The 44,758-nt window shown below is 41.6% G+C and carries 50 protein-coding genes and 5 pseudogenes; 22 read left to right on the forward strand and 33 right to left on the reverse strand.

Annotated elements, in window-relative coordinates; genetic code table 11:
* Window positions 1–600: 600 nt before the first annotated feature.
* Entirely contained in the window at window positions 601–1,383 is a 783-nt protein-coding gene (locus V7K36_RS03980) for an alpha/beta fold hydrolase (RefSeq protein ID WP_335113399.1), read from the reverse strand.
* Between the two features lie 5 nt (window positions 1,384–1,388).
* Here V7K36_RS03980 and V7K36_RS03985 point away from each other — a divergent pair, with 5 nt between their 5' ends.
* A complete protein-coding gene (locus V7K36_RS03985) occupies window positions 1,389–1,652 on the forward strand; it encodes a hypothetical protein (protein ID WP_335113401.1) in 264 nt (87 codons plus the stop codon).
* Window positions 1,653–1,665: 13 nt separating this feature from the next.
* Here V7K36_RS03985 and V7K36_RS03990 read toward each other — a convergent pair whose 3' ends face one another.
* The 3 genes from V7K36_RS03990 to V7K36_RS04000 all read right to left on the reverse strand — a co-directional run bounded on the left by V7K36_RS03990 (window position 1,666) and on the right by V7K36_RS04000 (window position 3,975).
* Window positions 1,666–2,712: an alpha/beta hydrolase gene (locus V7K36_RS03990; RefSeq protein WP_335113403.1), complete on the reverse strand. Its 1,047-nt coding sequence runs from the start codon at window positions 2,710–2,712 to the stop codon at window positions 1,666–1,668.
* An 83-nt stretch (window positions 2,713–2,795) separates the two neighbouring features.
* On the reverse strand, window positions 2,796–3,095 hold the full coding sequence (locus V7K36_RS03995; RefSeq protein WP_335113405.1) for an EthD family reductase: 300 nt from the start codon (window positions 3,093–3,095) through the stop codon (window positions 2,796–2,798).
* Between the two features lies 1 nt (window position 3,096).
* Entirely contained in the window at window positions 3,097–3,975 is an 879-nt protein-coding gene (locus V7K36_RS04000) for an NAD(P)-dependent oxidoreductase (protein ID WP_335113407.1), read from the reverse strand.
* 207 nt (window positions 3,976–4,182) lie between these two features.
* On the opposite strand from V7K36_RS04000, the gene V7K36_RS04005 reads away from it, so the two are divergent.
* From V7K36_RS04005 to V7K36_RS04035, 8 genes and pseudogenes are all read left to right on the forward strand, one after another.
* Window positions 4,183–4,794, forward strand: coding sequence for a CGNR zinc finger domain-containing protein (locus V7K36_RS04005; RefSeq protein ID WP_335113409.1), 612 nt, complete (start codon window positions 4,183–4,185; stop codon window positions 4,792–4,794).
* 310 nt (window positions 4,795–5,104) lie between these two features.
* Window positions 5,105–5,426 (forward strand): annotated as a pseudogene (locus V7K36_RS33995) (DUF4277 domain-containing protein); the annotation flags it as partial.
* Window positions 5,427–5,463: 37 nt separating this feature from the next.
* Window positions 5,464–6,159 (forward strand): IS1634 family transposase, encoded by a 696-nt coding sequence (locus V7K36_RS34000; RefSeq protein ID WP_442948435.1) that lies wholly within the window; start codon window positions 5,464–5,466, stop codon window positions 6,157–6,159.
* Window positions 6,160–6,372: 213 nt separating this feature from the next.
* Window positions 6,373–6,630 (forward strand): annotated as a pseudogene (locus tag V7K36_RS04015) (hypothetical protein); the annotation flags it as partial.
* 58 nt (window positions 6,631–6,688) lie between these two features.
* A complete protein-coding gene (locus V7K36_RS04020; protein ID WP_335113412.1) occupies window positions 6,689–6,868 on the forward strand; it encodes a hypothetical protein in 180 nt (59 codons plus the stop codon).
* Between the two features lie 87 nt (window positions 6,869–6,955).
* On the forward strand, window positions 6,956–7,240 hold the full coding sequence (locus tag V7K36_RS04025) for an HNH endonuclease (protein WP_335113414.1): 285 nt from the start codon (window positions 6,956–6,958) through the stop codon (window positions 7,238–7,240).
* Window positions 7,240–7,590 (forward strand): transposase, encoded by a 351-nt coding sequence (locus tag V7K36_RS04030; RefSeq protein ID WP_335113490.1) that lies wholly within the window; start codon window positions 7,240–7,242, stop codon window positions 7,588–7,590. Before V7K36_RS04025 ends, V7K36_RS04030 begins: the two co-directional genes overlap by 1 nt.
* The gene (locus tag V7K36_RS04035; protein ID WP_335113416.1) at window positions 7,544–7,906 is read left to right on the forward strand and encodes a hypothetical protein; all 363 of its coding nucleotides are present in this window, start codon (window positions 7,544–7,546) and stop codon (window positions 7,904–7,906) included. Before V7K36_RS04030 ends, V7K36_RS04035 begins: the two co-directional genes overlap by 47 nt.
* 1,482 nt (window positions 7,907–9,388) lie before the next feature.
* Here the strand turns inward: V7K36_RS04035 and V7K36_RS04040 are convergent.
* A complete protein-coding gene (locus V7K36_RS04040; RefSeq protein ID WP_335113418.1) occupies window positions 9,389–9,649 on the reverse strand; it encodes a hypothetical protein in 261 nt (86 codons plus the stop codon).
* A gap of 109 nt (window positions 9,650–9,758) precedes the next feature.
* On the opposite strand from V7K36_RS04040, the gene V7K36_RS04045 reads away from it, so the two are divergent.
* From V7K36_RS04045 to V7K36_RS04055, 3 genes are all read left to right on the forward strand, one after another.
* A complete protein-coding gene (locus tag V7K36_RS04045) occupies window positions 9,759–11,051 on the forward strand; it encodes a hypothetical protein (protein ID WP_335113420.1) in 1,293 nt (430 codons plus the stop codon).
* Between the two features lie 238 nt (window positions 11,052–11,289).
* Window positions 11,290–11,496, forward strand: coding sequence for a hypothetical protein (locus tag V7K36_RS04050; RefSeq protein WP_335113422.1), 207 nt, complete (start codon window positions 11,290–11,292; stop codon window positions 11,494–11,496).
* On the forward strand, window positions 11,493–11,624 hold the full coding sequence (locus V7K36_RS04055; RefSeq protein ID WP_335113424.1) for a hypothetical protein: 132 nt from the start codon (window positions 11,493–11,495) through the stop codon (window positions 11,622–11,624). The genes V7K36_RS04050 and V7K36_RS04055 overlap by 4 nt, the downstream gene beginning before the upstream one ends.
* 124 nt (window positions 11,625–11,748) lie before the next feature.
* On the opposite strand, the gene V7K36_RS04060 is transcribed toward V7K36_RS04055, so the two are convergent.
* The 7 genes from V7K36_RS04060 to V7K36_RS04090 all read right to left on the reverse strand — a co-directional run bounded on the left by V7K36_RS04060 (window position 11,749) and on the right by V7K36_RS04090 (window position 15,815).
* Window positions 11,749–12,045 (reverse strand): HNH endonuclease, encoded by a 297-nt coding sequence (locus V7K36_RS04060; RefSeq protein ID WP_335113426.1) that lies wholly within the window; start codon window positions 12,043–12,045, stop codon window positions 11,749–11,751.
* A 57-nt stretch (window positions 12,046–12,102) separates the two neighbouring features.
* Complete coding sequence (locus tag V7K36_RS04065) at window positions 12,103–12,378, reverse strand: hypothetical protein (RefSeq protein WP_335113428.1); 276 nt, start codon at window positions 12,376–12,378, stop codon at window positions 12,103–12,105.
* Between the two features lie 25 nt (window positions 12,379–12,403).
* Window positions 12,404–13,246: a tyrosine-type recombinase/integrase gene (locus V7K36_RS04070; protein ID WP_335113430.1), complete on the reverse strand. Its 843-nt coding sequence runs from the start codon at window positions 13,244–13,246 to the stop codon at window positions 12,404–12,406.
* 58 nt (window positions 13,247–13,304) lie between these two features.
* Complete coding sequence (locus V7K36_RS04075) at window positions 13,305–13,820, reverse strand: hypothetical protein (RefSeq protein WP_335113432.1); 516 nt, start codon at window positions 13,818–13,820, stop codon at window positions 13,305–13,307.
* A 514-nt stretch (window positions 13,821–14,334) separates the two neighbouring features.
* Entirely contained in the window at window positions 14,335–14,757 is a 423-nt protein-coding gene (locus V7K36_RS04080; RefSeq protein WP_335113434.1) for a hypothetical protein, read from the reverse strand.
* A gap of 201 nt (window positions 14,758–14,958) precedes the next feature.
* Window positions 14,959–15,141 carry a hypothetical protein gene (locus V7K36_RS04085; protein WP_335113436.1) on the reverse strand — a complete coding sequence of 61 codons (183 nt, stop codon included), beginning with the start codon at window positions 15,139–15,141 and terminating at the stop codon, window positions 14,959–14,961.
* 83 nt (window positions 15,142–15,224) lie between these two features.
* Window positions 15,225–15,815: a flavodoxin family protein gene (locus V7K36_RS04090; RefSeq protein WP_335113438.1), complete on the reverse strand. Its 591-nt coding sequence runs from the start codon at window positions 15,813–15,815 to the stop codon at window positions 15,225–15,227.
* 337 nt (window positions 15,816–16,152) lie between these two features.
* Here V7K36_RS04090 and V7K36_RS04095 point away from each other — a divergent pair, with 337 nt between their 5' ends.
* Together V7K36_RS04095 and V7K36_RS04100 are read left to right on the forward strand one after the other, a co-directional pair.
* A complete protein-coding gene (locus tag V7K36_RS04095; protein ID WP_335113440.1) occupies window positions 16,153–16,770 on the forward strand; it encodes an isochorismatase family protein in 618 nt (205 codons plus the stop codon).
* Between the two features lie 6 nt (window positions 16,771–16,776).
* Window positions 16,777–16,947 carry a hypothetical protein gene (locus V7K36_RS04100; protein WP_335113441.1) on the forward strand — a complete coding sequence of 57 codons (171 nt, stop codon included), beginning with the start codon at window positions 16,777–16,779 and terminating at the stop codon, window positions 16,945–16,947.
* A gap of 92 nt (window positions 16,948–17,039) precedes the next feature.
* Here V7K36_RS04100 and V7K36_RS04105 read toward each other — a convergent pair whose 3' ends face one another.
* Window positions 17,040–18,152, reverse strand: a complete 1,113-nt coding sequence (locus tag V7K36_RS04105) for a phospholipase D-like domain-containing protein (protein ID WP_335113443.1) — start codon at window positions 18,150–18,152, stop codon at window positions 17,040–17,042.
* A 471-nt stretch (window positions 18,153–18,623) separates the two neighbouring features.
* On the opposite strand from V7K36_RS04105, the gene V7K36_RS04110 reads away from it, so the two are divergent.
* Entirely contained in the window at window positions 18,624–19,061 is a 438-nt protein-coding gene (locus V7K36_RS04110; protein ID WP_335002389.1) for a hypothetical protein, read from the forward strand.
* 90 nt (window positions 19,062–19,151) lie between these two features.
* The gene (locus V7K36_RS04115) at window positions 19,152–20,498 is read left to right on the forward strand and encodes a hypothetical protein (protein ID WP_335113445.1); all 1,347 of its coding nucleotides are present in this window, start codon (window positions 19,152–19,154) and stop codon (window positions 20,496–20,498) included.
* A gap of 556 nt (window positions 20,499–21,054) precedes the next feature.
* Here V7K36_RS04115 and V7K36_RS04120 read toward each other — a convergent pair.
* The 3 genes from V7K36_RS04120 to V7K36_RS04130 form a co-directional block, all read right to left on the reverse strand.
* Window positions 21,055–21,351: a hypothetical protein gene (locus V7K36_RS04120; protein WP_335113447.1), complete on the reverse strand. Its 297-nt coding sequence runs from the start codon at window positions 21,349–21,351 to the stop codon at window positions 21,055–21,057.
* A gap of 333 nt (window positions 21,352–21,684) precedes the next feature.
* Entirely contained in the window at window positions 21,685–22,200 is a 516-nt protein-coding gene (locus tag V7K36_RS04125; protein ID WP_335113449.1) for a hypothetical protein, read from the reverse strand.
* On the reverse strand, window positions 22,167–22,343 hold the full coding sequence (locus tag V7K36_RS04130) for a hypothetical protein (RefSeq protein ID WP_335113450.1): 177 nt from the start codon (window positions 22,341–22,343) through the stop codon (window positions 22,167–22,169). Before V7K36_RS04130 ends, V7K36_RS04125 begins: the two co-directional genes overlap by 34 nt.
* 233 nt (window positions 22,344–22,576) lie before the next feature.
* Between V7K36_RS04130 and V7K36_RS04135 the strand changes: the two genes are divergently transcribed.
* From V7K36_RS04135 to V7K36_RS04145, 3 genes are all read left to right on the forward strand, one after another.
* Window positions 22,577–22,981, forward strand: a complete 405-nt coding sequence (locus V7K36_RS04135; RefSeq protein ID WP_298908910.1) for a DUF4112 domain-containing protein — start codon at window positions 22,577–22,579, stop codon at window positions 22,979–22,981.
* Between the two features lie 189 nt (window positions 22,982–23,170).
* Window positions 23,171–23,542 (forward strand): transposase, encoded by a 372-nt coding sequence (locus V7K36_RS04140; protein ID WP_335113452.1) that lies wholly within the window; start codon window positions 23,171–23,173, stop codon window positions 23,540–23,542.
* Window positions 23,508–23,765, forward strand: a complete 258-nt coding sequence (locus V7K36_RS04145) for a transposase (protein ID WP_335113454.1) — start codon at window positions 23,508–23,510, stop codon at window positions 23,763–23,765. The genes V7K36_RS04140 and V7K36_RS04145 overlap by 35 nt, the downstream gene beginning before the upstream one ends.
* 422 nt (window positions 23,766–24,187) lie before the next feature.
* Here V7K36_RS04145 and V7K36_RS04150 read toward each other — a convergent pair.
* Together V7K36_RS04150 and V7K36_RS04155 are read right to left on the reverse strand one after the other, a co-directional pair.
* Window positions 24,188–25,330 (reverse strand): annotated as a pseudogene (locus V7K36_RS04150) (IS4 family transposase).
* Window positions 25,331–25,388: 58 nt separating this feature from the next.
* Window positions 25,389–25,574, reverse strand: a complete 186-nt coding sequence (locus V7K36_RS04155; protein WP_335113456.1) for a hypothetical protein — start codon at window positions 25,572–25,574, stop codon at window positions 25,389–25,391.
* 43 nt (window positions 25,575–25,617) lie between these two features.
* Here V7K36_RS04155 and V7K36_RS04160 point away from each other — a divergent pair, with 43 nt between their 5' ends.
* Window positions 25,618–26,232, forward strand: a complete 615-nt coding sequence (locus tag V7K36_RS04160) for an SNF2-related protein (RefSeq protein WP_335113459.1) — start codon at window positions 25,618–25,620, stop codon at window positions 26,230–26,232.
* Here the strand turns inward: V7K36_RS04160 and gntT are convergent.
* The 11 genes from gntT to gntA all read right to left on the reverse strand — a co-directional run bounded on the left by gntT (window position 26,147) and on the right by gntA (window position 39,715).
* Complete coding sequence (gntT, locus tag V7K36_RS04165; RefSeq protein ID WP_335113461.1) at window positions 26,147–27,505, reverse strand: guanitoxin biosynthesis MATE family efflux transporter GntT; 1,359 nt, start codon at window positions 27,503–27,505, stop codon at window positions 26,147–26,149. The genes V7K36_RS04160 and gntT overlap by 86 nt on opposite strands.
* An 852-nt stretch (window positions 27,506–28,357) precedes the next feature.
* The gene (locus V7K36_RS04170; RefSeq protein WP_335113463.1) at window positions 28,358–29,266 is read right to left on the reverse strand and encodes a choline kinase family protein; all 909 of its coding nucleotides are present in this window, start codon (window positions 29,264–29,266) and stop codon (window positions 28,358–28,360) included.
* 70 nt (window positions 29,267–29,336) lie between these two features.
* A complete protein-coding gene (locus V7K36_RS04175; RefSeq protein ID WP_335113465.1) occupies window positions 29,337–29,999 on the reverse strand; it encodes an alpha/beta fold hydrolase in 663 nt (220 codons plus the stop codon).
* A 359-nt stretch (window positions 30,000–30,358) separates the two neighbouring features.
* Complete coding sequence (gene gntH, locus V7K36_RS04180; protein ID WP_335113467.1) at window positions 30,359–31,609, reverse strand: guanitoxin biosynthesis MBL fold metallo-hydrolase GntH; 1,251 nt, start codon at window positions 31,607–31,609, stop codon at window positions 30,359–30,361.
* 363 nt (window positions 31,610–31,972) lie between these two features.
* Complete coding sequence (gene ltaE / locus V7K36_RS04185) at window positions 31,973–33,007, reverse strand: low-specificity L-threonine aldolase (RefSeq protein WP_335113469.1); 1,035 nt, start codon at window positions 33,005–33,007, stop codon at window positions 31,973–31,975.
* A 5-nt stretch (window positions 33,008–33,012) separates the two neighbouring features.
* Complete coding sequence (gntF, locus tag V7K36_RS04190; RefSeq protein WP_335113471.1) at window positions 33,013–33,837, reverse strand: guanitoxin biosynthesis pre-guanitoxin forming N-methyltransferase GntF; 825 nt, start codon at window positions 33,835–33,837, stop codon at window positions 33,013–33,015.
* A 61-nt stretch (window positions 33,838–33,898) separates the two neighbouring features.
* The gene (gene gntE, locus V7K36_RS04195; protein ID WP_335113473.1) at window positions 33,899–35,209 is read right to left on the reverse strand and encodes a guanitoxin biosynthesis PLP-dependent transaminase GntE; all 1,311 of its coding nucleotides are present in this window, start codon (window positions 35,207–35,209) and stop codon (window positions 33,899–33,901) included.
* Window positions 35,210–35,211: 2 nt separating this feature from the next.
* The gene (gene gntD / locus V7K36_RS04200; RefSeq protein WP_335113475.1) at window positions 35,212–36,252 is read right to left on the reverse strand and encodes a guanitoxin biosynthesis L-enduracididine beta-hydroxylase GntD; all 1,041 of its coding nucleotides are present in this window, start codon (window positions 36,250–36,252) and stop codon (window positions 35,212–35,214) included.
* Window positions 36,249–37,364, reverse strand: a complete 1,116-nt coding sequence (locus V7K36_RS04205) for an aminotransferase class I/II-fold pyridoxal phosphate-dependent enzyme (protein ID WP_335113477.1) — start codon at window positions 37,362–37,364, stop codon at window positions 36,249–36,251. Before V7K36_RS04205 ends, gntD begins: the two co-directional genes overlap by 4 nt.
* Window positions 37,361–38,341: a guanitoxin biosynthesis L-arginine gamma (S) hydroxylase gene (gene gntB / locus V7K36_RS04210; protein ID WP_335113479.1), complete on the reverse strand. Its 981-nt coding sequence runs from the start codon at window positions 38,339–38,341 to the stop codon at window positions 37,361–37,363. The genes V7K36_RS04205 and gntB overlap by 4 nt, the downstream gene beginning before the upstream one ends.
* A 582-nt stretch (window positions 38,342–38,923) precedes the next feature.
* Window positions 38,924–39,715: a guanitoxin biosynthesis heme-dependent pre-guanitoxin N-hydroxylase GntA gene (gene gntA, locus V7K36_RS04215; RefSeq protein ID WP_335113480.1), complete on the reverse strand. Its 792-nt coding sequence runs from the start codon at window positions 39,713–39,715 to the stop codon at window positions 38,924–38,926.
* A 619-nt stretch (window positions 39,716–40,334) separates the two neighbouring features.
* On the opposite strand from gntA, the gene V7K36_RS04220 reads away from it, so the two are divergent.
* Entirely contained in the window at window positions 40,335–41,087 is a 753-nt protein-coding gene (locus V7K36_RS04220) for a class I SAM-dependent methyltransferase (protein ID WP_335113482.1), read from the forward strand.
* Window positions 41,088–41,375: 288 nt separating this feature from the next.
* Here V7K36_RS04220 and V7K36_RS04225 read toward each other — a convergent pair whose 3' ends face one another.
* A complete protein-coding gene (locus V7K36_RS04225; RefSeq protein ID WP_335113484.1) occupies window positions 41,376–41,999 on the reverse strand; it encodes an RNA polymerase sigma factor in 624 nt (207 codons plus the stop codon).
* Between the two features lie 821 nt (window positions 42,000–42,820).
* Here V7K36_RS04225 and V7K36_RS04230 point away from each other — a divergent pair.
* Window positions 42,821–43,291: pseudogene (locus V7K36_RS04230) on the forward strand (transposase); the annotation flags it as partial.
* Here V7K36_RS04230 and V7K36_RS04235 read toward each other — a convergent pair.
* The 3 genes and pseudogenes from V7K36_RS04235 to V7K36_RS04245 form a co-directional block, all read right to left on the reverse strand.
* Window positions 43,276–43,458, reverse strand: coding sequence for a hypothetical protein (locus V7K36_RS04235; RefSeq protein WP_335113486.1), 183 nt, complete (start codon window positions 43,456–43,458; stop codon window positions 43,276–43,278). The pseudogene V7K36_RS04230 and the gene V7K36_RS04235 overlap by 16 nt on opposite strands.
* Window positions 43,459–43,520: 62 nt before the next feature.
* Entirely contained in the window at window positions 43,521–44,462 is a 942-nt protein-coding gene (locus tag V7K36_RS04240) for an NADP-dependent oxidoreductase (protein ID WP_335113488.1), read from the reverse strand.
* Window positions 44,463–44,470: 8 nt separating this feature from the next.
* Window positions 44,471–44,758 (reverse strand): annotated as a pseudogene (locus V7K36_RS04245) (DUF1269 domain-containing protein); the annotation flags it as partial.

Here is a 44,758-nt window from a genome sequence, read left to right on the forward strand (position 1 = left end):
TAGGGTTTGGGCATATTTACAGCGATCGCGTTTTGCAGGATAACGAAAGGGACTACTTCTAGTTTATGCCCAAACCACCTTGGCGGTTGCTATAATTAAGCGAAATTGCCAGCATTTTCCACTGGTATAAAATACCAACAGAATATAGTCGTTGATTACAGAAAGTGATTCAAAAGTAGGGGCATCTCATTATCTAGTTTTAGTTTTTGCTCTCTTGATAAAGCCGATTATTTCCTCTAAACTAGCCCCTTCATTCTGCATAGATTGGATAAGTGCGATCGCACCTACTGGCACATTTCCAATACTCCGCCCCTTCCACTCACCGTCTACCTTCTCTTCCCAGTTAAAGCCCCATCTCCAATGAGTAGGATTGTCAGGGCTTCTGTGGCCAATTACACGGGGGTAAGAAGCGATCGCTTGCTATGGGAGTAAATCAGGGTTTTGCGATCGCTAAAAAATAGTAGTGTATGATGCCGTTTTTTATTAGGAAATAAGATGCGTTTCCCCTGATTATTCCGTGGACTATGGCTTTCACTGAAACCATCTTTAAGCCAGACATAGACTGCTTTTTAATTTTTCGGACAAGTCTATTAGGAATGGTTACTTCAGAAAATCGACAACAAGCTTGTTAAGAGGCTCGGCACATTCCTCAGGGAGCCAATGTCCGCAGTTGGGGATCGACTGTCCGTTGACATTGGTTGCGTACTTCCTGACCTGTTCAGCCTCACCCTTGCCAAAGCCCCCATGACCACCCCCGCCGATCGCAAGAACTGGCATTGTCAACTGGGTCTTCGCCAACAGTCTATTTTGGCGCACGGATTCATTGAGTGCCCGGTAGTACTCAAACGCGGCGTGGAGTGTACTCGGCTTTGAATAGGACTGTGCATACAGGTTCAACAGTTCTGGCGTGAACACAGCCTTGTTCGTGGCATGAACCTTGATGAAATGCTCGAAGAAAAAGCGCTCCTTGCCAGTAATCAACGTTTCCGCCAAGCGATTATCGGCGGCAAAAAAGCTGAAATGCCAAACTAGCGATTCTCCTTCTGACGTGAAGGCAGGATAGGTGTAAATGCTATCGTCAGGGATCGGCGCTTCCATGTAGACCAGTCGCCGGATGTCCGATTGATGGATGGTTACCATCGGGTAGGTGTTCCAGATGCCAATATCGTGGGCAACCAGATCGAACGGTGCATTCGGGCTAAAACTCTTGGCAAACTTGTAGAGATAAATGGAAATATCTTTTCCGGTGTAGGAGGTTTTTGGCGGATTAGACTGACCAAGACCTGGGAGATCAATCGCCACGACTGTGCGATCGCGGGCAAGGAGCGGCATCAGATTGTGCCATTCGTACCAGCTTTGTCCGAAGCCGTGTACCAGAAACACCAGCGGTGACCGCCCTTTACATAATGCAAGTTAACGTCATCCACCTTGCGGTAGCCACTGGTGAAACCATTCGACATCGGAAATTCCTCCGTTGCAACGGCTGGCAAAACTATCACAAGTCCAAGTACGAGGATTGTGCAGATGAGAAACTTGGCGATCGTCATCTTTCGAGCATAGGTTCGCAAGTGATCTCGGAAAGAGACGATCAGGGTAAGAAACTGAGCGATCATTATCTTCTTCAGGTAAGTAGGTGGACGCAATTAAACTAAAGACCCTCATCCCCTAGCCCCTTCTCCTGCGGGAGAAGGAGAACTGGACTTCAGTGTGTGCTTCCAGCCAGCGCAAAACCGGTTGCAGGGCTTGGTCAGAATTCTTTTCATAAATCAGCCCGTGCCCGTTGCCAAACACGCCGTAGTCAGGCAGGTGCAGGAGTTCAGCAGCCGCGCCCGCCGTGGTGAGAAAGTCCACGATCGCGGGAGCGAATTGAGCCTGAACTGAGGTCTCTCCGGCGACGACCGCCACCGGGAGTTTAGCCAAAGCCGGAATTCGCAGCGAGGACGGATCAGCAGCACGAACCTCAACGGCAGAGGTACGCGGCGGGTCGTAGGTGATCGGTGCAGCGGTCAGCCCCCAGTCTAGCGTCCCGATGCCAGGTGTCTCAGCGAACGCCGGACCCATCGGCTCAACAGTGACGATCGCAACGACGAGACCGGGTCGCCGATCCGCGACCAGCCAACCGTCAGATCCGGACGCCGAGTGGGTCATCATAATCGCAGGTCCGATCCGATCGAGCAAGCGGGCAAGTCGATCCGCATCCATCTCCTGCGATGCGGCGAGGTCACTGGGTAACGGTCCGAACGGCGCGATGAAGGCATCGAGCGCGGCATGATCGTCCGGGTCGAAAGGCCATTGCGTCTGGGCATCGGCAGCCGTAGACGGAAAGAATACGTGTTGACCCTCCTCGTAGGCGAACGGTGGACCCATTAGTCCGATCACATCGGGATGGTAAGGCGATCGCCCGTGACCGGGACGATCAACAACAAGAACCGCGTATCCAGCCTCAACGAGGCGCTGTGCCCAGCCAGGACGACCGTCGGGCGTGTCGAGCCATTCGGTGCCCTGCAACGTGCCGCCGTGTACCAGAACGATGGGGTATGGCTGCGTCACCCACTCCGGTGCTTCCCAATCCACGAACATCGGTCCGCGCTGGAACAATTTCCCGTCAAGGGTGACGCGATCGCCGGGTATCCAGAAATGTCCACGGCGCGATGTTCTCGCTGGTATGTTTGCCCAGAAGTGGTGCGCTCCAGTGTTGTCGAGTTGATTCATAATAAACGCCCTTTTACTCATGCCTCGGAAGACGACGTATGGTGCGGTATTTTCAGTGCGGGTGTGACCGATTCAAAACTGATTCAGAGAGGTACGGCGCGGCTTTGCGTCGGCTTTGCGTCGGTGAAATGCTTGACATCGGCCATCACGCGCTCGGTCTGCGGCGAGTTGATCGCGCTGCGAATCGCTGCCTCATTCTGGAACCTGCATACACAGACCGCGATTGTGCCCACGCCGTCGCTGGCTGGGAAAAAGGCGGCGGCGGTTTCGAGTCCGTGCGGACCCCAAGCCTCCAGCACTAGCGGCAGGTGGGTGTTGGTGTAATAGTCGCGGTCGAAGCGCGTGCCAGTATCGCCGGCATAGGTCACGAATAGCATCGTCATACTAGGCAACTCCTTCTTCTAAGCCTGCTCGATGCCGAGTCACTTTGGCAAGAATTGACCAGTCCTTCGATCCCATTCTCTGATCGACACCGCCTTGCATGTTCTCGCGCACGATTTCCGCAGCAGGCAAAACACGCGCTTTTGCCTTAGCTGCATCGAGCGCCAAATTTACATCTTTGAGTCCCAAGGTCAGTTTGAACCCTGGTTCGTAGGTATTGCTGGTGATGTTGCTGCCATAACGCTTATAGCTTGAGCAAGCGAATAGTGTGTTGGTTACGACATTGAGGAAATCGCCCGCTTTCAAACCGTAGCTTTCGGTCAGAGCAGTTGCTTCGCCCATAGACTCGATCGCCAGTGTAATCATCATGTTGGCAGCGATCTTCGCGATGTTCGCGTGCTTTGGATCATCGCCGAGGTGCCACGTCTTCTGCCCCAGTGCATCGAACAGGGGCTGGACTGTCGCAATCGCTTCAGCATCACCTGCTGCTAGAATATTCAACTCACCCTTATCAGCTACGGCAGGGATACCGAAAACTGGTGCTGCCACGTAAGCGATTCCGGCGTTCCGGTGCAGTTCCTGTAATTCCTCGACGATCGCGGGTGAAATCGTCGCCATCATCACATGAATGCAGTCTTTCCGCGCATCAGCGAGTACTCCTGAGTCAATAATCACGCTGCGTACAGCCGTGTCATCAGACAGCATGGTGATGACGGCATCGTTCTCAAACGCTGCGGCTAGCGATGTCAGAATCGTGACCCCTTTGATCGCCTTCACCACATCCGGATTGCGGTTCCACACGCTCACTTGATGACCTGCCTTGACCAAATTGGGCACCATTGCAGCACCCATGCTGCCGACTCCAATAAAACCGATATTCATTACAATTCCTCCAGTGCTTTTATCAACGACTCGTTCAGTTTTGTCTTACCAGCACAGCTATGCAAGCATTCGACTAGAAGTCTGACCACGCAGGCTCTAGCGAGAAGTTATATTGCTGTATTCTGTTTTTGGAACCTGATAAAACTACTTTAACTGGTTCCAACTATACCATATCGATTTGACTTTGGAACTAGTTATATTGGTTCTATGCCTCAAAGTATCCCTATCCATCCTCCAACCCCCGCTGATTTAGCGTTCCGGTTCACTCCGGGTCGCTTATCTCTGAACCTTGTTGCTACCATCGGCGAACGCGGACACCGCGATATTGAGCGACTATTGAGTCCCGATGATTTTGCTCGTTGGTGCGTCGAAGCCGGACTGATGTCCAAAACTCCGGATGTCACTCCAGAGGTGCTGAAGTCTGTAAAAACACTTCGGGAAGCCCTGTACCAGACGACACAAGCGCTCCGCTGTCATCATGTCCCTAACCCAGTGGACATCGAGACGATCAATGCCTGGGCTGCCCGATTGCCAGTAGTGCCCCAGCTCAGCCCAGACGGACGTGAAGTCTTATGGACAGAGGATTGCTCTGTTGATGCTGCACTCGCTTTGATCGCCCGCGATGCGATCGACCTGTTCTCAAATTCTTGGGTAGAACGGATCAAAGCCTGTGCCAACCCTGAGTGCGCGATGCTCTTCCTGGACACTTCACGACCCGGTCAGCGCCGATGGTGTGCCATGAGTGGTAACGGTTGCGGTAATCGTGCAAAGAAGACCGCCTTACGCCAGCGCCAACGAAAGGCTGCCGGACTCAAATAGGCTGCTAACCTTCTACGCGATCGCATCAATCAGGGTCCATCCGTGAGAGTTTAAAATAAAGCGCATTTTGTCAATCAGTTAAAATACTCAAAATAGCCTTAATACTAATAATGATAATCAAATAGAGAGGAAAGGAGGCGAGCGTCGCTCACCTCCTTTCCTCTCCCCAACGCACGATTATCATTATTAGTAAGTTTTTGAAAGTTAAAATTTAAAGCTAAAAGGTATTGTAACCTACATTCCGCAGGTTGAGGGTCGAGTGATGGTATTTTAAAGTCTAAGTGGATAAAAGTAGTGGTGGGAGTTGCTAATGAGCAAACAAATACCGTCCTTTGAAACTCAAGATATAGACCATTTGGGAATTGTGGCTGGGATAGTTGATGAAATCGGCATTGTAGAGAGAATAGATACCTTAGTCGGCACTCATCCTCTAGAAAAAGTGAGTGCATGCAGGGCAAGTAGTGAAAGCAATGATTCTCAATTGTCTAGGATTTTTAACAGCACGATTATATTTGTTTCATCAATTTTTTGTAGGAAAAGCAACAGAGCATCTCATCGGTGCAGGAGTATTACCAGAACATCTGAACGATGACAGATTGGGGAGAATTTTAGACGATTTATACAAAATTGGACTCTCCAAGTCAAATACAAGGATATACAATTGCTGAAGTGACTAGTGGCTATAGGGAAATTGAGCAGCGATGGTTAGTTGTTGAAAGTCTTTTGAGACGGGAAACTGACTTAAAACAATTGACTAAGCAATTAGATAAACAACAGAAAATACAACAGGCTGCAATCCCAAAACTATCTACTCAAGAATTTAATTGTGAATTAGATGTTCGCCAAGCTGCTCAACAGTTAGCTTGCCAAATGAAATACCATCAAATGGAAAATATTCAGGTAGTTGAGAAAGCTCACTATCACAAATCTGGTCGTCCCAGTCAAAAGCAGTCACCTGATCGTCTAAGATATCATCTTCAAGCTAATTTAGTTCTCAATACTCAGGCTATTACTGCTTCTCAAAACAAGGCAGGACGGTTTATTCTCGCAACTAATTTAACTGATATAGAACATTGGACTCCTACAGATATTCTCCAAGAGTATAAGAAACAGTCTGTTTCTGAACGTGGCTTTAAATTTCTTAAAGACCCAATTTTTTTCGTATCTAGTATATTTGTTAAGTCTTCAAAACGGGTAGCTGCTTTAGCTATGATTATGGCTTTATGTTTGCTTACACTATTGGGCAGCGACAGATTCGTTCCCATCTTGTCGCAGAAAATCAAACTATTCCCAATCAACGCGGCTTCCCTACTCAATCTCCCACTCTCCGTTGGATTTTCCAATGTTTTCAAGCTGTTCATCTAGTTGTAGTTTCTGAGGTCAAGTTTATTTCTAACCTCACTCATGAACGACAGTTTATACTACAGTTTCTTGGTTCTGCTTGTCAGAAATATTATCTACTTTGTTGAGCAACCTGCGGAATGTAGGCTCTAAGAAAATAGCGTCACCGAACAGCCCCTTAAAGTAGACATCGCTTTCACTCTACAATCAGTTCATTGCTATCAAAACTGATATCAAATGCCTGAACAAAAATCCCCACCCAGCGAGATGATTCGCGTGCCTACTGCCTTAATTCCAGTAGTCAGAGAACTATCCAAACTGCACAGAGAGGGACATACAATTGCCTTGCTGCAAGGCTTAGAGGAATTGCTCTCTAAGTTTGATAGCAATATTGATATCGATGTTGCGCCTAGCAGCAAATCGGTTTTGCAGCTGGAAACCAAACTAGAGGCTATTTCTGGGCAGTTAGAAAAATTGTCACGGGCGATATCTACGATAAGCTCCGCTAACGCGGATGTCTAAGAAAATAGGGAAGCGATGGCGACCGTAAGCAGTGCGTCTGGTAGAGTTGGCGATCGCTATCCAACAAGAACTCTCAGGAATTAGCGATCGCTTTGAAGTAAAAACCCTGCTAGAATCCGCCTACTTAGCTCTGATGATTTATGACGACCGGAATAAACACCTATGGGAGATGTCGGAATTGTTGACTCTTATGTTGAAGGATTCGGAGTGATAAAAATTAATAAATTGACTAATTATAGTAGATTACTCTTATCCCAGAACTGGTAATTAAATCTCTACGCATTTTGAGAATCAGGAAATGCCTTCTAAATCCCAGGTACGTTATCCAGAAAATTGGTCAGATATTGCTCTTGATGTCAAACAATCTGTGGACTGGCGATGTTCTAAATGTCGGTTGCAATGTATTCGCCCCCGTGATGATACCTCCAAAATCTCCCGTTCTCTTAGAATGGCATTAACACTGACTGTACATCATAAAAATTTTCTGCCAGAGGATAATCGTCGGTCAAACTTATATGAACCTATCCCACTAATGGAAGAATATGGTAATCTACTTCTCAATGGAGTTGAGCGTATGGTGTGATGGCCGGACGTTTTGAAGGATTGAGCGAACTGGAATGGAAGTTATTTGAGGATATGTTTCCCAAGGAGCCAGAAAAGCGTGGCAAAGGAATGCCTCATGCCCCATATCGCTATGTATTAAATAGTCTGCTGTATATTTTGATTACTGGGTGTCGATGGTGTGATCTACCACAGGGGGATAGATGGGCATCAAAAAGCTCTTCCCATCGATGGTTAAAGCGGTGGCGTGAAGACGGAACATTGGAGCATTTACAAGCGCGTGTTTTAGCGCTCGCAGATGAAAAAGGACTAATAAATTGGGAGTTTGGCGCGGTTGACGGGTCTTTTTCCCCCTGGAAAGGGTGGTGGTGAAGAGGTTGCTTATGGTGGCAAAGGCAAAGGTATTCTAATTCACACTCTTACTGAGGGCAATGGAATGCCCTTAACGAACTCTACTACTCCCGCTAACGGTAATGAAAGAGAACAAGTGTTACCTTTACTTGACATTTCCTCCCGCTCTCGCTTCGCTTCCGCTTTTTGCTCGAATTCGTTGCGCGTGCTACCAGTCAAGAGACTGATTGTGATTTTACCACTGTCGATTATCTATCGCCTACCGTGTGATATTTCACACTGGGAAGAGCGGGGAAGGGAAATAGACATAGAAAGCAGCACGACGGTACATTCGTAGCATTCACAACCTAACTTCTTGGCTGCGCCTTGAAGAAGCACTGAGTAACTGTATTGTATAGCATTGCAGCTACTCAGAGTTAGTCATGATTTGCAATCTAAAATGGTTGTAATTTGTGGCATGAGTTGTAATGCACGAAAAAACCGAAGTGGCAAAAATTACATAAGCTACAGACGGAATTGTTGCAGTTAACTCTCTTCAAGGCAAGCCTCCCAAAGTAAACCCAAGGAGGTGAAAATAGTGCAACGTTCCGCCAAGTCTGTAATTAATAGCATTAATAGCGCATTCAATGCGATCGCCTCAGACTGTCTATGTCTGGGGCTTTGTTTTAGTTACTTAGCAATAAATGCTCAAAATGTAGTTAGTAGGAAGCTACATAGGAAAAGCCTGGTGTTTTTCCAGGCAGTAGTACGAAGCTATATAGGAAAAGCCTGGTGTTTTTCCAGGCAGTTAACGAAATTAATTCCATCTTGATTGTAATTCCATGACCATACAGAAAGACGAATTCAAAAGCGCGCGCAAAAAGCGCAGAGGTTCACTGCTTTGGTGGTTTCGCCAGAAATGCAGATTCTGGCAGCCAATTGCAACTGCGATCGCAGCCATCTTTTCCTTGCTGGTAACACTGCTGAAACTTTGGCAATTTTTTCATTTTTAATTGTGCTTCGCGCACATAATTAAACTTCTTAGGTGGGCAATGCTCACCTTTTTTGTGTAGACGTACAGTCAAAGCATAAAAGTACATTCAAAGTCACTGGGGTAGTAAGTTACTGGGCGGGATGAATGTAAAACAGAAGCCAGCGAATAAAAAGAATTCATCACCAGGGCAATTAAGCCTACCTTGGAACCAGTACCAGGTATTGGAAAATCCCGAAGTGGAAGAGATTGCAGAAAAGTTTACTCGTACCAATTGCTTCAAACCTTGAAAATTTGCTAATCTTGTTATTGGTTACTTTTCCCCGTCTATTGCGTCCGTTCCGAACGCCCGCAGCAATAAAGTGAAAGTCAGAAAGAAGAGTCGCTTAGAAGAGTCTGTGACGACGGAAAAAGGGAAAGGAACCGCGTAGCTGCTTCGGTGTTCGTTCATTCAACCTAACTTCAGGGCTAGCCTTGAAGAAGCGTAGGATAACTGTATTTTTTATGCAGATGTCCACAGCTTATCACGAATTGCTGTTGCAATCTGTGATTTGAGTTGTATGCACGAATACCCGGTCAAATAAAGCAGCATAAAATTAAGCTTTTAGCTACCGGAATTGTTGCAAACGCTCTCTTCAAGGCAGCCTCCTAGATTAAACCCAAGGAGGTTAAATAAAGTGCAACGTTCCGTTAATTCTGTAAGCAATAGCAACAAAACCGCATTCAATGTGGATGCCCCAGGCTGCCTATGTCTGGGGCTTTTGCTTTTGCAGTTTCTATTTGCAGAAAAAAGCCCGGAGTCTCTCCAGGCCGAAAATTAAACTCACTCTAATCATAAAGTCATGTTCGTTAAAAAGAAAAACTCCCTACTTCCCAAGAGAAACTTGCCTCCTGGGAAGTATGCTTACTTGTTCCTTGCCCTTGTAGCGATCGCATCTGTCTTTGCTGCCCTGTTATCAGGCTGCAATCCTGTGAGCTTTTACCTGAAAGCGCTAGGAATTGAGTATCAGTTTCAAAAAGGGGCTTGTCAACTTCCCCCGAATCAGTCACAGAAGTAGGATGACGTAAATCAAGATGCCCAGTGGTGCGATCGCTGGGCATCTCAAGCAACAACCAATTTCTTAGAGGAAACAGGGTGAGCGATCACACTCAGCAATAGAAGTGAAATTAATAAACAGTGTGTATAATCAAACTCATTAATGTGCAGAAAGGTAAATAAATGTTTAGTAAAAAAGTTTACTCAACTGATTCTGTCTATGGTATTGCACGCGATCTCCCTTTAAATTATGTAGAAAGACGAGAAGTGGATCACAGACTCATAGAAAATTTGACAAAAAATAGGCACATTGTTATATATGGTAGTTCAAAGCAAGGAAAAACATCTCTGCGGAAACGTTGTCTGGAAGCTGAGGAATATATTAATATCCAATGTTCTAATCGTTGGGTGTTAGTAGATATACACTCTGCAATTCTTAAAGCAGTAGGTTACCAAATTACTCAATCAATTAAGAAAACTGCTGCTGGTAAGCAAAAAATTATGGCTTCCATTGAAGGTGGAATTAGCTTCTTAAACTTCCTCAAAGGTAAAGGAACAGTTTCAGGTGATGCAGAAAAGACGAAATCTACTGAGATTACCTTAGAAAGTTTGGAACTTGATGCAGAAGATGTAAACGATATTATTGCTGCATTGAAAGCGGTAAAATTTAAAAAGTATATAGTTTTAGAAGATTTTCATTACCTTTCTACAGAAACTCAAAAAGACTTTGCCGTTGCTTTAAAAGCATTTCATGAAGCATCTGAATTCTGCTTTATTATTATAGGTGTTTGGCTAGAAGAGAATAGATTAATTGTATATAATGGTGATTTAACTGGGCGTGTAATTGCAATAGATGCTGACAAATGGAATAATAAAGAATTGCGTCAAGTCATTGACGATGGAGCTAAATTATTAAATATTGAATTTTCCGAACATTTTAAAAACATCCTTATATCTGAATCTTTTGAGAGTGTTTATATAGTTCAAGAAGTTTGTGCTAAAGCATGTCGTGAATCAGGAGTTAGTGAAACGTTAGATAAGTGTCGTTTAATTGGCAATAATTTATATGTACACGAATTAATCAAGTCAGTTGTTAACCAACAGAGTGGGCGTTATATGTCCTTTATAACTCAATTTTCTGAAGGTTTTCAAGATACCAGACTTGAAATGCATAAATGGCTTTTGTACCCAATTTTGATAGCAAATTTAAAAGAATTAGAGCAAGGACTTACCTATGCTCGAATACGTGAAATACTCCAATCACATCATCCACAAAAAAAGGATCTTAATCCTGGTAACCTAACTCAAGCTTTGCAATCAACAGCGTCACTTCAAGTTAAAAAAGACATTAAGCCTATAATTCTTGATTATGACCAAACAAATAGACGATTAAATGTTGTAGATAGATGGTTCTTTATTTGGCTTGCTAATCAAAATAGAAACGATCTGCTAATAGCAGCCGAGCTTTTTGATTAAGTAGGGATCGCCCTGAACTTGCGCTTTGAGAAGGGGATTTTGCTTTGCTAGTTGGGGTGATGGAGTGCGATCGCCCACTCTATTCTTAGAGGAAACCCCAAGCGTAGGCGTAGCCCGTCACAGACATCGCATAAATCATACTGAGTGTGAAACATCTATCACTGATACGATTGTGGATTACTTATCAAAATACTACTGTGCGAAACATGGTTTCCTAGAACGCCCATTTTGATAAGTGATGTCTACTAGTACCGTTTCATCTCTGGTTTTGACGATTCCGCCACCGTTGACGGAACACCCAGCGTCAGTTTACCTTTCTTCACTTTCGCCGGGGTCTGAACCAACGATGAAGCGATCGCTAAATCTGGTTGCACAGCTGCTGACTTTTCCCCCAGAACTGAGAGGGGGCGATCGCTTCATGTGTCGCTCCCTGAAGCTTGTATGAGTCAGCAGCAAAAGCGATCGCTCCCACGCCATCGCTTAAGTCATTGGGGTAGTATTACGATTTCAGCAACTTTTCCTCTAAGAATCTTTCAGCAGACAGGGGCGAACGCATCTATTACAGTCACTTGACGGCGAAGTATCTGCACAGACTCCACCCCCTTATTATGCGATCGCCCTTCATTTACAAGTGATCGCTCCTCATCCTCTAAGAAAATAGTCAAGCGATTATTTCTCGAACATCGTCCATACTCACCTACCACAAAGACAACTGCCCCGGTGAAACATTTGATTTACTACCTTGATGGTAATAAAGGTGACAGGCACTACACAGAGCTACCAAATTCTCTCGTCGATTATCTCTTGGGTCGCGGTTCCAGTGGTGTACCTGAAGCGTGTACACCCGGCGCTTTGAACGTGTGAGCTTTGATGTATCTTCTTTTGGGGGTATGCAGTGTAACCCGCACTTTTGACAACGCCACTGGGCTTGTTGCTTAACTGAAGTGTCAATTTCTGACCAATTATCTGGGTATAGAGAATAGGTGAACGTCATCGTCAGTTAAATATTGCAGAGCTTCTAGAATTTTAATGTTTATTTAGCGCTGAGAATTTATGCCAATTCATCTGTTCTACGATTGCTAATCACAAAATTATCCAAATTAGCCAACACAGATTCTAAATCATGGTTTGTTTCTTGCAACAACTCAGTCAGTGATTTTTCATTAACTTTTATGTCTTCTAGCTGGCATATTTGTTGGTTGAGTACATAAAACACAATCTTGACCATTGATGGTTTGCGGGAATGCTCATGGCAAGCTGAGATATTCGAGCATTTATAGTCAACACCTGTCATTTGGCGACAATCTAAACCCATCGGACAATACATAATGTGGTGTCCAGCTTACAACCTATCACTCATCATCATCAGGTAAATACAACCCACTACTATCAGTCGGTCTGGCGTGCAGATACATTTCCGTGATGGCAACTGAACTATGCCCCAGCGTTTTCTGCAACAAGTGTATGGGCGCTCCCCTATCTAAACTATGACTAGCGTGGCTGTGTCTAAGCCAGTGGGGTGATACATTCCCTTCAATAAGAGCGCGATTTGCAGCATTTTTTACAATATGAAATACCATACTACGACACAGATGACCACCCTTAGCTGAAACAAACACTGGGTCATCGTGTAAGGCGTAATTCTTTAACTGTTGTATCTCCCGCCAGATACCCGCACCGACAAGCACGACCCTAGTTTTCTCACCTTTACCAAATACTGTAATTTGACCGCCGTCACCACGGGCTTTGAGGTCACGCCATTTGAGGCCACACAGTTCTGATACTCGCAAACCCGCAAAATAAAGTAAACGAACCAGAGCGCGATCGCGTTCATTTGTCGTGGAATTTATCAGTAATTGTACTTCCTCTTGAGTAATAATTCGCTCTGCCAATCTGTTTTTAGCCTTGGGTGACTTAACCAGTATTCCCAAATTAGCCGATATCACCCCAAGCTGTTTAGCAAAGGAAAATAGACTCTTTATCGCTCCCACTGCTACCCGCTTGCTGTTGTCAGAACTACTTAGTGTCATCACCCACAACTGAAAGTCCATGAGGGTGCAATCAGAAGCGGGCTTATTGACATGAGAAAAAAACCTCTCGGCATAACGACGGTAGCCGTCAACAGTGTTCTTGCTCTTACCGTGCAGCCACAGGTCAACCAGTTCGGTGTTAGTGAGGGTGGGAGTATTCAACATTGCTTATTCTTATGTTGAATGCTCTTACATTAAACCCCAAGTTAGGGGACAATTGAAATTATTTCACCGGATGGTAAAGTCCGTCTTTTGCATTCCATTCCCAACCTATGCCCCTTGGGTCGCGGTTACGAGTCCAACTGATAAATTCTTTGGGGCTGAGTTTTTCTTTTTCGGTTGTGAGGCTTGAAGGAGTTAAACCTAGTCGCGGTGCTAGATTTTCATCCGGCAATGCTTGCAGTTCAACTTGGGTTTGTTGGTATGGGTTAGCTTGTCTTCTTTGTTTGGGTTGACTGTTGTATCTGTTTGATGAAATAGCCCGTGACAACTTTTCCAGATGCTTGGAGATAGCCTCTAGTTTGGTTTCCAGCTTCTCCTCCAACTGCAAAACTAATTTACTGCTTGGGGCAACATCGATATCAATATTGCTATCAAACTGGGCTATCAATTCCTCTAAGCCTTGCAACAAGGCAATTGTATGCCCCTCTCTGTGCAGTTTGGATAGTTGGCGTACTGCTCTAATTAAGGCAGTAGGCACGCGAATCATTTCGCTTGGTGGGGTCTTGTGGTCAGCCATTTGATATCAGTTTTGATAGCAATGAACTGATTGTAAAATGAAAAGCGATGTCTACGATGGGCTATTCGCCGTCGCTCATTTTCAAGCGAGGAAACTTGAGCAATAGAGCGTAGTTTACCGCCGCAGGCATCGCCTCATGTGTTGTACTTTAAAAGCTTTTATGAGTCAGCAACAAAAGCAATGTCTACGATGGTCACTGAGCTTGTCGTTCGCGCAGCGTCTCGTAGAGAAGTGCGGACTACGCTCTCTTCAATTTCTTAGAGGAAACTTGAGCAAAAGGGCGTAGTTTACCGCCGCAGGCATCGCCCACAACTGTTTTCAAGCGAGGTAATTTGAGCGAACGCTCTCAAGTGTGCAACTTTTCCTCTAAGAATTTATGAAAGGCGATGGCTCATCCACCAACTACTTTTGACCAAATGTGACTTTTCCCTCCCGTTAAGTCCCTCAAACGCTGCCAACCCGAATTTCTTACAATTGAGAAATTCGGGCTATTTATATACTTACCTTGAGAGCTTTAACGTTTAAAGCCCTCAATTGAAGAATAGTTTTGCCGTCCACTATTATCTGTAAATTCGGTAAAGCTCTGTAAAGAGAGTGCATTTCTACCTTTGAGATCCAAAGTCAGAAGAGTTAGAGCAAATCCAGGATTGTAGCTAGCAGTCCCATAGCGGGTATTTGTGTCTTGTACATTACTGCTATAGGTTATTAGGCTCGTTTTCCCCCATTTACAATCAGTAGGATGGCATTTACCAAATGCTTCGATGTTTAATTTGTTGCCACCTGCTGAGGTGATTACCAAACGAGTAACACCACTTGTATTTGAATTAGTATTGACCCAAGTACCAATAAAGTCAGCAGGTGCAGCCAGAGCAGGACTAACTAAAGCGGCAGCTAAAGATGCACTAGACAGGGCAAGCACCAAAGAATTTTTCAACATTTAATTAAAAGTTTAAATTGAGTATGGTAACTATGTTACTAAATTAAACTACAGTGTTTTATAGAGAATTTACGGAGATTTTTGGCGGGATTTATTATGAAGTTTTTCTATACATTGATTTTCATCTCTAAAAAAATTCCCCGCTAACTGTTTGATTGCTTGATACTGATTTTTATAAGTAACGTCATACTTCATTAACCTCTAACTGATAAATCCGATCAATGGATGTTCCTTCATCATCCGCCAGTAATATCCAGTAGGCGGCGGCGACACCCTACCACCGCAACGGTACAAAAAGATTGGCTCACCCCGGTGCATAGCTTTTTTCATCACTTGCTCTAAACTGGGGTCTGGGCGATCGCTGGTGCGGGGCAGGTACGTCATCGCTCCTCAAGTGTGTAACTTTGACTCGAAAAGAATTTTTTGTCAGATGTAAGGGTGCTATCACCTAAAAGAAGTGTTAAAAGCTACTTTAACCACCGTTTAGTTGCCTCTGCAATGCGTTGCCCAAAGCGTAATGAAGTAAGATAATCCCCCGAATCTAACACTGGTTCTTTGCCGCTCATATCGAGTTGGCTTTGACCCATGACACCTAAAAATCCTCCCAGTCGATTTACTCCATCATCAAGACCCGATAAAAAGCTTTGCAAGTCTCCCACATTCACCCAAATCATGCCGTGCTGGGCTGCGTTCGTCGCTAAGTATAAGAGCGTCCCTTGCTTGTCACCACTAGGGGAGCTAGAGTGGGTAAAACCCGCAGCAATCTTGTCTTTCCATCCGTGTCGGAACCAAACTTCGCTAGCGGCATCAATAAATGCCTTGAACTGAGCCGCTACACCACCCATGTAGGTAGGAGAGCCAAAAACAATTGCATCAGCTTGGTTGAGCTTTTCTAGTCCCTCATCGTTCTTCCAACGACCATTGACAATCTGCTCTCCAGTAACTCGTAGCAGTTCAACAGTGGTATCTTCAACTTTACTTGCACCTTCGGCAATAGCTTGGGCCATAAGATGAGTATGACCTGCACCAGAGAAATAGATAATCGCAACGGTAGGCATAAGAGCTTTAGTTAAAAATGTAACTGAAACTGAACGAGAAATATCATAAGGACTACTGTATGGAAAAGTAAAGTAGCAAATCTTAAAGTCGGTTGTTGAGTATTCTTATTGACTGTTTATTGAATTGTCGCCGGAGTAGATGCCCTCGACTCCTACAGAATATGGTCGCTGGGAAAGGTCTGCCTATTATCTTTGAGCAAGGGTGATATTAAAAAGTCATTTAGTTAATTCTTAAGCAATGCTTAATTTGTCTAATTTTATAATCAGGAAAGCCTCTGTTACTGAGTTAGAGGTTGTCTGCGATCGCTGAAAAAAGAGGATGTAGTCAAACAGCATAATGAAATATTCTGATTTCACTCAAGAAAACTCGGCTATGCTTCTGATTGATCATCAAGTTGGCACGATGAAGCTGATCAAAAACTTACCTCTGACCGAGGTAGAAAAGAATACTCTTGCACTTGCAAAAGTGGCAAAGGTGCTTAAGATACCTGTGGTTTTGACAAGTAGCCAAGAGGATCGGTTTCAAGGTTTGCTAATGACTACTTTAGCAGAATTGCTACCTAAAGCATACGAGGTAAGAGTTAAACGTGCAGGCATCGTAAATGCTTGGGACGATAAAAACTTTGTTCAAGCTGTCAAAGATACGAATCGCACTAATTTAATTATGGCTGGTATAACTACGGATGTTTGCTTAGTTTTTCCGGCGATTAGCGCAGTGCGTGAAGGCTACAGTGTTCAAGCGGTGATGGATGCTTCTGGTTCACCATTTCATCTCTCGGAAGATTTAGCACGGCAGCGGATGCATGATGCTGGAGTTGTGCTAACTGCTACGATCACAATGATAGCTGAGTTGGTTAAGGATTGGAGCCGAAGAGAAGGTATCGAGTTACAGGAATTATTGTTTAGTGAGGTGTTGCCTCCTGAGTTCATTGAAGGCACTAGCACTCCATATTGATCTTTGTTGAAGCCGACTACAATTAAACAAGACCTAAGAGATGGAATAGCCCAGATAAAGGGTTTAATAGATGAGCTATGTGGCAAAGCTGCCAGCCCTACACAAGAAGTTGTTTCTGTTGAGCAGCAATCCAAGCTCGACTATCAGCAATACGCTCAAGCGTCTTTTCTCAATTGAAAGTAGGCAAGCAGTCGGCAGCCAAGGCAATCGATAGTTTCATTGAGAATGTTGGGCTTATTCCGGAGATAGTAAACAAGCTTAAGCTGTGACTAGACTTTGGTATAGTGCGCCAGCAATTGGTCAATGTAATCGCTATATTGCTCTGCCAAGCTTTCATCATGTAACACAACGATATTTTCAGCATTTTGTGTAGCACTGCGAGAAAAGTTAAAACTGCCACTCACTACAATGTTGTCACATACCACAACCTTGTTGTGCATGAAATTGTGCTTGCTGTCTGGTTTATAAGGCTCGGAGTGCTTCCCAACTAGATGAGATGACACCTCTTTAAAAGTTTCAGCAACACCGACACTTGCTTCAGCTTTGTGCCAAAGTTTCACCACATGAGACATTTGTGTAGCATCGTACACTCCACTAAAATCTTTCACCTGGTTGTGTCTGAGGGCATCATCAAGTGCAGCGAGAATTGCATGAGAAGTGATCATCATGGAAGCAATCTTGATTCGCTTTTTTGCTGAACCAATTAAGCTAGAAATGATGTGGTCGATAGTCTGACCTTCTCCTGGTGAGAAGGCGAAATCAACCTCTGTAGAACCAATATAAACTTTACCACTATCCCCAACACCTGTGGTCTTGATATTGCCACTGACCCACAATTCCTGAAAGTCAGTTTCATAGTATGAGCAAAGCTGCGGCGAAGAAATTTGCAATATATTGTTGTCTTGGTAAGTCCAAGCATCGTCTGTGAAATTGGCTGAACCAGTCCACAGAGTTGCTTCGCTGGTATTCACATCTCGGATTACATATTTATTATGCATCAGCTTTGAGCCAGCAATGCTCTCAATTTCAACTTGGGTTCCCTCAAATACACTTTCTAGGAATGCTTTGGTTCCTTTTGGTGCTGGATCACTGCCACTAGCGATGAAGGGGTCAACTGTTTTAGTTTCAGGTTTTCCATGATCAAAGGCAATTCTCACTTTCACACCCGCTTGGGCTTTATTCTTAAGTGCTGTAATTACAGGTTCTGCAAGGGTTGATTCTCTTAAACGAAAATCATAGATTGCAATGTGTAGATTTGACTTTGCTTCATCAATAAACTCGGCTAATTGCTCTGCAATCTTCTGTGGTTGCCCTTTCTTTCCACCATGATTTACGTCTGTTAAGAAAGTCGGATTAATTGCTGAACTCACTTTTTTCGACATCAGTCAGTTATTTGGAATTATTTACTTTTACTTTACTTCAGATTGATGAAGTAGTTTGATAAAAAACTAAATTAAAAATATTAAATAAATCTGAAGTTTATCTAAAAACAGGAGAGATTAATATTTGTTTATTCTGAGTTTAAGCTAAGTTTAAGCAGAGGAGTGTAGCGGGTTAATTTATTTGGTTCTACCGCTCGCCGCCAGCATATTTACAGGCTGAATGCCTTTATTGAAGCATCTCTACCAACAGCAGAATTAAAATCGATATCAAAAAGCGTTGCTCCCGTTTTTTGTGGGTGGAGTAGTGGGGACATTGTTAGGATGCAAAGATTGTCAACAGCAATCACTAAATATTCAGCAGCAATTAGTAGATTTGTAAATTTGTATCTTATGTATACTTCTAAAAGGCTTGCTTCATGATTGACTGGAAAGTGCCTAATCAAACTTTCCAACTCTGAAAAGTAGTGTTTTATGAGCAAATTTACCAAAGCAACAGGATTCCTGAATCATCATCGTTTCAAGCATTCCTTGGGCGCACCACTAATTCGAGTAGTTGGCAACATTGAAAAATTGTTTCCGGCTCCAGAAAATCATCATGGTGCGAATCATCAGCATTTAATTTTAAGCAATATTCAGGTTGAGCATACTGAGGGATTTCCAGAAGGACTGGAAGTGAGCAATGAAATCTTTGTAGCTATTCGCTTTGGAGATAATGAAGGGTTAGTAGATCCAGTACCATTCATCGCAGGAGAACTAGCACGGTTACAGGGTGAATACATAGATGCATCTATGGCCTATGCGACTGAAGATAATCCCGGTTTGTCTGTACTACATTTTACTCATCATCCAGTGGGATTTGTAGAATTTCCCATTCGTAGTCAAGATTCGCATGGGCCAATTTACACCTAAACAAGTTTGCGGTTGCCTCTAGGAAGTAAATTTTCCAGAGGCAACTGCAATAGAGGATTAATCTTTTGTAATTAAAGGCTGATAATCTCCATGAAAGCATCTCATATTCTATTATTAGTAAGTTTATGCTTGAGCTTATTATTGTTGCTCACACCTTTACGAGCAGAGGGTGAAGAAGGCAAACTGAAAGGATATGATGTTATGAGCAATAACACCAACCAACTGATGTTGGGAGCGGGTAATGCTGAAGCGATTAGGCTTGCGGAAAAATCCCCCCTAGTGCAGTCAGCGAAAAATTTTTTGGTAAATCAGACACAAGAAATAAAAGATGTCAAACTGAGAAAAGCCACACTTGATGCTATTGATAATCCCACAACCTGTATCATGCATAGATCCGGATTAACTGATAGCAAAAAGCAAGAGATTGTACAGCAATTGCTCAAAGCCGCCTTGGTAGATGCTGCTGCGGATACGACCTTTCCAGGTGGACTAATAGCTGGAATTTTCCCACCAGTAATCAATGATACTAGTGCGTGTCCTCAACTTCCTCAATCTTTTTTCTCTGCACCTGGAAGTGGAAATAACAGTCACCATGCTTATCCCGGAGGACTACCAATACATGAAGCGTTTAATAATATTAGTAATTTGAGCTTTGCGAGTAACTATCGGCTAATATATGGTCAAACAAATCGCAGTGGCTTACCTATTGTCAATCCATATAGCCAAAGCAAAGTAGATTCAGATATTTATATCAGCAACGACCTATTAATTGCAGCACCGATTTGGCATGACTGGGCCAAGTCAATCGTCTTTCAGTGGAACGCGAATGGCACTGAGTTCCAGGAATTGAACTTCGGTGGCAATGGTAAAACAGACAACTACGGTGCGTCGGGCGATTCCATAACTGGTGGTCATCACATCATCAGTTTGGCAGAGACGATGAAGCGAAAGTTATCCCCAGAGTTTGTGATTACTCAAGCTTGCGCTCACTCATCTCCCACTCTCGGTAACGAGTATAAAGTAGTTAACTGGTTACGTGCAGCTGCAATTATTGCTGGAATTGACCCCATACCTCAAGGTTACTTATTCATGGATAACCAAAACCATTTGCGTTTACCGATAGTCCGTAAGCTTGGTAGTTTCGCGCTCACTGCAAATTCATCACAAACTAACTTCCTGGCTGAGTATGCTTTGCATAACCTGTCAGATGCCGATTATGTTTTATCAATTCCAGCTGTTACTACTGCTCAAGAACTTCTACAAGCGATCGCTCCCCAGTTTGGCTATCATTCTACGGATACAACATATATTAAACAATTTCGCAACCCTGTACTCAGTTACTTATCTGCTGAACGATTGCTAATTATTTATGGTAATCGTGGGCTTGATGGTGTAATTGCAGAAATCCGAAGGCTCAGTCAAAAAAAGATTATCTAGCTTGAGGATCTATCTTTCAAATTTGCACCACAAAAATCTGCCCATTGAATATCTGGATTTTACAGTTAGCAGTAGGAAGAGTGAAAAGTGCAATCGGACATTATTTACGGTATTAAGGTGAGCGTAGGCGCAGCCCGCCGTAGGCATCGCTATCCCAAATCATCATAAAAGCTGAAACGGTTGTCTCATAGTACTTACGGGCTACTTTGCCCCTGGTGACAGCTTCCGTAACTTTACCCCTAATAACAATCGGAAATGCACAAAATGAAATAGACAAATATGAAAATAAAATTAAGCAGAATTGGGAAAATAGAGAAGAACTTGTAAAAATTTTAAGAAGTAAATTGTCAAATTAAATCAACCCTCCTAAACATCAGTTTTTGCCGGAAAAATAAAACTCGTCCCAGTTTATATTCCGGACGAGTCTGATTCCAAATCAACTCCCTAATCAAGAGCGTCAAATTGCTTAGTTGAATATTTATATCTTGTTTTTAGGTGATTGACTGAAGAATACTAGATTAAGCCTGTCATTTACTATTTCCTGTTAAATAAATCTTTAGTTATGCTCATAGTGGTGAATAGAACGGGAAATGGTGTTTTCTCGGCGGTTAAGTTGTTGTCGTTCACGACGATTTAAACGTCCATCTCTCAAGTCACGCCTCCGATCCGCATTTAAAGATGCTTCTCTACGCTCCAATGAACGATACTCACGTTTGTTAATACTGCCATTTTCAACACCATGAGCAATCCGATGTTGCTGATTAACTTCCCGATGATAAACTTCTTGAGCCGAAGCTACTGTCGGCAAAAAAATTGCAGCCGCGCACATCGCAGCATATACTAAACGTTTCATGCTAATTTCCTCAAAAAATTTTAGCAAGCAAATGAGAAATCTAGATTTTTTCAACATCTCTAAATACTCCTGCCTGATTTCTTAATCATATTAATCTCAAGGCAAAACAACAATATCCAGACAACAAGAGCATTATTACTTAGTCAAAGAGTCAGCACTTACACGAGAATTGAATTAAATTCATGGTAATCGTGCAAATTATTTGTCAATCAACTTACAATAACTCCCCAAACCCCACCCCCACCTGTACTTGGCAATAGTGCGACAATGAATCTTTCCCCACTATCTTATTTACTCACACAAGCACATCTGATTTTTCACAATTCAAGTCAGTTATTTCACTGGATGGTACAGTCTGTCATTGCAGTGATATTCCCATCCTATGGATCTGGGGTCGCGGTTACGAGTCCAACTGAGAAATTCTTTGGGGCTGAGTTTTTCTTTTTCGGCTGTGAGGCTTGAAGGAGTTAAACCTAGTCTCGGTGCTAGGTTTTCAGGGGGCAATGCAAGGAGTTCAACTTGGGTTTGCTGGTATGGGTTAGCTTGTCTTCTTTGTTTGGGTTGACTGTTGTATCTATTTGAAGATATTGCCCGTGACAATTTTTCCAACTGCCCAGAGATAGCCTCTAATTTGGTTTCTAGCTTCTCCTCTAGCTGCAAAACTAATTTACTGCTAGGCGCAACATCGATATCAATATTGCTATCAAACTTAGATATTAATTCCTCTAAGCCTTGCAGCAAGCCAATTGTATGTCCCTCTGTGTGCAGCTGGGATAATTGGCGTACTACTGGAATTAAAGCACTGGGCACGCGAATCATTTCGCTTGGTGGGGTCTTGTGATCAGGCATTTGATATCAGTTTTGATAGCAATGAACTGATTGTAAAGTGAAAAGCGATGTCTACGACGGGCTATTCGCCGTTTCTCAACTTGCTGAGATGTTTGAGTATAAATAATTACATATATTTCTGGAACAGCTTGCGCGTTCGGCATCGCCTCACATACTATTGTCTAGATAATTCTTAAAAATATTGCCAAGTCAAATTGAAGACTATCAAATTTATTAGTCATAAGCCATAATAGAGTGAACGCTTGGAACCTGTATCATCCATTTATCTGCTTTCAGGGCAGTATTCAAGATTTTTATTCATAGTTGTTATTTCTAACGGTACAAGACAAAGAACTAAAAATGGTGCAATTTAAAAGTAGTGCAAATATCGGAAATTATGGACGCTGCCAAACGCCTTGCTACTCTAAATCGCATCCGTAAACTCAGCCGTTTGATGGATACATCTATACGTATTCCTCTAACAGGTTTTCACATTGGAATAGACCCAATTATCGGTTTAGTTCCAGGTGCTGGTGATTTAATCAGTACAGCGTTTTCAGCTTACATCATATTTCTAGCTACTCGGTTTGGCATCCCACGCCAAGATTTAACCAAAATGATTTTTAATGTTGGTTTGGAAGCAGTCGTGGGTACTGTGCCTTTTGTGGGTGATTTATTTGATGCTTTCTATAAGTCTAATATTCGTAATTTGGCAATTTTAGAACAACATTTGACAGTGGTTGAACCAGAACTTAAAGAAGTGTCTGATGAACTTTACTCTGGTAAGTTCAGCCAAGTTTGAAGAGGCATATTTAAAGAAATTGCCCTACAAAGTATCATCCATCCACCCACATTCTGGGCAATCCCAATGCACTCGCGCCGACCAGTCGCGGTCAAACTCATACCCGCACTGAGGGCATTTGCCAGAACCTATCCCACTAATCCCCAAATATGATAGCCTATTTCTGAATTGAGAAGGGTGTATCAAGCGATGGCAGGACGTTTCGAGGGGTTAAGCAATCTGGAATGGAAATTGTTTGAAGATATATTTCCTACAGAACCAGAAAAATGTGGTAAGGGAATGCCTCATGCACCGTACCGCTATCTGCTAAATAGTCTTTTATACATTTTGATTACTGGATGTCGATGGTGTGACATCCCAAAGGGAGATATATGGGCTTCAAAAAGCGCTTCGCACCGATGGTTAAAGCAATGGCGTGAGGATGGAACGTTTGAATATATACAGGCGCGTGTTCTTGCGATGCCTTCGGCGGGCTACGCCTACGCTGATGAGAAAGGTTTGATAAATTGGGACTTTGGGGCTGTTGATGGCTCTTTTTCCCCCTGGAAAGGGAGGAGATGAAGAGGTTGCTTATGGCGGTAAGGGAAAAGGAGTGTTAATTCATACACTTACGCAGGGAAATGGAATGCCTTTAGCTAACTGTACAACTCCAGCCAACGGAAATGAAAGAGAGCAGGTATTACCACTGCTAGATAAAGTCAAACTTAAAACTTTAAAGCCTGGTAGACCGCGTAAGAGAGCCAAGGTCTTAGCGACTGATAAAGGTTACGATTCACTCGTATAAACGCGCTGCTTTACGCAAGCGAGGAATTAGACCTCAAATTCCCAAACGAGTTTGGAAAACGAAGAAAAACAGAGGTAGACCAATCAAAATTTCTGTTCCCAGGTTTCAGCAGGAACGTTGTTTTGCCTGGTATCAACGTAAATATCGTCGTTTAGTCGTCCGATGGGAACGTCAAACAGTATATTTTGATTCCTTCATTGACCTTGCAACTATCCATATGTGGATTCAACGGATTTTATTAGTGGGATAGGTTCTTAAACCTCACGAGAATATGGAAAAAGTGAGTTTACTTATCATAACCGATAAAACCTGTAGTCTGGAGTTAATAATAATGACCGATGTGACAAATATAGCGACTAAGCTTGCTGATCTAAAGCTTTTTCAGAATGTTCTGTTGGAAACCTGAGGGGGCGACATGAAAGCTAAAACGTAGAGAAAATAAGCTCCATAGCCCTCATACCTCGTAAATAATACTCAATCTTATTGCGATTTAATTTCATTATTTTTTCAACAATACACCAACAATTATCCATGAAACTTACCCAGGTTTGACTATATAAACCGACATAAAAACTACTATGTCTCCTGGTCACTCGTCCATATTCTTTGACTCTAGCAATATATTTTTGTACGCCAATACGCTTAATTTTCTGCCCTTTAAAAGTGGACATACTATAAGCAAAAGATATTATTAAAATCAGAGATATTAAGCGATTACCGGAAACATTCGTATCTTCTAATTTGTCGCCACCACTTTTGAAATCTCGAAACATTTCTTCGATGTCAAAGCGTTTTTTATAAGCATTGATAGCTGAGGTTAAATCGGTTAAATTTGTTAAGATAAACCACCCTTCTTCTGTTGAGCATCCTTGAAGCGATCGCTTCCATTTAACAGCTAGGTTAAAACCTTGAATCTTTTGACTTTTTGTGACCTTAATGTTTTGCAAAAACAGAGAAACTCCCGGTTCTAAACCTCAGCTATCAAGAGAGTGCCAAATTTCATCCTCATTTTGAATAAATTCATTCTTTTTTAATCTCAAACAAAACTGTACTTCTTGCTCCCTGAGCCAGTTAGCCAATTTTACAGAGCAAAATTCTCTGTCCCCCAAGATAACAGTCTTATATTTGTTGAATAATCCTAGCACCTGAGAAAATATTTTTGATTGCTCCTCAAAATTACTATTTCCCAATCTGGGTAAAAATTCCCAATATATTGGGATAGCCCTTTGGTCATAAACTAAACTAATCATTATCAAATTTTTTCGCTGCCATTTAGTCCGATCGATTACCAAATAAATTCTTTGATTCTCCGGAAAATTTTGAGTTAACCAGTTTTTTATTATCGGAAACCACCTTTTCTGGATATTGAGTATTGGCAGTGATAAAAATCTTTGAATTTTCTTACGTCTGCTTTCAAATAATATTGGTACAGGTAAAGCATTTGCTATTTTTTCCAGACTGACTTCTTTAATATCTTGTAGGACATTAATCAGCAGGTTTAAAAACAACAATTCGGACTCTGAGAGTTGATTTTCTAAGTTAGTTTGATACAATGGAGGTAACATTTTCAATAGATAGGTCTTCTTGACAATGATTGACCTATCTTTTTTTACCATAATTCGGTCAAACCTTTGCACCACTTTGAATATAAGGCGCGTGTCGCCCCTTCAGGTCTAAACCCTCTCCAGAGCAAGACACAAAAGTTAGTCTTTCTTGTTTAGAAGATGATGCGCTAGGAGAATCGCTAGAGGTTCTGTGGGAACGGGAAATAGATGCCAAAGTCGTAGAGGCGACATCATGGGATTCCATAGCGAAGCGAGGTTTTGATAATCCCCGTCTATTTTCCGCATACTTGCACACATTACGCTGGAACTGCGTAACTTCCACAGATGCCAAGCTTTTCCAAGTTCCTTATCGGGCGGGAATAGAAGTCAAAGCGTATCAGCTAGAACCACTACTCAAAGCTTTGCTGATGCCGAGAGTCGGTTTGTTTATTGCCGATGATGTTGGTTTGGGCAAGACAATTGAGGCAGGGCTGATACTGCGGGAAATGCTGATGCGGCAAAAGGTTAGGCGAGTAGTGATTTCGTGTCCGCCATCAGTGATAAGACAATGGCAAGAAGAAATGGAGAGTCGCTTTGGACTTACATTCATGATTCTTGACCGTAAATTTATAGCTGCCCGTCGTCAAGAACGAGGTTATGGAATTAACCCTTGGATGACGCATACCCGCTTCATTATCTCCCACGCTTTGCTACGAGATGAAACCTATGCCGCACCATTACGGGATTGGCTTGATGATTTTGCAGCTGCTTCCATGCTCATCCTTTGCCGTAGAATCTGGTTGAAACCTCGTAATTTGGCAGAGGTATTGCACTCAATTATTCAACATCCCTTTGTAGCTGATCATTTCTATAATCGCTTTCAAGAGTTCTTGGGACTTGTATCCCAAGCATCACCATTCTGATGGCCATGAATATGGTATAAGCCAGCCACAACAGATGGTTATTGTGAAACTGCCAAGCGACTACACTTAAAGGCACGAATCCTAGAGTAATAGCAGTTAAGTTAATGTTGCGAAGAGTACGCACTTCTGCTAAACCTAGAAAGTATCCTTCTAGTGCAAGCGCTACTGAACTAAACATCAAAAAGAGTGGTAACCACCAAACATATGTATCAATTTGACTAATGATTTCAACGTGGTCAGTGAATAACCCAAATATCCTTTGAGGAAAAAGCGCAGGCACGAGAGCGAAGGCGAGTCCTACAAACAGACTCGCTTGTCCAGAAAGCTTTACCAAAGACGCTAATTTTTCATTCGCACCTTGACCTACAAAGTTTCCTACTAAACTCTCTGTAGCTAATCCTAATCCTTCAACAACGTAGAGAGCCAGGAAGATAATTTGTAACATCAAGGTATCTTCAGTAAAGATTATCATCCCCATTGTAGTACTCTCCAAACTGAATAGATCAGTGGTGGAGATAAGGATAAAAGTGCTCACAAATATGTTGCCATTCAGGGCAAAGGTAGATTTCAAAGCTGATAAATTAAAAAGTTGTCCAGTTATGGCTTGTAACTCTTGCCACCGGATTTGAAGGCAAAAAAATATCAATCCCACCAACAACATTAAATACTGACTAACAGCCGTGGAGAGTCCTGCCCCTGTAGCTCCCCAACCCCAGTGCATAATAAGCAAATAGTCCAGTCCTACGTTAGCAGCATTTCCTATTAGAGACAGTAGTAACACCTTACCGCTCTCTTCCCGTCCGAGCAACCAACCAATCAGAACGTAATTGATGAAAACCGCAGGTGCACCAACAATCCGAGCGTTAAAATAAGCAACCGCTGAAGCTTTGACCTCTGGAGTTTCGCTTAACAGGGCAAACGCTATCTCTCTTAATGGGTACTGCAAAATCAGGATAAGTATGCCTAACACTAAAGCAATTAAGATATTTCGCAGCCCTATCAGCAGCATTCCGGCTTGGTCTTCTCGTCCTATTGCTTGAGCGGTAACTCCAGTGGTACTCTGTCGTAAAAAGTAAAAACCATAGTAGATGAAATCAAATAAGACTACTGCAAAAGATGGTCCTGCCAAATCATGGAGTTCTGAGAGATGACCCAAAAAAACCAGACTGATTGAACCGGCTAAAGGGATCATGAGATTGGAGACTATATTGGCAAACGATAGCCGAATAAAGCGGTTAAGAAAGTTATACTGATTTGAGAGTGTCAAATTCATTAAATTCAGTGACAAAAATGGTTTGTTTTCTACTTGCGATGCTGTAACTGCTTGTTTATCAGAATGTAATGTTCATTTTGAGAAAACTCTTTAATTGCTTCTATCTCCGGACAATTTGGGTTTAAATCTGAATCAACTTAAAACCGCTTTAATTTAAACAGAATTTGTTGTTGCAAACCTGCTTGCTATGCAAAAGGACACATCGGCAAACCACTAAAAAATAAATTGGGTTTCTCCACAACATCTGTTATCCACAGAACAATGCTCTGGACAATTTAAAATTCTGAATCATTAATAAAAATCTCCGACTTAGGGACTGACAAATAAAAAAATACTTAACGGGACTTAAACATTTTTAAGGGAAAAACAAGCCTCAAACCTATGCAGGGTAAGGGAAATACACCAAAGGCTCAAAAATAGCCCAAACCCAGATATATCAAGAAACTAACCAAAGCGATGTCAAAGTGTTTCTGTATACAGATTTGAGGCTATTTTTGGGGTATTGTTTGTCTAAGTCCCATTAACTACTTATTGTGGGGTGGGCATCTCGTTATTGGTGTCAAGTTAAGACGAAATAACTTTAGTCAATTTGTAATTATCCTGAAAATCCACAGAGTAAAAGAGTATTAAATTAACTCCTCTACTGACTTTTAAGGGCGAAAATGAGGGATGCGTTTAAGGATAATACGATTGCTAGCCCCAAAATTGTGTTTTCTACCCCGATTTCAGCAAACTTTTGAGTAAGATTACTTATTGACAATTGCTTCTTAACTTTAAGTTAACATCAATGGCAAGATACCCACCCCACAGAATTGGATAATTTATTTCTTGGTAATCTCTTAATCAGTGGTTTCATGATGATACAATCGCTAACCATTCTGAAAAACTTTCGCTCTGGGTGTAGTGACGCACAACTTTCCAATTTTCGTTAGCAAAGCCTTGATAGTCCCTATCAAGTCGAGAAATCCTCGCCTGTAAAATGCCCCAAATACCTTCAATAAAGATAGCGACCATCTTCCAAAGATTGATTTCCGCTAACTCGACCTCAGTGACTTTCTCAAAGTAGCTCTCAATGAGAATTTTATCGCCTTCTCTATCGAGGTTCTGGTTCATAGAAAAGTTAGCCAGATCGAACATTGGATCTGCTTTACCTGCGTACTCCCAATCGATCAGGTAAATCGAGCCATTAGCGTCGAGGATGTTTGAGCCAGCTAAGTCGTTATGGCACAGACATGGTTTTCTCCAAGCTTTAGTAAGTACGGCTTTTGCACATTGTAGGTCAGCGAGTAGCTTTTCAAAATCATTAGGAAATAGTCCTTTTTCGCGTCTAGCGTTACTCAGAAGCGCCTCGATTCGCTCAAATGGCGGCGGTGCAGCCTCAATGCCCTCTATTGCATGAACTTGTCTTAGTACCTGGGTAATCCGGCGTATGTTGTCCGGCTTTGTCATTTCCTCTAGAGAAAGATGCTTACCCTCTATAAATCGCGTTACCAGATGTCCTTCTGGTGGTATGTATGCAATGACCTCCGGTCCTATACCCGCTCTAGCAACTGCCTTAAGAACAACCAGTTCCTCTTCCCGAGCAATCCCTATTAGGTCTTGATTTCCTTCGCTAATACGAACCTTGAATACCTGTCCGTTGCTCTCAACTCGGTAATTCTGGTTGGTGAAGTTTTGGTCACCGATGGGTACAATTTTAAGATCACCTTGTCCCTCCCATATAGGCAAGTTGGCAATTATCTTGTCGATGGATTGTTTCAAAGTTTTTTACCTTACTTTATTAGACGCGTAAACTGATGTCACTTCCACTTTTTTCCTGAGCAATAATCTTTTACTTTTGTTCTACAGACCAATCAATTTGAGATGAAGTTTCCTCAATAAATTTGATTAAATGGTTATGAAACTTATCTGTAGCATCCAGATAAGAACGATGAGCTGCATTTGCTAAGATTACCTTTTGAGTCTTGGGCATAATTTTTAACAACAAGTCAGCTTGTGTAACAGGAACAATTTTGTCATTTATTCCCCAAATTGCTAGGGTAGGCAATTCAATTCCTTTGAGTTGTTTACTAAATCCAGAAATGCCCACAGGCGCAACGGCGACAAACCCTCTCAATTTATCCCAATGAGTAATCACTAAAGGCAAGCTATATATCCCACTAATTGAAGGAGATACTATTACTGGTTTTTTTAAATTTAATCCCTCTAAAAAATCCTTTAAAAAAGGTTTCTCCGCTCCCAATATACTCTGGGAACTACCGTATCCAGGTAAATCTACAGCAACTGCTCGATATCCTTTCTCAGCTAATAATCTGAGAGTACCAATATCCTGCCAAGTTTGAGAATTCCAACTTACTCCATGAAGAAGTAGCACGGCATATGCAGTAGAATCTCCTGCTTCCAGGTAATGAATGTTTGCCCCTTGGATGTTTACAAATTGAGATTTTATCTTAGTGTCCTTAACTTCACTGGACTGACTAGAAGTTTTGTGCATTATATAATACTTTACATTAGTTATTCCCAGAGCAGCAGAAGTAATATGAGTTCTGAAAATTTGCTGAGGTTGTATTGCAGAAAGAAAACTACAAACTAAAGTATTCCAACACAGAGACAAAACCAATGAAAGGATGACAAATTGGTGGAACATAGTTTCAAACTTATAGTTAGAGTTTCTCAGTTTGTTTTCCGTATCCAGAAAATGCAATTCTCCATTGGACTTACATCAGCGACATAGATAATTCCGCCTAAACTTCCAATATTTTTAAGCAACATTGTTTATTAACAAAAGCACTGTCACTTTAACCTGTCACGGATGCATCTTACAAAATGATGTTTCATGTAGTCAATTTTCTTTTAGACTTTCTTCCATTCTTCTTGCGGAATCACCGCGTCAAGAAGCCACTGGGGGGACAACTGCTCTCGTGGTTTATACTTCGGTGGTGGAAGGTTTTCGTACCTCTTGACGGTGTTTTGCAACGCCAGGTCGGGGACTATCGCCATCCGTTGTCTGATTTGATTCTTGGAAACATTGAACACTATCAAGTCTTGAGCAATTGCAACTGGTTCGTCGTAAACTTCTCGGCACGAGTCAAGAATAAAAAATTTTGTGTTTTCATTGATCTGCATATGAGTCAGCACGCCTAAGCGTGGTTTAGTTAGGGCAAAAATAGTACCAGCAGCATTCGGCGGCGTGTCTGATATGTTTTGCATATCTATGGTTTGTTGGAGCGGCATCTTGTATTCTTTCGCCCAAACCCCTGGTGGTGCAATCGTTTGGTGAATCAAGATATCAACATTTTGTGCATTCTCAACCATAAATGTATTCGGTTGCGAGTCACCAGAGAAGACAAAACTTAGACCATTCCAATCCACACGGTAGCTGACAGCACCGTCTTTTAAGTGAACTGCGGGGAAGTGCTTGATCACAACGCCTTTCTGGTTGTATGCGACACCTGGATTTTGAGTATAGTCAAATTCACATACCTCTGTTTCGTAACCATTACCGTTCTGCTGGAAAGAAAGACTCTCGGTATGCCAGATGCACATAGCCTTCATTGACTCGACGAAAGCATTTGTGCCGAACTTCGGCTCCTTGCCACTGGGTCCCCAGATACGCAGGGGCGTTTTGCGATCGTATATTGGACCTTCACCATAGATGTACGTAAGATCCGTCATGTGGTCGCAATGCAGGTGGCTAAGAAAAACTCTATCCATCCGCGAATAGGGTACACCCAAAGCCGTATAGTTGGCACCCACACCAGGCCCAGCATCAAAGATAAAGCTGTCCCCGTTTCCAAGTTCGAGAAAGATGCTTGTTCCAGCTTGCGCTTTGCGTGCTAATGAAGACGATCCTACAATAGTGATCCGCATTTCATCAGCAGCGAGCAGTTCGCCAAGAAAAAAGAATGACTGGTTGTTTGTGAAGAGCAGCGATTCCTTTTCGGTATTGAAAGCTTTGTCGTTCTCAGCAGCAGCAACATCTTCGCTAAAAAGACCAGAGACAACCGCAGTAGAAATTCCGGCAATAGATGCCATAAGAAATACCCTGCGGTTATGATCTGTTGGATTTAATTCTGTGTGATTAGTGTCTTGTTTATTGCTCATGAGGATTGCTGCTGTATGCTTGTTTTTTCAGTGCTAGGTATAATAAAGCTAGATAACCTTGCATTGTAGATTTTAACCATATTCTTCTTACAAAATACCATCTGTGATAGGTTAAGAAAATTGTGCGAATGTCTACGAAGAATGCCTATTATAAATCCAACCTGGAGACAAGCTTTCAGAAAGCTTTGATTATCCCTAAATCTTAATTTTAAGGCGCTACAAAATACTTAACGGATAGGTCGTTTTGCCTCTTGAGGACGTGACACTACAGAATTTATCTTCCTCCATTTTTGATCCTTTTTTGCAGTATTTGTACTAGCTTTTAAGCGAGTAATAAAGTGAATCTGTTTATTAATAAAGACGCTACACTTTCTGTAAAATAGTAATTACCCGATCAATATCTTTCCGTTCAATACCGTAATGCGTAACTGCGCGAATTGTGCGATTCCTAAAATCTGATACTAACAAACCAGCCTTTTCCCAAACAGCTAATCGTTCCTTGAGAGAAAGAGAGTCTTCCTCATGCTGCCGAAAAAATATGATATTAGTTTGCACCGGATGGGTTATTTCATAACCACATTCACATAAACCTTCAGCTAAAAATTGGGCGTTTTCATGATCGATAGTAAGTCGTGTCCTCATCTCTTCTATGGCAATTAAACCAGCAGCGGCGATCGCTCCAACTTGACGCATCCCGCCACCCAGTAGTTTACGCAAGCGGCGTGCTTCATCGATAAACGACTGTGTTCCGATTACAAGGGAGCCAATAGGTGCAGCCAGCCCCTTGGATAAACATACAGATAAAGAATCAAAAGGTGAAGATAAAACACTTGGTTCAACCCCAGTTGCCACGGCTGCATTCCACAAACGGGCTCCGTCACAGTGTAATGCCAGTCCTAAATCATTCGCCAAATCACGCAGACTTTGCAAGTAAGCCAATGACAAAGGCAGACCTCCTCGCTGTGCTTGTGTATTTTCTAAAGATAATAGTTTTGTTCGCGGACAATGAATATCATCAGGTCGTACAGCTTCACGGATTGCTGACAAAGGAAGAGAGCCATCTATTGCAGTGCTAATGATGTGCGGATGAATACCCCCCAATACTGCACTGCCACCACGTTCATACAAAAACAGATGAGCTTGATCGCCAATAATAACTTCTTCTCCACGTCCACAATGAGTTAACAGACAGATGAGATTGCCCATAGTGCCACTAGGTACAAACATAGCAGACTCTTTAGCTAAAAGTTCTGCTACTACTCCTTCAAGGCGGTTCACTGTTCGATCTTCTCCATAAACATCGTCACCTACTGTCGCTTCTGCCATAGCTTTACGCATAGTGGGTGTGGGTTGGGTAACTGTATCACTGCGTAAATCAATGGGAAAATCCTTAGTCATAATATTCAAAAAGCAAGTCGTGCTGTTAACATGAGGAATTTCTCGTACTCAGTGTGATTGAGACCACCATTAAGTTGCTTCGTTTTTATTGAGCCTGGCTCAAAATTACAGTCTAATAATGTCTGCACAATATATTCTTCACTTAAATTAACCACTGTGCCATAACCGTCGCCAATACGATAACTATCAGCTTCAATTTGGGTAGCAAATATAAGTAAACCCCCTAGCTTAATTGTTGAAGACAAATTAGTTATCAATTTTTTCCATTCGGCTACATCTTCCGCTACACCTTCTAAACAAAAAGAAGAAACCACCGCTTCATATAATGCTTTTCCTTCTTCTCCCACTGGATTAATAGCACGAGCATTACCTTGTCTTATGGAAGTTATTTTTTGCTGTAGCAATGTCGCCCGTTGTTGTACTTGCTCATCTGTAATATTTAAAGAACTATCTGTAGATTTATTTTGGTTTAACGCAGTTTCCATTTGCAGAGCGCGACGCAGATACGGATTCCAATCAAAAACTTGTGGGTTTCCTTGTTGCCAAAGCTTAACCTGATCTAAATTTTGTTGTAAATAATCACTCATGTGTATTTCACGGCAGTTATTTCCTAAACTGACGATAGAATAAATAGTAGGACCACAACCAAAATCTAGTAGTAAAGAGTTATTTAGATTATGTTCATGGGCAACTTGAGCAAAGAATTGTAGGAATTGTTCATTCTCTATTCCTACACCGCCATAATTATCTGACGGATAATCGAAGTATTCATTGAGATAAGGTATTGGCTCAAAAGATTGAAAATCATTTTCTTTGAATTTAAGTTGCATTTTGATATTCCTTTTAAGGATACATACACATTAATTAGCTAGTAAATGCAGAAAATAAGATTTATGCCTGTAAAACTTTCCGCAGCGAAGTTTCAAATTTATCCAGTGTCTCTGCAATATCTTCGGGTGTATGGGACTCACACACATACCAAGTTTGTTGTGGATCTGAATCAGTCATAATACCAGCATTAACCAATTCAATCAGTAGTTTTTCAGATAATTCCAAATTGGTATCAACAACATCACGCCAATCTTTGGGATTAGATTCTGATAAAGTTAAACCAAACAACGAAGGTAAACCATGAATATGATGAGAAATTTGATGACGACTAAGAATTTCATCTAAACCGTCCATAAGTTGTTGTCCAATGTGGTTTAGATACCCAAATATATTCTTCTGTTGCATATATTCAAGGGTAGCATCGGCCGCAGCAGTAACTACTACATTTCCTGTATAAGTTCCTGCGTGTACCACCTTACCTGGTGCTATGGTCATCATAATGTCACGCTTGCCACCAATAGCAGAAATCGGATAGCCATTACCCATAGCTTTAGCATAGGCACTCAAATCAGCCTGTACACTAAAGTATTCACCAGCCCCTCCCGGTGCAATGCGAAAACCAGTTTTAACTTCATCGAAAATCAAGATGATGCCATAAGTATCACATTGAGTACGGAGAAATTGCAAAAATCCTGGTTCTGGCATCAAGCCTCCTGCATTAGCAAGAATCGGCTCGACAATAATTGCGGCAATAGTATCTCCTTTTTCCTTTAACAGCTTTTCTATTCCCTCGCGATCGTTCCAAACTGCTATTAATAACAATTGAGCTACTAAGTCTGGTACACCTTGACTGGTTTTATGTCCAACTGGCTCGCCTCGTTTTCCCACACGGCTTTTAAGACTATCTGGTGTTGTCCAGAGCATATAATCGTAATCACCGTGATAGGCTCCTTCAAATTTCAACACTAGATCTCGTCCAGTGTAACCTCTTGCCAGACGAAGCGCATGGCGGGTCGCATCAGAACCACTATTATCTAAACGTACCATATCAACCGAAGGACACATCTTGATTATGTGTTCAGCTACCCGTACTTCATATTCTTGAGTTGCAGCAAAACTGACACCATTTTGTATTGCTTCAATGACACGCTGATTGATAACAGGATGAGCATGACCGAGGATAACTGGACCAAAACCTAGACGGTAATCAATATAGCGTTTCCCGTCAAAGTCATAAACGTAAGCTCCTTCACCACGCTGAATTACAGGTGTATTTTCGCCCCAGTAGCGGTGGCTGGAATTAACACCAAAGGGGATAACTTTTTGTGCACGTTCAAAGAAAGCACGGGATTTTGGGGAATTTTTTAACATTTTTATGAAGCTACTTTATCAATAATTCGAGATGTAGGATTAGAACGGTATGTTCTAGATTTGCGAAGATCGCGGGTGATATTAATGCGCTTTAACCACCGATCGTGACCGTCATAATTGGCTTTAAATGGCTTTCTTCCATGAACAGCACGGAAATTATCCACAAAACAAATGTCGCCCGGTTGTAGAATCACATCCATTAATTCAGCATCAATAGCATTGATCAATGCTTGCAAAGCCTGTTTAGCTTCTTCATCTATTGCTTCCATATAAGCTGGGTCGACACACAAATAGGGTGCGCTAGGTTCTCCATATAACAAAGGCATAGCGTTCTCTTGGGAGATAATTTTATGCTTTATTTGATTATAAGCATTCTCAATTTTGGCATCTAATGCAGTTTCTTTATGATAATTATTATCGGCTTGATGAGCATTATCTGGGCGAATAATAAAACGTGCTTGAAACAAGATATCTAATTGCCCCTGAGTCAGTTTTTTTAATGAATCCACTGAACCAATAGTGGTTACACTATTGCAAGGATTACGTAAACACATTAGCCCCAAGTAGTCACCACGAGCAGGATGATAAGCATCTTCAGTATGCCAAAGCAGTAATGCTTCACTACCAGAACCGATTTGATCCTGTTCATAGCCTTTAATTGGAAAAACATCGTGGATCAGATAGGCATTTTGTTGTGTTAGCCAACTAAATATTTCTCCAAGTAAAGAACTGCACAAGACAAACATAATCTGCTCACGTTTGGTGCGGTTCGCATCTTTATGACCTGCCCAATGTTCAGGGGTAGCGCCAATAGTACTGTCGTTAACTGTATAACCCTTTATTAGACAAGCAGGAGCGGTTTCTTGTAGTTTGAATTCATGTAAAAATTGACGAATACGTAGGGGCATACCTTGGGCTAATACCGAAGAAGCGTCAATCAATTCTGATTGTTCTGCATGGCTATAGTTAGCGGTAACTTGATCTAAAAGAAGATCTATCTCTTCAAGTTCAGCTTTGGTAACATTTAATGTTTGAATACTCATAAGCAAGTTTCCATCATAACAGCAAGTTTTTCCAATGCGTGCTGAAAAAGGCTTGGCTTAACACCCAAAGCTATGCGGAAATGACTTGGGCAATCAAAAGCTTCACCTGGAAGCAACAAGACTCCGTGATCTTCAACCAGACGTTTGGCTAGTGTTTTGCTGTTTATATTGGGATCGGTAAAAAACGGAAAAGCGATAGTACCCGCTTCAGGTTTAATCCAGCCAATCAGTCCCGGTTGTTGTTTGATAAAAATTTCAAACTGGTTAATGTTTTGCTGAATCATCTGACGATAACGGGGTAAAATTTTATCTCGGTGTAATAAGACTCCAGCCGCAATGTAATCATTGAGGACGCAAACAGTATGTGTTGTGTAGTCCTTGAAAAAGTGACAAGCTTTAATGATTTCTGGATTAGCAATGAGCCAGCCAATGCGTAAGCCAATACAGCCAAAACATTTACCAGTAGAACTTAAACTGATAATTTTAGGTGAACGTCCATATAACGAAGGCAGAATTTCAGTATCTTTGTCATGGGGCAAAAAACGGTAATGCTCATCAACTAGAATTTCTGCATTATGCTTTTCCGCAATCTCAATTATGGACTGAATTTCTGTTTCAGAACAAACAACACCACTAGGGTTTTGTGGAGTATTCAACACAATTACTTGAGTATTGTCATCTACTAAAGTGGCTAACTCTTCAGGATCAATGCGAAAACCATTTTCTGCTCGCAATTGCAGATAGCGTACCTCGTAACCAAAGAAAGCTGGGGTTTCATAAAGTACATGGAAAGTGGGGACTGGAACAATTACATTAGCACCAGAACGGTAACGTACTTGAAAATAAATTAAAATAGCTTCTGTTGTACCAGCAGTCACTAAAATATCATCTGGAGATACTGATTTATCTAATGAGGCAATGGCTTCACGCAATCTTAGGGAGCCGTGGGTGTCATTATTCATGAGGCTGAGTTTATCGATTGCATCGCGATCCCCTGTGAGGCTTAGTAATTCCCCAAGGGTAAAATTATCCACGCTGCTCTCTCCTAAGTTATAAGATACTCGCTTATATTCAGACAGCCACATTTCTAGTAAAGCAGATTGAATTTTCACTCATTTTCCCCTATTACAATTGAACGCCTATGATCAGACTTTACAAGCAAAATAGTAGGTGCATCATTATTTGACCAGACTATTCCGCCACTTTGACTGTCATGTTGGGCATAATTGGGGTCTTGCATCAATATTTCGTGTACTTTAGGTATATTCCAGAAAGGAATACTTGGGAATAGGTGATGTACTAGATGGTAGTTTTCATTGTGCATACCCGTTAAAAATTGTTCAATAAAAGGGCTATGGCGGTTACGACTCATATACAAAGTTACACCATTATTCATTAAAGGGTAATGCTCTGCTAATTCAATAAACCAGCCAATGATTTGGAAAACCGTTACATAAGGAATTAACCAGAATAGAATCAAATACTGCCATAAGTTTCCTAAAACGCTTACGCCAATAATTATCAACCACCATAACGCCATAGCAAAAACCTCTAAATAATTTTGCTGTTCTAATAAACGGCGAGTTAATAGAGATTTTAAATAGTTAGGTGCTTTGGACAGTAGCAAAGGAGCAATAATATAGCGCCAGCGAAATGTTTTAGCATCCAAAGTTTGTTCATATAATCCTTGAGAGAGTGCAAACTGGTAGTCGGTATCTTGCTCAGGCTGGCCAAAATGGGCATGGTGTTCTTTAACATGAGATTTACGATAAGATGACATGCTTTGCAGAATTAAATACCCGGATAAAAAAGTACCCATAATAAAATTTAAGGTACAATTTTTGGCAATTGTATGATGAGAAGCTTCATGAAGTAATGTGGCTAGTGCTCTCTGACGTGAACCGATAAGTAGTATAGTAAGAGGATAAAAGTACCAAGAGAGGCAATAGCTAATACAAACAGCAAAAAAAATAACCAACCAATCTTCTCCAAAAGCTAGCCAACAATGCCAGTTATCAATTTTCAACAGCGGCTTTATTTGATGATAAATATAATCTGTAAATCGATACTTTTTAATCTTTATTTTCATGTAAATATTCAAGTATAAATTTCAAGAATCCAAGATAAAAATTTTAGAAAATCATTAGCTATTACTTTAATAGTCTGTTCAAAAAAGCCAATTACAGACCTTCCTTGACGATAACAAGTTTGCACAATAATCAACAAGTTGGCAGTATGTTGGAACCGCTCCATCGAACGGGAACCACCAGACCTGGATTTATCACAAGTTCTGTGATCGCATTTACCATAACCTTTACCCAGAGTATGTTTTGGGCTTTTTTTTAGGGATCAGAGTTTTGATACAGTGTGAAACGCCTAAATCGAGATTTTATAAGGCTTTCATAAATCTGGTGAGAAATGCGGGCACAAACTTTGCGTTTCGTCACAGCTAAACGCAGAGTATCCTAAGGGAGCGCCCTTAACGCTCAGATCCTCCGTTCGTGCACCGTGTCCTTCAGACACAGGAGGCTCGCTTTGCTAAATTATTATCGGGAGGAGCCTCTGGGTGAGTGAGAAAATACCACCATTGTTGGGTTTTATCTTGTTAAGAGTAAAAGCTTACCCGGCTTTCCTCCAGCTTTAGAAATCCATTGATTTATCGTTGTCTAGACTAATGTTTCTTCTTGTGTACAACTAGAGGACATTGCCAATCTTTTTCTACTGCGCGTCCAGAATATTGTCTGACTTCAGCCTCTTCAGGACGACTATAGTCATATTTTGCTGGCAGATTAGGATTAATATGACCTTGCAAAGCCACGTCACGCTCGCGAATAATTCTTACGAAGTTATCGAATTGATTAGTTTCAACTAAATGGTCAAATTGGCGACTGGCATTAAATACTAGAAGTGGGTAGGAAAATCGTCTTGCAATTCGAGAACTTCCGGGATGCATCCCAATAATGAAAAAGCTTCGTTCAGCAAAGCTGTATGAAAACTTATGATTATTGATATCGTTGCTGAAGTTTGTATCCCAATCATGGTAACGCCTATCTTCATCATATAGCATTTGCAGTTGAGTCCAAACAAGTTTTTCAAAGTCGTGTTCATTTTGCGATATGGGTTTTTCAAACACAGCAATAAACGCTGTAAAATTACTATTCATGGCATCTTGCTCCGTCACAAAAGTGAAAAGATTTCGAGCTAATGCCAAGGTAGTTTCTTTTGTACACATATCATGATACATGCTGAAACGATAGTTCTTCTGGTTAAATACTGAGGTTGCACCCATACACGTAAAAGGCGGAGTACGATGCAGTATTTTAGCCTGAAACTTGGCATGTACTTGAGTTACTTTATCTGATGCGTTTGTACCAGTTTCAAGCAGTTGAAATTCTGTTCCGTCCAACTTTCCATAACAACTGTGCTTCAGTGCTACATGACTTCTAAATGGATTTTCTATCATACTTCATCAATTCATTTTATAAGAGTGGTACATTGACAAAAAATGAAAATTTGTATCTAGCTATTTAGTCTAAAGGAGATTCAAGCAATAAAATGCCCGGCCTTCGACTTGGTGCAGTTGCGCGACTGTCGCTTAACCGCAAGGATACACTACTTCACCGTATCAAGGATATTTAAGCTATACGACTGTATCTTTGCACTTTCGCCCTTTGGGGCAAAAGTTACGGCGAGGCATTTTATTACTGGTAAATACCTAAGATAGATACTAAAAGCTTAAATACTGTTGGATTTTGATTTAAGTTTAGACAAATATGACCATAATTAATAATGTCATATTATTAACCAATCGACAACTTAAATCTAGTAATATTCTATAAATAAAACGCATTTTTTAGACAAGCTGTTTAAAATATTTACAAAATATGATTTGTTTAAAAAAACCTTAAGAAATCCTATAATTATTAGTTTTTAATGTTAGATTTTTCACATTCTCAATCGGCTGTACTAGTAAAACTATGAATAAAGCAAAGTAATATCAAAAAATTGATTTTACATTAAGCTGTGTAACTTTTAAATATGTATTTAGCTTGTTACAAACTACTTCTCAGGAGTAAATAACAATGGTGGAACCAAAATTTTTGAATCGTAATATTGTAGGTTATGAATCTAGTGATTTAAGTTTGGATCAAATCCAAGCAAAAGCTCGTGATTTTTATGCAAGACAAGCAGGACTATTTGCCAAAATACTAAGTGAATCTTGGTCAGAATACACCAATATTTCTCATCCCGCATTCAAAAATGATCTCGATCTGATTCGTCAAGTAAAAGAACTTGTTTCTCCTGGTGCCAAAGGACTTGATGCTGGTTGTGGTCCCCTTGCTCGTGAAGTCTTCTGCTTTTACCAGGATGGCTATGACATGTATGGTATAGATGTAGTGCCAGAAAACATCCAAACGGCATTGGAGTATCATCCTTCATTGGCTGAGCGCCTTTTTTTGGCTGATTTGACCCAACCACTTGATTTTCCTGATAATTCCTTTGACTTCATTATTTCCAATACAGTCATTCAACACATTAATCTCAATTGTTTAACTGATGTAACTTTTCCAGAGTTGACACGAATACTTAAGCCTGGTGGTGTTATTCAGTTAATGTTTAGGTCTGGTAATGGAACTCTAACTATTCAGGATGTAGAGTTTAACGATCAACGTAGCTTTTACCTATATCAGCCAGAGGTAATTCTGGAGATACTCGCTAGGCATGGATTATCTTTAGTTCCAGAAGAGAATGGAAGTTTAGGAGGAATTATTTATGTCACTGATGTTAGACCAATGGAGAATTGTATTTTCTGTGTGCGGAAAACACCTAGTTGACTAATAAAACTCAAGTAGTATAGCAGTAGAAATTAACCGCAAACTCTCTTGTGTACTTCTTTAGAACCTGTTTTTATGAAGTAATAACAGGTTCTAAGTCAGGTGTACCGAAATGCTGCAAAAAATGGAAGATACCGCTGGCGAGTTTATTGAAATGATGATTTGAAGATATTTCGCTTTAAAGTTTTCCACGATACTGCTGGAGTTTCTAGTGTTAATAAATATTTTGCCAACGGTATCATGAAAAGATTTACCCATGAAAGGTTAAGATAATTGCACATCTATTTGTCAAGAAGGAGTCGGTAATGATTCCAGTTCCACCCTTTCCTCCCCGATAAAATATCTCCTCAACTTTATAAGTAGAACAGCCTGCATTTGTGAAATGCGCTTGCAAATATTCTGGTAAGAAATATCTTGCAACTGGGCAATTTCTTGATAAGACACTTCTTGATAAAAGTGCAGGATAAACGTCTGGCGCAGTTTAATCGGTAAGTTAGCGATCACACTGCGAATCACAATCTTTTTCTCGTCTGTCTCCAAAGCGTCTAGGGACGTATTTTCAAACGAAACTAGTTCTTTCTCTTCTGGAATCGCTTCTATTTCTACATTCTCAACTCGGTTTACAACCCGACTACGTTCTCGATAAATATTCACGCAGAGATTGTGAGTTAGGCTAGTCAGCCAAGCTTTAAAGTCGGCAATTGCCTCTGCATACTTTTGCATCTTCTCCCAAGCTTTGAGCATCGCCCACGAAAGCGCATTTTCGGCTTCGGTAGGATTCCCGCCCATCCACTTGATGCCGCAACGGTAAAGACAGTCTTGATACTGCTCGCATAGCTGCCAAAAAGCGAAACCTGACTCTTGAGAGTAACTACGCAGTTCGGAGATCGTAACTAATTGAGTAATCACCATAACACATGAAGGTAGATGAACCCTGTCTCTAATGCAATAAACCATAAACCAAATAGCACTTGGTTTATAGGTTATAATACTTGAATTGCTTTCCTTTAATAGGATGTCTAATTAGAAAATTCAAATGTTAACTTGAGGCAGTTAGCGCTATTTCAACAAAGTTGTCAGCGCCACATAGGCTTCAACAAACTAGTTTAAATCTAGCTACTTGCTAACTGGTTCAGTAGTTTTACTGAAAATAGATAAATTTACATTTATTTTATAGAACCCATTTGTTACAAGTCACGCAGCCTTGAGATATTTGCACTGTTCAATCGTATTCTGTGTCTCCATTGCTGAAAGCACTTTTCAAGAGGCTCCTTTTTTGAGTGCCCACTACTACAATAGACATATGTTAAAAATGCTTCCCGAAATCCCTGAGCCTATTTTATTAACCCAGATTTTTGCCAAGCTCACTGCTTTAGGACGTATTCATCTCGTTTCTACAGATGTTGAACCCTCGTAAATTGGCAGAGGTATTGGTGTAGAGATTTAAATTTCGGAGAAAAGTCTGTAAATACCAAAAGGGAAAAGCCTGTCAATACTAAAAATAAAAACTATCACCGAATTAACTCTCGTTCTCTATGATGGCATAAAAGCCAATTCGGGAGCATCCAGTGATGTTAAGTAAGTCGTGGAGAAAATTTCTAACTATGTAACAAAGAATTAAGCAGAAGAATTAGAGTTAAATCTTACACGTTGTGTACTGTAGTTTCCCTTTTCTCCTCTTGTTTGAATTCCATCAATGACAGCATAAGCAAGATATAACTCATCCTCAAAAAACATACGTAATGACGAATCTTCAAGGAAATCTAAAGAAAACTTTAGGCGATCTATATGGATTAAGAACTTGGGTAGAATATGCTTTTCGCCAGTGTAAACAGGAACTAGGTTGGACAGATTATCGTTTTACTAATTTCCAACATATCGAGAGGTGGTGGGAAATTATTTTTTGTGTTTACACAATGATCAGTTTAAATTCTTCAGCTTTTTTAGAATTAAATAAATCTCGTCAAATGGGAACAGAGGTACAAAGAAATACTTCTGTTGATTTTTCTAATCATAAACTATGGAACCATGAAGTCGGATGGAAGAATACTTTAAATAATCTTCGTCTAATTCTTCAACCGCTCTTACTATTTTGGTTGATTTATCCTTGGCTAGATATTTTTCCTAATTCCCATTTATTCCTGGGATTTAATTATTTAATTAGTACAATGAATCAATTTAAACCCTCTTATGCTTCTGGATAGTTTAGTTTATTTACTACTTGCTTATTCCGGAAAGTGACAGAAGAGGGATAGGCTCCATTGGTATCTTCGGCAGTTGCCAGCATAATCCAGAGAATGCCCATTCCCCAATTGGCGCGACCTTCAGCATTGTTGACTTCAAAAGCTTGTGGCTTGTTTTGTGAGTTCATAAGTGCAGTGTTGATAGATCGAAAGGTTCCATCACCGATACTCGTGTTTCTATCTAAACGCTTCACGCCTCAGCGCTAATTTGCAGCACGATTTTGCCGCGAACATACCCATCCTGACTTAGATCCTGAGCTTGACGAGCCTCAGACAAAGGGAAAGTTTGAGCCACAACCGTCTTCACCTGCCCGGAATCGAGTAAGTCAGCAATCTCTTGCAGCAGCGAGGCAGAGATTTTCATATTCACCATTTCGGCACGGACACCTCGTTCTTGAGCTTTTTGAGCATCAGGGGGAGCGGGGGTTGAAACTAGAATGCCACCCGGCTTCAGCACCGAATAGGAACGGGCTTGGGTGTCGCCGCCTAACGTATCCAGAACGACATCCACATTCTGAACCACTTGTTCAAAGGGGGTGGCTCTATAGTCAATCACTTGATCTGCGCCCAGAGATTGAACAAATTCTGCATTCGCGGTTGAGGCAGTTCCAATCACATGCGCTCCTTTCCACTTAGCAAACTGGACTGCGAATATGCCAACCCCACCTGATGCAGCATGAATTAGGACAGATTGACCCGGCTGGAGATCTGCATGATCAAACAGCGCTTGATAGGCAGTCATTGCCACCATTGGCACTGATGCCGCTTGTACAAAATCGAGCGTCTGTGGTTTAAGTGCGATCGCATCTTGTGAAGCCGTGGCAAACTCAGCATAAGCTCCCATTTTTAGTTCGCCATACACCGCTTGACCGACTTGGAATGTTTTGACCTCTGTACCAATCGCTTCCACAGTGCCCGCAACATCCATTCCAGGTGTGAACGGCAAAGGCATAGGAAAAACCTCTTTCATATAGCCTGCCCGGATTTTCCAATCGAGCGGATTGACTCCGGCCGCCTGAACTCGAATCAGCACTTCATTGGGCTGGGGTTCAGGGGATGCTATTGTTTCCAGTGTCAGTACGTCTGACGCTCCATAGTCATGAACGCGGATTGCTTGCATCATGTTACTCATCCAAATTTTTATAGTGTGTCAAAAATGATCCAATCCTGAATCCCTTGCGGTTTCAAAACGGTTTCAGCTTGCCGAAGTTCATCGTTCGTTCCCTCAATCACGATCAAATACTGTCCTTGCGCTAACTGCTCTCTATAACGCTTCACCTGCTCGTCTGAAATGTCCGTGCCGATCGCGGCTCCGAGTATTGCACCTGCCACGGCTCCATAAAAGGTTCCGGTCGCAAGTCCCACAGAAGCGGCTTCTGTGGCTAAGACAAGTGAGCCAACTCCTGGAACTGCCAGGGTTACGAGTTC

Source organism: Nostoc sp., from assembly GCF_036919555.1.
In the GTDB taxonomy this organism is placed as follows: domain Bacteria; phylum Cyanobacteriota; class Cyanobacteriia; order Cyanobacteriales; family Nostocaceae; genus Nostoc.

Coding starts and splice junctions, on each gene's coding strand:
- gntB (WP_335113479.1), bottom strand. CDS start 38,341: ATGAAAATAAAGATTAAAAAGTATCGATTTACAGATTATATTTATCAT.
- V7K36_RS04120 (WP_335113447.1), bottom strand. CDS start 21,351: ATGAAACGTTTAGTATATGCTGCGATGTGCGCGGCTGCAATTTTTTTG.
- V7K36_RS04175 (WP_335113465.1), bottom strand. CDS start 29,999: ATGCACAAAACTTCTAGTCAGTCCAGTGAAGTTAAGGACACTAAGATA.
- V7K36_RS04000 (WP_335113407.1), bottom strand. CDS start 3,975: ATGAATATCGGTTTTATTGGAGTCGGCAGCATGGGTGCTGCAATGGTG.
- V7K36_RS04070 (WP_335113430.1), bottom strand. CDS start 13,246: ATGTTGAATACTCCCACCCTCACTAACACCGAACTGGTTGACCTGTGG.
- V7K36_RS04115 (WP_335113445.1), top strand. CDS start 19,152: ATGAAAGCATCTCATATTCTATTATTAGTAAGTTTATGCTTGAGCTTA.
- V7K36_RS04090 (WP_335113438.1), bottom strand. CDS start 15,815: ATGCCTACCGTTGCGATTATCTATTTCTCTGGTGCAGGTCATACTCAT.
- gntH (WP_335113467.1), bottom strand. CDS start 31,609: ATGAGCAATAAACAAGACACTAATCACACAGAATTAAATCCAACAGAT.
- V7K36_RS04110 (WP_335002389.1), top strand. CDS start 18,624: ATGAGCAAATTTACCAAAGCAACAGGATTCCTGAATCATCATCGTTTC.
- V7K36_RS04050 (WP_335113422.1), top strand. CDS start 11,290: ATGTCTACTAGTACCGTTTCATCTCTGGTTTTGACGATTCCGCCACCG.
- V7K36_RS04005 (WP_335113409.1), top strand. CDS start 4,183: ATGCCTCAAAGTATCCCTATCCATCCTCCAACCCCCGCTGATTTAGCG.
- V7K36_RS03990 (WP_335113403.1), bottom strand. CDS start 2,712: ATGAATCAACTCGACAACACTGGAGCGCACCACTTCTGGGCAAACATA.
- V7K36_RS04225 (WP_335113484.1), bottom strand. CDS start 41,999: ATGGTGATTACTCAATTAGTTACGATCTCCGAACTGCGTAGTTACTCT.
- V7K36_RS04155 (WP_335113456.1), bottom strand. CDS start 25,574: ATGGAATCCCATGATGTCGCCTCTACGACTTTGGCATCTATTTCCCGT.
- gntT (WP_335113461.1), bottom strand. CDS start 27,505: ATGAATTTGACACTCTCAAATCAGTATAACTTTCTTAACCGCTTTATT.
- V7K36_RS04145 (WP_335113454.1), top strand. CDS start 23,508: ATGGCTCTTTTTCCCCCTGGAAAGGGAGGAGATGAAGAGGTTGCTTAT.
- V7K36_RS04025 (WP_335113414.1), top strand. CDS start 6,956: ATGCCTTCTAAATCCCAGGTACGTTATCCAGAAAATTGGTCAGATATT.
- V7K36_RS04095 (WP_335113440.1), top strand. CDS start 16,153: ATGAAATATTCTGATTTCACTCAAGAAAACTCGGCTATGCTTCTGATT.
- gntA (WP_335113480.1), bottom strand. CDS start 39,715: ATGATAGAAAATCCATTTAGAAGTCATGTAGCACTGAAGCACAGTTGT.
- V7K36_RS04030 (WP_335113490.1), top strand. CDS start 7,240: ATGGCCGGACGTTTTGAAGGATTGAGCGAACTGGAATGGAAGTTATTT.
- V7K36_RS04045 (WP_335113420.1), top strand. CDS start 9,759: ATGTTTAGTAAAAAAGTTTACTCAACTGATTCTGTCTATGGTATTGCA.
- gntE (WP_335113473.1), bottom strand. CDS start 35,209: ATGTTAAAAAATTCCCCAAAATCCCGTGCTTTCTTTGAACGTGCACAA.
- V7K36_RS04080 (WP_335113434.1), bottom strand. CDS start 14,757: ATGTTGAAAAATTCTTTGGTGCTTGCCCTGTCTAGTGCATCTTTAGCT.
- V7K36_RS04220 (WP_335113482.1), top strand. CDS start 40,335: ATGGTGGAACCAAAATTTTTGAATCGTAATATTGTAGGTTATGAATCT.
- V7K36_RS04075 (WP_335113432.1), bottom strand. CDS start 13,820: ATGGCTGACCACAAGACCCCACCAAGCGAAATGATTCGCGTGCCTACT.
- V7K36_RS04085 (WP_335113436.1), bottom strand. CDS start 15,141: ATGACGTACCTGCCCCGCACCAGCGATCGCCCAGACCCCAGTTTAGAG.
- V7K36_RS04125 (WP_335113449.1), bottom strand. CDS start 22,200: ATGCCTGATCACAAGACCCCACCAAGCGAAATGATTCGCGTGCCCAGT.
- V7K36_RS04135 (WP_298908910.1), top strand. CDS start 22,577: ATGGACGCTGCCAAACGCCTTGCTACTCTAAATCGCATCCGTAAACTC.
- V7K36_RS04055 (WP_335113424.1), top strand. CDS start 11,493: ATGAGTCAGCAGCAAAAGCGATCGCTCCCACGCCATCGCTTAAGTCAT.
- V7K36_RS04060 (WP_335113426.1), bottom strand. CDS start 12,045: ATGACGTTCACCTATTCTCTATACCCAGATAATTGGTCAGAAATTGAC.
- V7K36_RS04065 (WP_335113428.1), bottom strand. CDS start 12,378: ATGTATTGTCCGATGGGTTTAGATTGTCGCCAAATGACAGGTGTTGAC.
- V7K36_RS04240 (WP_335113488.1), bottom strand. CDS start 44,462: ATGAGTAACATGATGCAAGCAATCCGCGTTCATGACTATGGAGCGTCA.
- V7K36_RS04140 (WP_335113452.1), top strand. CDS start 23,171: ATGGCAGGACGTTTCGAGGGGTTAAGCAATCTGGAATGGAAATTGTTT.
- V7K36_RS03995 (WP_335113405.1), bottom strand. CDS start 3,095: ATGACGATGCTATTCGTGACCTATGCCGGCGATACTGGCACGCGCTTC.
- V7K36_RS04130 (WP_335113450.1), bottom strand. CDS start 22,343: ATGCCGAACGCGCAAGCTGTTCCAGAAATATATGTAATTATTTATACT.
- V7K36_RS04105 (WP_335113443.1), bottom strand. CDS start 18,152: ATGTCGAAAAAAGTGAGTTCAGCAATTAATCCGACTTTCTTAACAGAC.
- ltaE (WP_335113469.1), bottom strand. CDS start 33,007: ATGACTAAGGATTTTCCCATTGATTTACGCAGTGATACAGTTACCCAA.
- gntF (WP_335113471.1), bottom strand. CDS start 33,837: ATGCAACTTAAATTCAAAGAAAATGATTTTCAATCTTTTGAGCCAATA.
- gntD (WP_335113475.1), bottom strand. CDS start 36,252: ATGAGTATTCAAACATTAAATGTTACCAAAGCTGAACTTGAAGAGATA.
- V7K36_RS04235 (WP_335113486.1), bottom strand. CDS start 43,458: ATGAACTCACAAAACAAGCCACAAGCTTTTGAAGTCAACAATGCTGAA.